Raw genomic sequence first — 46115 nt, forward strand, 5'->3', positions numbered from 1 at the left:
CTCGCGACTGCCTGGAAGTGCGCTTATGGGCGAGATCCGGACCCGACCAAGGCGTACAGCGAAGCGATCAAGGCGGTGGAGTCGGCCTCTCAGGCCGTCATCGAACCGAACAACGCCAAGGCGACGCTCGGATCGATGCTGGGAGTGATCAGGAATTCGCCCCATCGGTTCTCCACGGCGATTCCCGCACCCGGTCAGGAAAACGACATCGAGCTGGTGTCCGCCATGATGCAGCGGTTGTGGAAAGGCCAGACCGCCCGGCACGGCTCGCAGAACCCGACCCGGTTCGAGACCCAGCGCGAGGCCGAGATGGCCGTGCACCTGGCTGCCACCCTCGTGCAGTGGTTCGCCGCCGGTCTGGCCCAGCGAACGCCTTAAGCCAGGACTCGGCAGCGGCGCCGGGCCGGCGCCACTGCCGTCGTCTTGCCCACGCCAACGGGCCCTGCCCTGACCGCACACCCGATGGAAGACAGGTGTCATGCTCGATCTAACGGCCGCCCTCTCTCAAGAGCAGACCCTGCTCCTGACGACGATGGCCCAGCAGTACCTCATGGAGGGCCAGTGGCCCGTCTGGCAGTTCACCGTCGACACCCTGGATCGGCATGACCTCGATGCCGAGGAAATCATCCGCTCCCTGCCCCGCGTCGGTTCCTCCGGGCATGTGGGCCCCTCTTACGGCCTCACGACGCACATCAGCTTCCACATCTCCGACGACCACCGCCCCGCCCTCACGATCGCTGCCGCTCTCCACGTGACCGAGCTCCAGTCGTACGTGGCCACCCCTTTCCTCCGCGTCCTCCACGCGCTGATCGCGATCCAGCGCAGCGCACCGCTGTCGACGCAGAAGGCAGCCAGGCCGCGATTCACCCGCGAGGACATCGAGCGGGAGCTGCCCGGACTGTCCCGGGGCTTCCTGGACCGGCTACCCGACGTCCTGACACATGAGCCGGCCACCTGGGGCGGCTCCAGCGGAACGGAAGACGGCGCATGGTGGCGCGAGCTGCGCCGGGAGATCCGCCAGTACCGGGACGCCACCACCCTGCACGAGTACGTGCACACCACCGCCGGCCTCATCACGGCCCAGGCAGAAGCTTTTCCAGCTCCTCACCCCCTGGTGCCAGCCCCCGCGCCCGCTCCAGCCGTCGGCCCGTACGTTGCTGAAGAGCTCATTGCCGATTTGGAGGCCAAGGACACCACCTTCCGGACGGACAAGCTGCTCGCCCTGGTCCGCGAGCTCAACGCCAACTACGCCGACCAGCACCCATACGCGTGCCAGATGCTGCTCCGAGCGATCCTGGACCACATCCCGCCGGTCTTCGGTCAGAAGAGCTTCCAGCACGTCGTCGCGCACGGGCCGTGGGGCAGGACCGAGAAGGTGTACATGAAGCAGCTCACGGAGTTCCGCGCCTCCGCTGACGACGCACTGCACCGGCAGATCGGTACCCGGACCAGCCGCTTCAGCACCGATGACCTTCCGACCCGCGCCAGCGTCAATGTCTTGCTGGAAGGCGTGCTGGACCGCCTTCCCGTCACCCAGCAGCAGGAGGCATAAGGGGTGTCGGGATGCGTGTCAGCCATCGAAGCCCTGATCGAACCCGCGAAGCACGGGATCGAGCTTGGTGATGGCGCCGCACAGCAAGCACAGCCGTACACCCGGCTGCTCGGCTGCGTCCAGCGCCCGGTCCAGCGGCAGCACCGGCGCTCCGGCCGGTGCCTCTTCGCAGTCGACACAGCGAGGCGGAGGTCCACGCTCTGGACCGCGCCTGGTCGTCATCTCCGTCGACCCCGAGGCCGGCAAACTGCTCCCTGGCGACAGCAGCGGCCAGAGGTTGCGCCAGTACGTCGACGACGTCGAACGCGTCCGGCTCGTGTACTGGGTGACGGCGTTGAAGACCGTGGTCGTCGTCGCCTTCATCGAGGTGTAGCAGCCGCCCGCTGCCCTCGTGCTGCACGGCTGCTGCATGGAGGTACTGGGTGCAGCGCAGCATTCGCACGGTTCAGCCAGTAAACGGGTGCTGCTCGTGCAGCAAGGCCAGCCTGCTGCGCTGCAAGCCTGCACATCCTTCACCACCGCCAACTCGTGGTCCTCTCTTGGAGGGGAACGGTGTGCTGCGCCGGGGCAGCGCCGGCGACTCGAGGTCTCTGCCCCGGCGGTTCTACCGGCGGTAGAATCGGTGGTATGAGCAAGCCGACGAGCATCAAGACCAGCGAGGAAGTGCGCGATCGTCTGCGTGTCCTCGCCGAGGAGCGCGGCACCACCATCACGGAGCTGCTGGAAGAGCTCGCCACGCGCGAGCTCACGGAGGCCGAGCGGGAGCAGCGTGCTGTCGAGGCGGCCCGTGAGCTCGGCGTTGAGTACACCGAGCAAGTTCAGCAGGTCGGCCAGGATGCCTGGGCGAGGATTCGCGCCCATCAGGGCGGCGCCGCCGCATGAGCAGCCTGACGGCCGTCCTGGACCACACGGCTCTGGCCGCCCTGTACCGCGCGGATTCCTTCTTCACGGGCCTCTACATCGAGGCCTCGCGCGGCACCGGTCGTGTCATCATCCCCTCCCTCTCCGTGCTCGCTGCCGAGCGGCAGGTTGCGGGCGCCGGCAAGCACGCGGCAGCTCTGCGGTTCGCGGAGAACGTTCCGTTCACCGCGGCGCACGCAGTGGACGCGATGGACTGGACAAACGTGGACTGGCCGGTGGCCCACGCCGCTGCGATCGCCTGGCAAGCGGTAAAGGCGGGGGAGCCGCTGACGGTCCTGTCGCTGGAACCTGAACTGTACGCGGGTACCGGCATCACCCCGCTGAACCCCACCTGACCCGCGCCGTCTCGGGCGAGGGGCTGTTTCCCGCGAGAAACAGCCTCTTCTGTGGTCAGCGCCCGGCGTGCAGATGCGTCCGACGGGCGGAGGCCGTGGTGGGAACCGCGGGTCTGCGCAGACCGCGCGCGTGCGCGAGGACGGCCTGCTGCACGGGGAACAGCCGAAGAAGTCCCCGTCGGTCAACAGCGAAAAGCCCGGCTGCGGGCCGGTGGCCGGCGCCTCGGTGCGGGTCGTGGACGGTGCCGGTCAGGGCAGACAGCAACGGGGAGGGTACCTCCGCCGCCGGAGGACTGCGGGCCGGGCCGTCCTGGCTCCGGTCAACCTGGTCTGGGCGCGCCTGGGTGTGGTCTCCTACGCCGCCCGCCCCGGCGACGGCGTGGGTTTCGTCCTGTGGCTGCGCTGCCTCGAGGACCAGGCGATCGCCCGGGGTGCTGGAGCGGCTCGGGCCGCGCACCGCGCATGCGCTCGGGTTCGCCTTCGCTCTCGCCCTCGGCCTGATGAGGTTGCCGACAGGCCAGCACCACTCCCGGTAAGGAGTATTACCGGGACTGAGGCAGACCTGACCGGCGCCCCGGCGCGGCCCCGGCGCCCGCCGGACCTCCTCCGCCCCGGCCGCCCGCGGAGCGAAATGTCATGCTCATGCCTCGATTCACAGACTGCGAATCACCGCAGATGCGGAGTGCGGAACGCGCCGCACCGGAAAAGCCCCGCGGCCACGCCCACCGGGGCAATAGGCAGCTATGCAGGACATACCAACCATGCTGGGAACGTGACATCCCCATCCCCCGCACCACCGCCCCGCACCCCGCCTGAATGGCCACACTGCGGCCACGGCGCCACCGCCGACGACCCCGTGGGCTGCCGCGGCATCCACGTCCCCCCGTACACCGCGTGCCTGGCCCACCTCTCTCCACGCAAGCGACGGCGGTACCTCGCCAGCCTGGGCCCCGGCGCCGACCTCGACCACCGCGGCACCCCCTTCACCGCAGGGCTGCTGGACGAACTGCGCGCCGCTCTCACGGACCCCGCCACCGACCGCCTCTGCTTCGGCACCGCCGATTTCAGCGGGGCGGCGTTCGGCGGCCCGGCCCGGTTCAGCGGGGCGACGTTCCGCGGCGAGGCCTGGTTCATCGGAGCGGAGTTCGGCGGCCGTGCACTGGGGCCGCTGGTGTGTACCGGAACGCTGAATCTGTCGGAGATGGTGTTCGAGCGCGCGGTGACCATCGAGGCAGCAGCGGCGACCGTGCGCTGTCGGCGGACGCGGTGGGCCTCCACCGCCGCGCTGCGGCTGCGGCATGCCGAGGTGGACCTCAGCGACGCGGTTCTGGAACGCCCGGTGAGCATCTCCGCCTATCCCCGGCCCTTCATCGGGCCCGGTGGAGAGGAGATGGCCGAGCCTGGCCTGGCCAATCTCCGCCTGCGGATCACGTCGCTGCAAGGGGTGGACGCGGCCCACCTGGTCCTGACCGGTGTCGACCTCACCGAGTGCCGGTTCGCCGGCGCGGTCCACCTGGACCAGCTCCGCTTGGAGGGTCGGATCACCTTTGCCCGACCACCCAAAGGCTGGTGGCGGTCGCGGCGGCGGACCCTGGCCGAGGAGCACCACTGGCGCGCCGCCGCGGCAGGCCGCCCAGCCCCCAGCACGCAGCTCTCACCACGCGAGTGGCGGCCCGGGCCGGACCACCCGGATCTGGAATCTGCCCCGGGCCCGGAGACCGTGGCCGCGCTCTACCGCCAGTTGCGCAAGGCGCTGGAGGATACGAGGAACGAGCCGGGGGCGGCGGACTTCTACTACGGCGAGTGCGAGATGCGCCGCCATGACAGAGGCCGCAACGGTCACCCCGGCACTCCCCGGGGCGAGCGCGCCCTGCTCAGGGTGTACTGGGCGGTCTCCGGGTACGGGCTGCGCGTCTCCCGCGCTCTGGCCTGCCTCCTTGTGGTGATGCTCTTCGCCCTGGTGGTCATGGTGTGGTGGGGTCTGCCCGTCGAGGCTACTGAGTTGACGACCACCGGCCGCCAGGTCGCCGCCGGGCAGGAGATCACCCTCACCACCGGCACCCCCGCGCCAGTCAACCCCAGCGGGCCGCTCGCCGAGCGGATGACCACGGACCGGTTCGAGGAGTCTCTGCGGGTGGTGGTCAACTCGGCGGTGTTCCGCTCCTCCGGCCAGGACCTGACCACCACCGGCGCCTACACCCAGATGGCCGTCCGCTTCATCGCGCCGGTGCTGCTGGCGCTGGCGATCCTGGCGGTCCGCGGCCGGGTCAAGCGCTGACCGTCGGCTTCACTCCGGCGGGCGGTCTCCGGCCTGCTGCCGCATGGTGGTCGGCGGTGCGGCTCATGTGCCTGGCATGAGATCTGTGCTCCGTGTCGGCCTGGCCGCCGCCGCCCTCGTCGCGCTCGCCGCTCCGGCGCACGCCGTGCCCGCCGCCGAGGAGTTCACGGTGCCGTTGCGGGAGGTGGTGGCTGCGCTGCCGGTCGCGGCCGAGGACCGCACCGGCTATGACCGGGATGCCTTCCGTCACTGGATCGACGCCGACCGGGACGGCTGCTCCACCCGGGCGGAGGTCCTACGGGACGAGGCCGTTGACCCGCCGGCCGTGACCGGCCGGTGCACCCTGTCCGGCGGCCGCTGGCACTCCTGGTACGACGACACCTACCTCACCGGCCCGCGCGGGCTGGACATCGACCACCTGGTCCCGCTGGCCGAAGCCTGGGACTCGGGCGCCCGCTCCTGGTCCGCCCAGCAGCGCGAGGCCTACGCCAACGACCTCGGCGACCCCCGGGCGCTGGTGGCGGTCACCGCCCGCTCCAACCGTTCCAAGGCCGACCGGGACGTTGCCGAGTGGCTGCCGGATCCGGCGGTGGTCTGCCACTACATCGGCGACTGGGCCGCCATCAAACTCCGCTGGAACCTGTCGGTGGACCCGGCCGAACGGGACCGGCTGACCGGCCTGGCCGCCGACTGCCCCAACGTGCCCGTCCACATCACCAAAGCCGGCTGACCGCCGGCGCAGTTGTGCCGCTCTTCCGCTACCGGCACCGGATGGGCCGAGCCAGCAGCCTCCGCCGGGCGAGTGGCAACCCGAGCCGGGGCGGCCGGGAGGCGGAAACGTACCTGGGACCGGAAACCGGCGCCGAGCTGTTGTTCATGACGGCGCACAGCACCACCCACCTTCAAGAAAGCGTTCCGCCGCCTGCACCGCCGCCAGAGCCTGGAAGGTCGGCCGCCCGGGTCACGCACATCGACGCGCGGATCTGCCGCCCGCCCGCCCGTCGGGCGGCAGCCGGCCATAGGGTCACCATGGCGCGCTACGGCGCAGAACCCCGGGCCTTGGCCGGTGACAGGAGCGCGCCACCGGGCAGGCCCCGCCCCCCACGGGGCCTGCCCGCTCCCGGCCCCGGCCTGGCCGCCACGTCGAAGGATCCCGAGGCCGTCGGCACTCTCGCGTCGGCCAGCAACTCGTCGATACCGGTCATCACCCCCCTCCGTCCTGCGGCGCGGGGTCTGCGCGGGCAGGCCCAGCCGCACCCGCAGATGCTCCTTGGCCCGGCGGACGTGGTAGTCCACCGTCCGCTCGCCCAGCCCCAAGCGCGGTGGCAGCACCACCAGGTAGCGCCTGAAATGTACCTATGAGACTGGAGAAGAGCCGGAAGGCCCTCGCGCTGGCGGAGAAGTACCTGGAGATCCTGGAGGAGCTCGCCGACGACCCAGAGGAGTTCCGGGACTCCTTCGTCGGCGCCATCGCCGTGATCCGCAGAGTCGGTCACGTGGTCCACTCCGAATCGAAGGAGCTGGGGCGGACGGCCGCGTTTGGTCAGTGGTGGCGCAGGGAGAGTGCTGCCGATCGCCGGTTCAAGTGCGTGAAAGACGCGAGAGACCTGGTACTCAAAGAGGCAGAGGAAGCGGCCCGGGTCCAGCACGAGGTCCTCGTCTCCGATGCGGCGATGGGGCGTGCGACCGCCTACAATCCGTCGGTGGCCACGGAGTCCCACATCGACGTCGTCAGAGACGGAACCGAGCAGGAGCGGTACACCTTCAGCGTGCCCTCGGCGTCCGCCGCAGACAACGGTGCGGCTGGTCCGACCTACCGCCGAACATGGGTCTTCGCCAGCGGAGAATGCGTCGGCGAAGAATTGATCCCCGCGCTACGCCAGTTCCTTGACTGGATGCGCGACGACGCCATCCCCAAAGCTGAGGCTGCCTGAGCCCCAAGGTGCCAGCGACCCGCCGGGCTGTCAGCTGATCGGTGGCGCAGTCGGGTGGTCTGAACGAACCGCTGGATCGCGGGAGTATGCGGTTCGTTCAGACCGGCTCCTGGAGGTCACCGTGTCCGAGGCTCCGTACGAGTTCGACTGCTCGCGCCGGCAAGCCGCGCGGAAGGCAGGCGGCCTGTCGGTGGCTGGGATCGCCAGGGCAGCGGGTGCGAGCGACCGGGCGGTGAGCTTCTACCTCAGCGGTCAGCGGCATCCGCGAGCCGAGGTGTTGCCCCGCCTGGCCCGTGCGGTCGGGGTGGCCAATCCGCTCGACATGTGCGCCCTCCGAAGGACGGCGAGCGGATCGTCCGCCTGCGGATGCGGGTCGGGAAGAGCCGCGCGGCGGTGGTTATCTAGGGTCGCCGGAAGGCTTCAGGCAAGTACGGCACCTCGTGCTTGCCTCACAGGTATCTGAGGGCAGTTGAGGCATGTCAGTCATGTGAGTCACGATGTGCCGCACCGGCTACGGTGCTTGATGCCTGCTCCAGCCCGGGCAGCAGTGCTGCCGCGCGGCGGGGGAGCCGTAAGGGAGTCGGCAGCAGGAGCGCGCTGGGTTCCGGCGCGCGAGGCGGGTCGGGTGGCAGGCGGCACGGTTCTTCCAGCGTGCTCATATGGCGTGTCCCCGGGGTGACTAAGCTCCGTGCCGGGGTGTGCCCGGCGGTGGGGCAGGCAGGGAAGGGGTTGGTGGGGTGTCGCGGGGGTGGAAGGCTGTGGTGGTGGCGGCGGCCGCGGTGGGGGTGGTGTCCACGCCGGTGGTGTGGCTGTGGGACGGCCCTGGTGCGGGGCAGATGGTCGGGGCCTGTGTTCAGGCGGCGGTGGGGATCGCCGCGCTGGTCTGGGCGCTGTTCCAGCCCGGCACCGGGCGAGGTGAGGCGGTGGTGACCGGGGCCGGGCGGGCGGAAGCGCGGGGCGGGGGCCGGGCGGTGTCCGGGATCCGCCGGCGTGTCGGCGGGGGCCGGGCGCGGGTGGAGAACAGCGGGAGGGCGAGCGCCGAGGGCGCGGGCAGCAGCGCGGTGAGCGGGATCGAGGAGAGCTGACCGGCCCGGCGCGGGAGCCAGGCCGGGATGAGGACGGGCAGGGGGACGGGCATGGTGTGGCGGGGGCGCAGGGGCGAGCGGTCTGGGAAGGGCCGGGCGGCGGGTTCGGCGGAGGTTTCCGGGACCGGTGACGCCGCCGCCAGCTGGGGCGGGGTGGCCAACACCGGCTACCTGAGCGTGGGCACCCTCAGCGTGGGGCAGCGCGGTGTCCAGGAACCCGCTGCCTGGCCGCACCAGGTGGGAGTCGTCCCGCCTGCGGCCCGCTCCTTCCAGCACCGGGCGGAGGCGGACCGGCTGCGCACGGCGGTGGCGGGCGGGGGCACCGCGGTGCTCAGCCAGGTGCTGACCGGGATGGGCGGAGTGGGCAAGACCCAGCTCGCCGCCGCCTACGCCCGCGCCGCTTGGGAAGACAGCAGCCAGGCCGGCGGGCTGGACGTGCTGGTGTGGGTCACCGCCGGCAGCCGGCAAGCGGTCGTGGAGCGGTATGCGCAGGCCGGTGTGGAGCTGTGCCGGGCCGACCCGGGTGATCCGCAGACGGCGGCGCGCACGTTCCTGGCCTGGCTGGCCCCCAAAGCCAGGACCAGACGGTGCCGGTGGCTGGTCGTGCTGGACGACGTGGCCGACCCCGACGACCTGCGCGAGCTGTGGCCTCCGGCCAGCCCGCACGGGCGGGTGCTGGTGACCACCCGCCGCTGGGACGCCGCACTGGCCGACGGCCGCCGCCTGGTGGAGGTCGGCCTGTTCACCCAGCAGGAGGCACAGGCCTACCTCACCGACTGCCTTGCCGCCCACGGCCGCACCGAACCGGCCGAGCAGATCGCCGCGCTCGCCACCGAGCTGGGACGCCTGCCACTGGCGCTCTCCCAAGCCGCGGCCTACCTCGCCGACACCGGCGAGACCGTAGCCGCCTACCGGGACTTGCTGGCCGACCGCACCACCACCCTCGCCGACACCGCCCCCGATCGGCTGCCCGACGACCAGGCCCTGCCGCTGGCCGCCGCCTGGTCCCTGTCCATCGAACACGCCGACACCCTGCGCCCGGCCGGCCTGGCCCGCCCCATGCTCCACCTGGCATCCCTGCTGGACGCCAACGGCATCCCCCAGCCGGTACTGACCAGCGCCCCCGCCCGCACCTACCTGGCCGCCCAACGCACCACCGCCAGCCAGGGCCCCGCCGCAGAGGAAGAGGCACCGGAGCCGGTCCCGGACCGGGACGCGGTGCTCGCCCTGCGGGCCCTGCACCGCCTGCACCTGATCGAGCACACCCCCGGCACCCCGCACCAAGCGGTACGGACCCACCAACTCGTCCAGCGCGCCACCCGCGACACCCTCACCCCCCACCAGCACCAGCAGACCGCCCACGCCGCCGCCGACGCGCTGCTGGCCGCCTGGCCCGACATCGAACGCGACACCGACCTGGCCACCGCCCTGCGCGCCAACACCACCGCCCTGATCGCCTGCGCCGAAGACGCCCTGCACACCCCCAAGGCGCATGGGGCACTGTTCCGCATCGGACGAAGCCTGAGGAGCGCCGGGCAGGTCGCCGCCGTACGGGACCACTTCCAGCGCCTGACCAGCACCACCACCCGCCACCTCGGCCCCGACCACCTTGACGCCCTGATCGCCCGACAGAATTTCGCCCACTGCCGGGCTCAGGCGGGGGATGTGGCCGGGGCCACCGCCGCGTTCGCCGAGCTGCTGCCCACCGCAGTGCGGGTATTGGGCGAGGACCACCCCGGGACCTTGAGCATCCGCTATAACCTCGCCCACTGGCGGGGGGAGGCGGGGGATGTGGCCGGGGCCGCCGCCGCACTGGCCGAGCTGCTGCCCGACATGGTCCGGGTACTGGGCGAGGACCACCCCGACACCTTGAGCATCCGCTATAACCTCGCCCACTGGCGGGGGGAGGCGGGGGATGTGGCCGGGGCCGCCGCCGCGTTCGCCGAGCTGCTGCCCACCACAGTGCGGGTGCTGGGTGAGGACCACCCCGACACCTTGAGCGCCCTTCATAATCTCGCCTGTTGGCGGGGGGAGGCGGGGGACGCGGCCGGGGCCGCCGCCGCACTGGCCGAGCTGCTGGACGACCGGCTGCGGGTGCTGGGCAAGGACCACCCCGACACCCTGCTGACCCACAACAATCTCGCCTTCTGGCGGGGGGAGGCGGGGGACGCGGCCGGGGCCGCCGCCGCATTCGCCGAGCTGCTGGACGACCGGCTGCGGGTGCTGGGCAAGGACCACCCCGACACCCTGACCACCCGCCATAACCTCGCCCGATGGCGGGGGGAGGCGGGGGACGCGGGCGCCGCCGCCGCCGCATTCGCCGAGCTGCTGCCCGACATGGCCCGGGTACTGGGCAAGGATCACCCCACCACTCTGGCCACCCGCAGCCGCCTCGCCCACTGGCGGGGGGAGGCGGGGGACGCGGGCGCCGCCGCCGCCGCATTCGCCGAGCTGCTGCCCGACATGGCCCGGGTACTGGGCGAGGACCACCCTTGGAGCCTGATCGTCCGCCACGGCCTCACCCGGTGGCGGGGGCGAGTGGAACGGACGGACGATGAGTGAGGCCGTTGACTCTGCCGGCATCGGTCACCGTGATACCGGCAAAGCTGAACGGCTGGCCTGCCCACCAGCTGCCGAAGGTGGGCACAGGGCCACGAGTCAGGACCGGTGAGCTGACGACTCCTCGGGTGCGGGCCAGTACGGGCCTGCCGCGGGATCCTGGCACCATACGGTCTGCCCGTGCGGACCGGTAATGACGGTCATGCCGAAGTCGTAGAGGCTCGGCTCCCCGTGCCTGGTCCACCAATCCCAGGCGTGCTCGAGGTCGGCCCCGCACCCGCGGGGATGGTCCGGCGGTGCGCTGCTTCCACGCCTCCGGGACATCGTCGGCCCCGCACCCGCGGGGATGGTCCCTCCTGTCCCAGTTCGGCACCTTGCTGGGGAACGTCGGCCCCGCACCCGCGGGGATGGTCCGACGGCTCACCGCTGCGCGCGGCCTCTGCTGCGGTCGGCCCCGCACCCGCGGGGATGGTCCCCCCGGCGGCATGGAAGGCGTCACGACGCTCAAGTCGGCCCCGCACCCGCGGGGATGGTCCTCTCATGCCGTCTCCGCGGATCGCCGGGCTGATGTCGGCCCCACACCCGCAGGGATGGCCCGCAGCATGACGTGATCGTGCTGCGCTACTACGAGGGCTGCAGCAACCGCGAGATCGCCGGGTACCCGGGCATCACCGAAGCCGGCGTGCACTCGACCGACCGCTACGCCAGGTGCCGTCTGCGCGACGCACTCACCGAAGGAAGGCGTGAGCAGCCGTGACCGAGTATCACGTTGGTGGGCGTCGACACTCGCGGCGGTGATGGCACGTGGGCGTCGGCGGGGGCAGGCTGGGCGGGGACACCCGGTGGCGAAGGCGGAGGCAGGCTGTGGCGATCACGACATCCGGTTCGGTGACGCAGGTGTCGGTGCGGCCCTTCGCGGCCGGTGACGAGGCCGCGGTGCTCGGTCTGGTGAACGCCGACCGGCTGCCCGGCCAGCCCGAGACGTCCGCGGCGATGCTCGCCGAGGCGCTGGCCGGGCGCTCGCCGGTGGACACCGGCTGGTGGGCGGAGCTGGCCGAACCGGTCACTGAGGTGGCCTGTGACCGGAAGGGCGCGGTGCTGGGCGTGGTCTCCTACGCCACCCGCCCCGGCGACGGTGCGGGTTTCGTCCTGTGGCTGCACTGCCGCGAGGACCAGGCGGTCGCCCAGATCCTGGTCGCCCGTGCGCTGGAACGGCTCGGGCCGCGCACCGTGCACGCCTTCGAGTTCGCCTCCGCCCTCACCCTCGGGCTGGAGGGGCTGCCGGCCCGGCACCGTCCCGTCACCCGTCGGGCGCTGGAGGCAGCCGACTTCGCCGGCCGGGACCTGTGGCGCTATATGTGTGCTCCGCTGCCGCTGTCCGGGCTGCCGAGCGCCGCCCACACCACGGTGACCGACTCCGAGGACCCGCCGGGCCGGCGCCTGGAGGTCCGCGACGAGGGTGGGGAGGTGGTCGCGGAGGCCACCATCGGCCTGCCGGTGGCCGGGATCGGGGTGCTGTGGTGGATCAGTGTCGCCCCCGCCGCCCGCGGCCGCGGGCTGGGCCTGGCGCTGCTCGGCTCGTCCCTGGACGTGCTTGCCGGGCTCGGCGCCGACCAGGTGATCCTCTACGTCGACGACGACGCCCCGCCCGGTGATGCGGAGCGCGACCGGCGCGCCGCCAACCGGCTGTACGACCGGGCCGGCTTCACCGAGGTCGACCGACTGCACTCCTTCACCCGCCACCCCTGAGAACACCTACCCGGGGGCGCGGCCGCACCGCCCCCAGGCATGGTGCGGGTTCAGCCGAGGGGGCGGTCTTCTCGGCGCCGGCCAGCCACCGCTCCAGCGCGGCGACGACCAGCAGCACCGCCGGATCGTCCTCGACCGCGAGTGCGGCCGCGTCCAGCAGCCCCGCCTCGACGCACCGCGGTGCCACGGCCGTGGCACCGGCCTGGCGGGCGAGCGCGCGGGTGAAGTACTGCTTGCGCCGAGGCAGCACCGGCAGTGCTTCCCGGGGCAGCAGCCGCACCACCTGGGCCTTGCACCGCAGGTAGGCAGAGGGCAGGCCAGGGTGGTAGCGATCCCCCAGCGGCAGGGCGAGCGCCGCGGCGAGGAAGGCCTCGTGCAGGAACGGGGACGCCTCGCGGACATCCCCGGCGGGCGGGATGACCTCGCGGGGGAAGACGGCGTCGTGCGCATCGGCCTGGGCCCACGACCGCCTAGCGGCGGTGTGCGCGGCGACCTGGTCATCGACCCACCGTCTCGCCCAGGTGGTGGCCGCCTCCCGGTAGGGGCCGGTGAGTACGGCCGGAGCCTGAGGTGTGCACCAGGCGGGCCAGTTCGCCGCCCAGTACGCCCGCGCCCGCAGCGAGGCGGGCAGCAGCCGGGCCATCGCGGCGGCCGCCTCACCGGGCAGGCCGGGCCCGGAGCCGGCGACATCGGCCGCGTACCGGGCGGCAGCCCGCACCCCCCGCCGGGCGGCCACCGCCGCGGTGGCGAACCGGGGCACCCCCAGCAGTTCGTCCGCGCCGTCCCCGGACAGCAGCACCGAGCAGCCGCGCTCGGCCGCCCGCAGCGCGGCGGCGGCGTTCACCTCGGGCAGCGCGTCCAGCCGCGGTCCCGCCGCCGACCACACCGGCTCGGCCCGGTCCCGGTCCGGATCCAACACCACCAGCTCCGCGGGCAGTTCCAGGTCGGCCAGCAGCCGCCGCACCACCGCCGCGGCGCTTCCCCCGGCGTCGTCGGTCAGGTCGGTGGTGAAGGCCACCACCGTCCGCCCCCGAGCGGCCCGCAGCGCGTGCATCAGCACCGCCAGGGAGTCCAGTCCGCCGGAGGCCAGCACACCGACCGTCTCGGCATCGGCGGTCAGCGCCGCGACCGCCCGGGCGAATGCCTGCGGCAGCGGGCCGGGCACCGGTTGCGGGACCTCGGCCGGAACACGTTCGACACCTTTCCACGGCGCGCGGGGGACGAATTCGCCCAGCAGGGCAGGCGGTGCGAGCAGCAGCGCCAGCGCCTCCAGATCCACTACGGGAGTGGGGCCGGCCAGCGCCAGCGGATCCGCTGACTTCAGGCCGGCCCCGTCCTGGAACAGCGGCAGCAGGCTCACCGGCGCCGCAGCGCCCGCACGCCCCGGGCCAGGTCCTTGATGAAGGCGGCAGCCCCGCGGTGCGGCTCGCCCACCGGCAGGCCCTTGCTGCCCTTGCCGTGCTGCCCGTCACCGGGCACAGACTTCGTCGACATGAACACCCTCCCCCATCCTCAAAGTGACCGAACGGTTCCTCAGCGTCGCTCTACGGGGGAGTGCTGTCCAGGGGATTTCCGGCGAAGTCCTCTCGGCGAGAGCGGAGGTGAACCGTCCAGGAGGTCATCGAGGGTGATCTCGGTGGTGTCCTCCCCGCGCGAGCGGAGGTGTTCCGACCATGCATTCCCATAGGACGGGCACGCGGCGGTCCGCTTCGCGAGCGGAGGCGAGCCGCCAGCCGTCATCTGTGTTGCCCACCCACGGTTGCCGATCGTCTCGGGGGTCTGCGGGCGGGCGCGACGGCCAGGTATGGCTGACCGGGGAAGGTGGGTGTTCTGCGGTGTGGTTACAGGGAGGCGAGGGTGTGCAGGTCCTGGGAGAGCCTGAGGTGGGGTTGTGGGATATGGGCGTAGTCCTCGTCGTCGGCGGTGGGCAGGTGGTCGATGAGGGTCCTCAGATGGGTGGGGAGGGTCGGAGGCACGGCTTGGTGGCACTGGGCGAGCAGAGTGTGCCGGACGTTTTCGGCCAGTAGGGGTGGCAGAGCAGTGGTCGCCGGGATGGTGGAGGGCGGGGCGATTCGGCGGGCTTGGCGGCGCCAGTGGTCGGCGTCCGCGTGTTCGGCGCGGATCTTGTGGGCCAGGTAGAGGCAGAAGGCGGCGGTGCGGTTGTCACCTCCGGCGGCGTACTGCCACCAGTACTCGGCTGCGTCCGGGTTCTCGGCGAGGTGGAGGAGGGCGCCGAGGACGGTGGCGCCGTCGGGGTCGGGCAGGGTGGTGTCGCACAGCCGGGCGAGGCTGGCGGCTGCCTGTGGGGTGTTCAGGATCAGGGCGACGGCCAGGTCCAGGTCGTGGACGGCCTGGTCGTGGGGCGGCAGGGGCTCGGGGTGGGGCCGGGTGAAGCTCTCGCAGTGCTCGCGGGCTTCTTCCAGCAAGGCCAGGACGGCCACGCGGCGTTCGGCGGCTTCGATGTCGTAGGTGTCGTAGGTGCTGGTGTCCACGGCGGCGTCCTGCAGCCGGGTTTCCACCGTCGAGGGGGTGTTCGTCGCTGGCTGGCGCACTCAGTCCTCCTTCTGGGGGTTCTCCACGTTGAGGAGCTTCGCGAGTTTGATCTTGGCGAGGTCGAGGTGGGAGCGGATGGTGGCCGGTTTCAGGCCGAGGTGGTCGGCGATCTCGTCCTCGGTGAGGTCGAGGGCGTAGCGGAGGACGATCGCCTCAAACTGCCGGCTGGGCAGGGCGGATATGTGCTGGTAGAGGCTGAGGGTGTCTTCCAGGGCGGCGAAGGCGTCGCGGGCCCCCTGGAGGGCGATCTTGCGGACGGCGGCGTCGAAGGCGGCGTTGCGTACCATCTGCACGTCGCCGTGGCTGGCCCGCCGGGCGGCGATTTCCCCCCGGAGGATCTGCCAGGCGTATGCGCGCAGGTTGTGCTGGCCCAGGGCATGGCCCCACTGCCGGCGCAGCGTGGCGAAGGCGGCGTCGACTACCTGTTCGGAGGCGGTGGAGCTGCCGAGTGTGAGATGCGCGAACAGCATCCACAGCTTCCGGTGGCTCGCGTGGAAGGCCGTGAAGGACATGGCCTGCTGCCGGAGCTTGGCAGCAGACCGGTAGGTGCGGGGCCCGGAGGTGCTGCTGGCGACCGCGGGGAGTGCCGGAGGCCTGCGGCGGAATCGGGGAGTCTTGTCTGGCGTCGGCGTGCGGCGGTCGTCTGCCGCCGCGGCCGGCTGGGAGGAGGTGACAGGCCGTTGCGCAGCGGGCGGGAAAGATCTCGGGGTGGCGCGGTTGGCCTGGAGGCGCTGTCGGTGGTTCTCCACGCGCTCGCGGAGCCGGGAGGGGCTGTCCGGCCAGTTGCGGGTCACGGTGGAGGCGCTGACGTGACCGGCCTTGGCCAGGTCGGAGGACTTCGCGCCGCGGTCACGGCACTGCTGGGCCAGGGCAGCGGTGAGGTCCTGCAGATCGCTGGTCATGCGCTGTGACTCCTGGAAAGCCCGCAGGGACTGCTCCAGGTCCTGGGCCCCGTGGTGTGTGGTGCTCTCCAGCAGCCGGTTGGCCTGCTGGGTGAGGTCATAGGCGAGTTCCTGCACATACTTGGCGTTCTGGACGGCTTCGGGGCGGACGGGCCGGTAGGTACTCGCAGCGTTGGACGCACGGCGCGCCGCGCGGTGGGCCGCGTTGGCGCAGCGGTCGTCGCAGTACTTGCGGGGCCGTCCCGAGCCGGGCTTTTGATGAACCGGACGCGCGCAGTTCGGGTTGCCGCACAGCACTTCGTCGTGCCCTTTCGGCGACATGGTTTCGGTCCTTTCGGACAGGCCGCTGCCGCGGCCGTGGTTCTGGGGGTGCGGGGAGGCGCTCGAGGGGCGCCTCCCCCGCACCGGGAGCACAGTGGCGGTGAACTGGGTGAGACCCGCAGCGGGTGGTCAGAGGACGCGTACGGTTCGCCACCGCGCGCGGCACCGGGCCGCGGCCGCGACGAGCACGGCCGCGGCGGCCAGGGACGACGGTGTGCCCGACAGCCAGACGAAGGGAACGAGGATCCCGGCCGTCACCGCGCTGAGGTTGACGGCGATGTCGGTCTCCCGGACAACAAGCGGCTGCCTGAGCAGAATGATGGTTTCAGGCGGCGGCAATGGAGGGATGCTACTGTCGAACAGTCGGGTTATTGGACTCGGCAACGAGTTGGGGGACACGTGTTCTCCTCTCAGCTCATAGGGACTGAACGCATACCGGTTCCACAGAAGGGGTCCTGGCGGGCCGTCACACCTGTAGCCAGGGCCCCTTCCGCGTGCTCGGACGTTACACGGTCACTCGTGCGATATGCCAATATCACGACCTGTAATTGCCGCAGGTGACCGCCCGGTGCCCAGAAAATAACGCACCGATCAGAAAGCGAAACCGAATAGTCTCAACCAATCATCCGCCGTCATATGCCCGGCCGATATTCATCGCTTTGGCACCCGAAATGCCACCCTCCCGGCACCGGCGACACCCCCTCGACCGCGCCGTTCCGCGCCCACCCCCAGCCCTCTGCCCCGCACCGCCGGCCTCGAGCAACCGCACACCCACCCACGCCGGATGGCCGAGCCCTGCCCTGGGCCCCGCCCCTCCTTCCCCGTACGCTGGCCCAAGCATCCGGGAGGCACGGGGCGGCGTCGCACCGGAAACCCCGGCAGGCATGCCATCGGCTACTGGGGGCGTCGCATGGACCACGAGAACACCACCGGCGAGATACCCGCCGCGGTCGACCTGGAACTGGACCGGGCCCACTCCGCCCGCATGTACGACTACTACCTCGGCGGCGTCACCAACTTCCCCGCCGACCGCGAAGCCGCCGCCCGCGCCCTGTCCGTCTTCCCCCACCTACTGGCCACCGCACGGATCAACCGCCGGTTCATGCACCGCTCCACCCGCTTCCTCACCCAGCAGGGCCTGCGCCAGTTCCTCGACATCGGAACCGGCATCCCCACCTCCCCCAACCTCCACGAAGTCGCCCAGCAGGTGGCACCCGAAGCCCGAGTCGTCTACACCGACAACGACGCCATCGTCCTCACCCACGCCCGCGCACTGCTGCACAGCCACCCCGCCGGCCGCACCGCCTACGCCCAGGCCGACGTGACCGACCCTGACCGCCTCCTGAGCAGTGTCCGGGCCCGTGGCGTCCTCGACTTCGACCAACCCATCGCACTCAGCCTCAACGCACTGCTCCACTTCGTCCCCGACGACCGCGGTGCCCACGCCATCGTCGAACACCTCAAGACCCAACTGCCCTCCGGCAGCGCCTTGGTCATCAGCCACGTCACCCCCGACTTCGACCCTGAGGGCATCGCCCGCCTCACCGAGGCCTACCGGGCCGTCGGCACCGCTGGCCAAGCCCGCCCCCGCGACGAGGTCCTCCGGTTCTTCACCGGCTGGGACCTCCTCGACCCCGGTCTGGTCCCCACCCACCGCTGGCGCCCCGACCCCGACGACCACGCCGACACCATCACCGACGCCGAATCCTCCTGCTACGCCGCCGTCGCCCGCAAACCCTGACCCCTGCAACGGCCCACCCGGCAAGCCAACCCTGCTTCCGGACGGCATGAAGTACAGCCTCGGCAGTGCCGGCCAGATGAAGCGCTCAGAAGCCGTTGCTGTATCGATCTTGGTGAGTGTGAGTTCGAGGTTGTCGACTCGGTCGGGTGATCTTCCGGCTGGCTGAGCATGGAAGCGGGGCCTCCCGCACAGCTCGTGGGTGTCGAATCCAATCGAGCAACAGGAGGCCCCTGGTGCTGTAGTCTTCCGTGCCGACGCCGATGTCGTCCAACTCGGCGTCTTTGGAGTGTGATTGCCTCGCTCACCGGTTCGGTAACGCCGGAGACCGGCCGTACAGGCGCCCGATCTATCCGTCCGACATGAGCGACGCGGAGTGGGCGGTCGTGCGGGACGCGATGCCGGTACCCGGCTGGCTGGAGGGCCGCGGCGGCCAGCCGGAGAGCTATTGCCACCGGCAGATGGTCGACGCGGTGCGCTACCTGGTCGCGGGCGGTATCACCTGGCGGGCGATGCCCGCCGACTTCCCCGCCTGGGACCGCGTCTACGCCTTCTTCCGGCGCTGGCGCGACAAGGGCCTGACCGCCGAGTTCCACGACCGGCTGCGCGAGAGGGTCCGCGAGGCCGCGGGCCGGGATCCGGAGCCGACGGCCGGCGTCATCGACGCGCAGTCGGTGAAGGCAGCCGCTTCGGTGCCTGCCGCAACCAGGGGCTTCGACGGCGGGAAGAAGGTCAACGGCCGCAAGCGGCACATCGTGGTGGACACCCTCGGACTGCTGCTGGCCGTGGCGGTGACCGCGGCGTCGGTCACCGACCGGGACGCGGGGCGGACACTGCTGGTCCGTCTGCACAAGCGGCACTGGCGCGTCACGCGGGTGTGGGCCGACGGCGGCTACACCGGGCGCCTGGTCGGCTTCGCCCGCGGTGTCCTGCGCATCGCGCTGACCGTCGTCAGACGCAGCGACGACACCAGCGGCTTCACCGTGCTGCCGAAGAGATGGTTGGTGGAGCGCACGCTCGCGTGGCTGATGCACTCACGCCGACTGGCCCGCGACTACGAGACGCGCACCGACACCTCGGAAGCGGTGATCCGGTGGTCGATGAGCATGGTCATGAGCCGTCGGCTCGCCCGGCGGACAGGCTGAACAGCCCTGGACGTTCCTCCGCCAGCCAGCCCCGCGCGGCCAGGCGCTTCGCCTTGGAACGCACCCCTTCGACCTTCGCCGGGACCGGCTCCAGCCCGAGGATCGCCGCGAGCTGACGGCAGTCCATCGCCTCTTCATGCGTCCCGCTCCCACCGGCCAGGGCGTTCATGATCCGCTGGTAATCCGGTGCAAGAACCGAAGAGGCGAGCCCTTCCTTCCAGTGCGGCACCACCGAACCAGGCACCGCCGCCGTGACCCGCATCGACTCTTCGCCGGCCACCGCAATCGGCTGCACGTCATCGCCACAGCGAGGCTCCGCCAGAACCTCACTCACCGTCTCGCGGGCGATCACGAACCGCTCCCACAGGGCCTCGGCCTCCCGCAGCTCGGCCTGGAGAGCCTCCACCCGCTGCCGAGCAGCGCGTTCACGCTTCTCCAGCAACCCCATCACCGACGGCATCCCGGCACCTCCACCAAAGAGGACGACACGACACCTCGTCCCTGCCGCCGAAACACCCCATCTACACCTGACCAGCGGAAATGCACCCGTCACTCTCGGAAAGACAACGGCTTCTCAGTCACGGGATCCTGTGAGCCCGGGCACAGGGTTGGCGCCTGGGTGGCTTGCTGCCATGCCGGGCAAGCATCCTGCCTTTTGCGGGAGGTCTGCCTGGCATGGGCTGGTCAGCTGTTCTCTCGTGGGGCCACGCCGGTGCAGGCCACCACTGTGGTGGCCGCGGCATCGAGGAAGAGTAGGAACGTCCACGGGGTGTCCGGCGCGTCGATGCGGCCGATGCGCAGGAGTTCTTCCCCGGCCTGTTCGAGGAGGTCGACGGTGGCGGCGAGGGCCAGCGTCGGCTGGCCGCGCTTGCGGGTGCGACGGAGCCGGGACCGGTAGATGTGGGCGAGCCGGTGGGCGGGGACCGGGCCGTCCCAGACGGTGAAGGCACCGCCGGCGTGCAGGGCGTCGCGGGCCGGTCCGCATGCTGTCGTCTGCTCGCCGAGCAGCGCGGCGAGGCCGTCGCGGGTCATGCGCCGGCCGGGCCGGTGTCGGGGGCCGGGCGGGTCCAGAGCGTCAGGTCGCTGCTGGTGGCGACGGCCAGGGTGCGTCCGGACGGCGAGAATCCGGCGGCCCGCAGCTCGGAGTAGTGGGAGTCGAAGATGTGCCACCAGCGTTCGCCGTGCGGCCCGTCGTGAGGCATCCCTCCGCCTGTGGAGAGCAGCACGCGGTGGTGGGGCCAGGCGGGGCTGACAACTTCCAGGCTCCAGCCGTCGAGGGTGGTGGTGTGCAGGCCGCCGCCGAAGAGCCCGGCGATACGCACCCGGGTCCCGGCGATCGGGCCGAGGCCGGGGCAGGACAGATCCGGCACCGCGTCGGGGGTACTGCCGTCGGGGTCGGGGTCGCGGTCCCGGGCGATCTTCTCCCCGGTAGCGGCGTCGAAGAGCCCGTGCCCGTCGATGGAGACCACCATGACCAGATCGCCCCCGGTACCAGGAGCGGTAGCGAAGCCGATGCCGAGCAGGCCACCGATCGGATTCCGCCGGTCCAGGACCGGGCGCCAGGGGAGGGGCGGGGGGATCTCGGGGACGGACAGGAAGCGTTCACGCAACCGCTGCTGGTAGTCCGAGATCACGATGCTCCCCCTTGTTCCGGCGGGCCGTCGGCCGGTTCATGGAAACCGCGGAACGCCCGCGGGCGGTAACCGCAATGCCTCGAGCGATTTCCACACCCGCGCGCACCCGGCCCTGAAGCCGAACGGCCACCCATGCTGCGATCGGTCGGCTTGCAGGCTCTTGGCCCAGGGGCACTTCGCCCATGCCACACGACTGCCCGTGGACAGCTTGTCTTGCCGCGTCCTCTGGGTCAGGCGACGCGGAGCTTCTTGCGGCGTTCGCGGGCGAGTTGGTCGCGGTAGTCGGCTACGGCCTGGTGGTAGCGGTCAACGAAGGCGGGATCGTCGAGCCGGTCGGCCGGGTCCATAGTCTCGATGGCGGCCCGGGCATCGGCGGGCGTTTCATATCCGGCGAGCATGGCGTTGATCCGGTAGACGCCGTTGCGCTGCTTGGTGACCAGGCGAGCCAGTATCAGCTCCCGCAGACCGGAGGTAACACTGGGCCGACTGAGGCCGAGGAGAGCGGCGATCTGGTTCTGCCCCATCTCCACGCGGCCCCCCGGCTCGCTGCGAGAGCGCAGCGCCAGCAGCACACGGTAGGCGGGGCCGGGCAGGTCCAGGGCCGCCACAACGCCTTCGGCGTTGACCGGCGTGAACAGCAACCCCACACTCACCGATCCTGCTCCTTCGTCTCGTCAGCCCGTCTGCGGGCCCGCGCCGCGGGCCGGGGGGCTGTGCCCTTGGCCGTCTGGGCGGTGCGTTCTTCGAACTGCTGCCGGCGCTGCCGGCGCTTGGCCGCACGTTCCGCGCGGAGCTCGTCGATGGCCTCACGCATGTGCTGCAGCGAGGGGTAACGCACCAACTCCGGCAGTGTTCCGGCCCGCAGCTCCGCCAGGGCGTCCTGCTGGTCTACCTGAACATACTCGGTGTGGCCCTCGGCATCCCGGATCAGCTCGGCGGCGACGTAGGAGTAGGGCGGGTTGAACTGGTACAGCCCGCGGCGCACCTTCAGCACGATGCCGTGGCCCATCACGTCGCGCAGCGCCTCGTTGACCCTCTGGCGGGGGACATCCAAGATCGCGGCCATGTCGTCCTGGGTCAGGGGGATCTTCCCGCCGGCCCGCTGTCCGGCGATCAGCAGCAGGATCAGCCGCAGAGGCAGCGCCTCGCGGTAGTACTGGGCGATGACCAGGAAGAACTCCAGCGACGCCATCGCGAAGGCGTTCGGCCGCTCGGGACTGGAGTAGAACTCCAGCGCCTGCCGTTCACGACCGACGGTGATATCCCGCCCGGGGTACTTGCGGGCCAGATCGTCCAGGCCGGGCAGGCTGCGCAGACGCTGGCCGAACGCCTGCAGCGGGTCGTCCGGCGGCAGCTCAGGCCGCGGCGCGGAGGTGGCACGGCGGCGGCGCTGGGACTCAGACACAAGCGGCGTTTCCCTTCAAGATCCGGCATGCGGCAACGTAGCAGAAGGTCAGCCCTGCTGACCTGCAGGTCGGTATTTCTGACATCCGGCGCGTCGTGCGTCATCCCGGGAGGGACACATCTCCCCCCTGTCGAAGAACCCGCCCTGCGGGCATGGCGAGCCGGGGCCTTCCCCGTCACCCAGGCCATGAAAGGTCAGCAATACTGACCTTTCATGCGGCCGCAGGTCAGCTCTACTGACTTTTCGTGGCCGCTGTGACTCCTCAGCCGGGACATCCACAGGCCGCTATGTCACCCCAACCAGGACACAACACACCTCAACATAGGGCTCTGACCAGCAAAAACGCTGCCTCTTCCCTATCTAGAGAAACGGCCGTCTCCACAGCACTCACCAGACACCACCGTGGCTGGGCTCGCTTCGCGTGCGGCGCCGTGTGCGGGTGGCGGGCCGGTGGTCGGCACCAGCGGTGCTGAGTCTCGGGTGGTACCGGCCGTGACGAACAAGCAAGCAAGGCGTGGCCGGGCACAGTGGCCGGTTCCGCTGCGCGGCCCTGGCGGCCGCGCAGCTTCGGTAGCCTCCGCACGCCGTCGTACTCCTGCTGCTCAGTGGGGGTTCCGTTCGTCGGCTGAGGCCACCTGGTGGTGACTTGCTCTCCTTCTCTGCTCGAGTGAAGCGGGTCCGGCTGTGGGGCCACCAAGGTCGCGGTCAGCTGTCCGCGGAGCTGGTTGGCCCACGGGAGGAAGTTCTCACTCGGCCATGAAGATATCCTTGGGATCTTTGACCAGGGTCCGGCCGAACTCCTGCATGAGTGTGGCCAAACGGTCGGATGTGGAGACGGCCGTCTCCCGCGCCGGTGGGGACGGTGCCGGAAGGGGGCTCGAGGGCAGGTCCTCAAGACGTGCGGTGGCGCGGTGGGCGGCTTCCCAGAGAGGCTGGAAGAACGCCGGTTCGGCGCCCAAGACATGGACGAACCGCCACACCGAGGGCCAGTCCGGCACGCAGGTGCCCTCCAGCAACTCGGTGATCTGCTCCGGAGTGAGACCGTCGCCGGCCACACTGGCGATCGCGCGGGCACTCGGGCTGCCGGCCAACCGATGGAGACTGCGCAGCGCCGAGTGCAACGGCTCGATCAGCGCTCAGCGGCCCGCACAGACGATCACGGAAGGAGTTGCGAGAGTGGGCATCATCGGGGACGGCCTGGACCGGGCAGCCGAGGAGGCGTTCACCCGCCCGGTGCCGAAGACAGCTGGCGCGCAGATGCGGTTCCTGGTCAAGACCGAGAAGAGCACCCGCGCCGTCGCCCGGCTGCTGGAGGTCTCCCAGCGCACCGTGGAGCGGTACGTCAGGGGCCAGATCAAGCGGCCCCGCCCGGAGCTTGCCGACCGCCTGGCGGGTGAGGTGCGCGCCCGGTGGCAGCCGCGGGTGCGGGCCCGTCGCCGGGCCGCGACCACCGGCGGGATCGTGGTGGAGTCCCGTGCCCGGTTCGGGTTCACCGCCCCGCCCGGCACCAGTGACGACGGCCGGATGCGGCGCATCACCCAGCACCTGCCGCCCGTCTACGCCGCTCGCCTGTTCGACGCCCAGGCCGCCGGTGCCACCGACACCCAGCTCCAGGCCGTGGTCGCCGAAGGCCTCCAGGAGGTCTACTTCAAGGCCGACGGCCACCGCGCGCCGGGCCTGATGGTGGAGTTCACCGACATCGACTACGTCGACTTCGACATCTGACCCGCCGCGACGGGACAGCGCGCGGCAGGGGTGTGACTGAGCGCTTCGGTTGGCGAGTGAGCGTGCGAGTTGGCGATTTGCGCGGGCGATGTCGACGGTTCGGGTGAGTCGGGTGGCGTAAGCGTCGAGAAGCGGCTTCGTCTGCTGGTAGAAGGGCACCTTGTCCTGCCGGATCCAGTGACCGATGGTGAACTGGTCCTGGCTCCATGCCGCGTCGAGCGCGGGGTTGTTTCGGGCTGCGGCTGTTCGCCCTGGTCCGTCACGCGAACCGGGCGTTCGGATCCGCCGGAACCGGTCGGCCTCGGTCCGGCGCAGTAGCCATGATCGTCTGTAGATATCCGGGCAGGGCCGGCGCGGAACTGATGTCGTGCGCGTCCGCGATGCCGTCCATGAGTACAACCGCGGGCCCCACCTCATTCAGGCTTGGACGCGGGTACCGCGTGATCACGCTCCACCAGCCGCCGTGGATGCGAACCACACGTTTCGGCTGCTGCGGCGCCCAGGAGTCGTACACCGCTACCGCGTTCACGCCAGCAGGACCTCCTGCGGCGTACTCGGCGGCGTACTCCCCCACTTCCTGCAGCAGCGCGGCCACGGAGGGGTCCTGCAAGGGAGCGGGCACCACGAGGTCGACCAGACGTAGCTCGCACGGGTCAGGATCGGTGATGCCGTCGTTGTACTCACTCCGGAGATATCGCTCGCGGTACGCCTCCCAGGTGCACCAATCCGCGAGTTCCCGGATGATCCGATTAGCCAGCTCATCGCGGGTGGCAACGGCCTTGTCCCGTGCCGACGCTCTACCAGCGGGTGACGGCGTTCCCGATCCAGTCCGCACTGGACGGTGCTTACGGCGTTTGCCCATGCCGTCCACTCTGACACCGTCGCAGCTTCAGCGGGAAGGAGCACGGGTGTACGAACCCAGCCGTCCGCGCCGATGCTCAACTCGCCAAATCAAATGCTCAGTCACAGCGGCGGGGGACTCGGACCGCGTGGGGCTCGGGTCCCCCGCCCAGGGCGACTGGGCAGCGCCTCGGGCGTGGTCGGATCCATGAAACCGGCCGCCGGTCCCTGTCCCGGCCGGTGTTGGTGGTCACGTTCGGCTATCTCCCAGGCTCCCGGGTCGCCTGGGAGGTGGGTGGGAGGCTGGGGACCGTGATGCCCGGCTTTGTCTGGGTTGTCTGGGAGGTTGGGGGCGTGAACCCCCAGATGGGCGCGTTGTTGCTGAGAGGCGACCTGGGAGCCTGGGAGGCAGACGCGTGCCGGGCCACGCTCCGTGCTCGTCATCACCGCCCGGCGGGGGAACTGCGGGCGGTGGCCGTTCATCCGTTCGTTCACCCGGCCGGGGTGAACGGCTGCTGCCGCTACACGCGTACGTACGCGCACGGACCCTTGGGCTCTCCCGGCCGGGGCGGCTGCGGGGCCGGCCACCGCGTGCCGCGCGTGTTGCGTGCTGCGCGTGCCGCCTGCGCGCGATGACGCGCACGTACGCGTGAGGGCACGGGGCGGTCCAGGCGGCGGCTGCCACAGCCCGGTGTCACCGCCTGGCGCGGCTTCGGCTCGGCGGCCGGGAGGGCGGGGAGGCGTTCGGCGGCGAGCTGCGCGCGGCGCTGGCACCGGATCGGTGTCTCGCGGGCGGGACGCATCGGCGCGGTCGGTTCCGGTGCCCAGCGGGCGGCGGTCGGTCATCGACCGATCATCGCGGCGGGGCGGGAGTTCTTCTTCACCGCTCCGGCCCGGCCTGAGGCGCGCTCGTGTCGCGCGCGTGCGAGCGCGGTGAACTTCCCCCCCCCCCCCGGCCGCGTCGGGCAGCAGCTCGTGCTCCTGGCCGTCGTCGGCGGATCCGGCACCACGGCCGGTGCGGCTCCTGGGACCCGGCGGGACCGGGCCGGTGCTTCGCGCGGAGGGCTCCCCAGGGAAGTAGTCGGTGTGCCGGGGTGTCTGGAATTACGGCGCTGAGCTGGGGTTTCGTGGGACCCCGGGAGGACGCGCGACGCGACCCAGGATGCGACCTAGGACGAGACCTGGGGCGCGACTCAGGAGACGACCCAGGGCAGGACTCAGGGTGCGACCTGCGGCCCGGGCCCTCCGGCAGGGGTGTCACAGGGAAGTAGTCGGCGGCCGCCGGACCCCTTGGCCGGGCTCGTGGCCTGCGCGGATACCGGCCCGGTGCGCCCGGGTGAGAAGACCGGGAGGAAGACCGGAGAGAGGACCGGGAGGAAGACTCCCCAGAAGACCGGGGAGAAGACCTCTCCCACGGCGTTCGCCCGCGCGGCCGGCCGTGGCTCCGGGCAGCCATGGACCTCTTCCAGGCTGGGCTGGTCGGCGTGGAAGGCGCTCACCGGCTGCTGATCCACGCCGCCAGGATCGAAGACGGCCTGGGCACCGACAGCATCCCGCTGCACCGGTGGGTCCTCAGCCCGCTGGCCACGCCGAAGTTCTACCGGCAGATGCGGCTGGCGAACGTGCGCTCCTACGACGAGATGGTGGCCCGGCAGCAGGAGCTGGAGGGCTACCGGATCTGGCTCAAGCAGAGCCTCGGCGGCTCCCTGGACCAGGCCGCCGACGAGCAGCTACTCCCGATCACCATGGCCCCCCGCGGCTACACCGTCCAGGAGGCCCTGGAGCTGCCGGCGAAGTGGAAGGTCGAGGCGGCGGAGCGCCAGGAAAGGGAGGCGGAGCGCAAGCGGAACGAGGAGGAGCGCCGCCGGAAGGAGGAGCGCCGCCGGAAGGAGCAGGAGAAGCAGGACCGGATCCAGGCCTTGCTGGACGAGAGCGAGGTCGAGGAGACGCGGCACCAGATCACGGCCAAGACCGGAACGGCGGCGGCGCAGGCGGCTGCGGCCACGGCACAGGCCGAGGCGGAGGCGGAGGCCGCCCGCATCCAGGCGGAGCACACCCGCCGGGAGGCGGAGGTGGAGCGGATCCGCAACGAACGGATCGCCAAGAGGGACCAGGCCGCGCGGCAGGAGCGGGACGCCATCGAGATCGAGCGGCAGAACCAGGCCGCGCGTCTGGAGGTGGCGGAGCTGGAGGCCCGTGCGCAGAGGGCGGAGGACTACGCCCGTCTCTCGCCCCGGGAGCGCAACGAGCGCTGCGTCGCCCGGATGCTCCAGCTCGCCGGTGGTGACGTGGAGGCGGTGCCGCTGAAGGACATCCAGGAGGCGCTGTCGATTGGCCGGACCGCCGCCAGCGAGCTGCGCACGGCCGCGGTGGAGCTGCTGAGGGCCGGCCACCAGCCCGACGCGATCCTGGACGACCCAGGGCCTGTGACCCCAGTCCCGAACGCGCGGCGGCGGGCGGCACCCACCACGGGTGCCGCCCGCCGCCCGTTTCGTCGCCGTGCGCGGTACAGCGGACTGTTCCTGACCCTCGTCGAGGTTGGCAGGATGCAGCCGGTGCCCGGTGGGCGGCGGGGTGGGCACGGCCGTGGTCCGGCACGGAGCACTGTGCTGGGCAACCCCTCGTTCGTCTCGGGACGGTCGAGTACACCGCTGTGACGCCCAAGCGCGCAGTACCCACCTCCTGCGCACAGGTCGACGAACCGGTGAACTGCGGCGCCGAGTTCGAGCGCGAGCAGGCAGGAAAAAGGGCACGTACTTCAGGCCACGAAGGGGAAGATCGTGTGGCGTTCGTCACAGAAATGGCAGGCTCCGCCGACTTCCGCGGAAGTGCACAGAAGTCCATTGGCGAGGCTCTGACCTGCGCTTTCGGTTGATCAGGGCGAAGGGCGCAGCACTCTAACAAAACGCTTCTGGCGGAGGGGGTTTTCTCAGCGCACGCGGGCGGGGGGGACGGGTCCGGTGCGCAGGCGCCGGGCCTGCGGGTCGTAGGCTCATAGAGCGATCCCACGGCCGGACGTGCCGAAGGGAGACCCCGTGGCCTGCCGTCCAAAGCTTCGGCCCCGGGATCTCCCTCTCGTCTGTCGTGGGGAGCAGTTTCCGCATCCGCGAAGAGTGAGGAGAACTGACCCCGTGACGTTTATCGACCGTACCTCAGAGAGCACGCTGATCCGCACCCGGCTTCTGGGCTGGACCACGGCGATCACCGCCCTGGTCTCCGTGAGCGCGGTGACGGTGCTCACCTTGGCCGGGCACACCGAGGCGGCCGAGGTCGTCGGCACCATCGGTGTCACGGCCTGTCTCGGCGCCGGCATCACCCAGATCACCGTCAACGTCATCCGCCGCTGAACCGAGCGGATGCCGGGCATCTCCTCGGCGTCCGCCCTGGCCTTCCGGCTGACAGACGTGGGAAGGGCCCCGGAACCGTCAGAGCGGCTCTGGGGCCCTTCCCGGTGCGGTCGGCGGCTTCTCTGGAACCGTCGATTCAGCGCTGCCCCCACCTCCTTCGACCGTGATCCGTCTCACCCGACTCCGGTGAGCTGCGGGACCGGCCGTCCGAAGCAGGGGCCGGCGGCTGTACAAGAGCTGACCGCTCCGGGGCGGGCATGAGTGCGGCCAGGGCTCGCTGAGGGTCGGCGATGTGCTCGCCCTTGGTGTCGAGCTGAGCGCGCAGCTCGGCCGCCTCCCGGCCGTGCCTGTCGGCCTTCCCGGCCGGGAACGTAAGCGGCGCCGCGGGGCCGTCTGGTGGGGCGGGGGCGTTCAGCCGGAACCCGGCGGCCAGCAGGTCGTTGACGGGTATCAGCCAGCCGCGGTGCGGGCCCTGGACCGCGCAGGAGAGGTCGCCGGCCTTGCGGCAGCGGTCTCCCGCTGGGTCGGCATCGGGCGCGCCGCCGTGCCCCGCATCCTTCCTGCCCGCTTCCGTTGCGCCGGTCCGACTTACTCTCCTGCCCTCAGCGCGAGGGGACGAGCGAGTTCCGGTTCTGCCGGTGTGTGCGTACATGCAAGGCGGACGCCCACTAGAACCTTGGATTCTAAGGTGCTCTGACCCGCAGAAATGCACCTAACGTGCCGTCGGTGTATTAGTTGTGCACCACTTCCAAGGTTAGATCTGGTTAATACATTCGAATCGATGGTAGGGTGAGGGTGCATCGTGCGACGGGCGTGCCCGTCGGGTGGCACCAGCCGGGGGCCACATCCTGGCGCGCCGCCAGCCCCGTTGCGGCAGGGCGCAAAGATCCGTTAGGTCTCCGACGAGTTCGTCTTCGCCTTGGAGGCGGGCATGGAGGTCATGGTCGTCGGAGGAGGCATCGAGGCGGGTGAGGGCGTCTTCCGCACGCCGGCAAAGGCGTTCGGACCCAGGGGTGTTGGCCGGGAAAGCAGTGAGGCCTCGCCGGGTCCGGCGAGGCCTGCCCCCGCTGCGTTCCACCAGCTGGCGCAGCGACGGAGACCCCGCCCACACCCGGACGGCCTGCAGGGCCTGGGCGAGGTCCTGTGGAGTCGAGACCAGCAACGGATCGGGCTGACCGAACTTGGGTACCGGAGCCCTCCTCCGTTCCACGACCTGACTGCGCTGAGGTTGTGAAGGTTGGAAGACCCTCTCTTGCTCGATACGTGCGGTTCGACGGAGCTGCCGGGCCCGGATGAGCTCGCCCTGCAGCTGCTCCAGTTGGCCTGTGGAAAGGCCTACCGCTTTATCGATTTTTTCCAGAAATTCCGGAGGCGGCAGAATGGTGCCGGCAAGAATGCGGCTCAGCGTAGAAACCGAAACATCAATCTTCCGCGCCATCGTACGGATAGAAGCGCCTTCCGTCGCCTCAAGGAGAGCGTTCCGGAGTAGTCCGCTGAAATCCGCAGACGTTGGCTCGTCCGAAGGCATCAGACGGGTCCTCCTGGCGTGCTCCGTCGGTGGCGCAGACGGTGACCCCAGGCTTGCCGTTCTTGCTGAGCAGGCCCAGGGCACCGGCGACGGTGGCCACCAGCACCTCGGTGGCCACCTCGGCCCAGAACCCTCTGACCGTCAGCCACACCAGGCCGAGCAGGGCGAGCAGACCGGCGGCCACCTGCAGACCCCGGAAGCCAAAAAGCTGCCGCGGGGCGCTCGACGGGATGACACAGCCGGAAGCTGCCGGGAAGAAGGGCTGCAGTTTCCAGCCGCTTCCCGGCACGTAAAGCCAGATCACGAACCACTCCCTCGTGGATCTTCCATCCATATAGCCCGGACGGATGGTGAAACAGGGGTTTCGCAGACCCCTGGCGAGGCGCAACACCACGCACTTCTGATTCTGGACTGACCACACGGCGCGGAACAACTCCGGTTTTTCGCGGAATGCTAGCTTCCGTTAAGCGTCAGCATCGTTTACCCATGACGATGCTGACGCCGCGAAAGGCATGAGCACCCCAAGAGTTGCGTGCTTGCTGTCCGAAGGCCTCCGGAACCTTCCGCTACCGTCCATTGACTGTCCGAAAGCGTCCGAAGAGCCGAGCTGCAGAAACTCAGCGTGGCTTACGAAATACCTGGTCAGAAGGCAGTGCGACTCATCCTGTATTCGCGGCCGTCCAACCATGTCCGGGAGCGTCCGGAAGCGTCCGGAAGAAGAGACCTAACAGATATCAAGGGCTCATAGTGGAGGGCAACGAGCCGCTCCTCATAGCCCGGACGGACTCGGGGGGACCGTGTTCGCAGCACACCCCCACTCTGTGGTGCAGATCACAGAGCAGCGTCGCCCGTGTCCGTCATGGACACGGGCTTGATGCCGTTCAACACGACCTTGTCGTCGGCCAAGAAGAGCGTGGTGATCCCGGCCATGACGGCCGGGCAGTTCTCGGTGTGGCGGTCCGGTCTCGCGGAGCCATCCAGATCGCACAGGCAGGCGGCAGCGCCTCGCAGGGCTCGGTGGTGATGGAGCGCGGGAGCAGGCGGGGGCCGGGACCGGTATGGCGGACGGTGTGGTCATGGGGGTGTCGCCTTCCCAGTGCCACACCGGGGCGAGCGGCTCGTGCTCGGGCGGGTCCGTACAGAGACCGGCCGCCGGGCCCATGGGCGACGCCGGTGGCCGTCCGGTGGGCCGCCGGACAGCTCCACGATGTCGGGCGGCAGCTCCGGCCTCGGTACTGGTGGGCTCTCGTATTCAACTGTCGCGAGTTCGCCGGGGACTCCAGCCGGCTCGTGACGATGCGTGATCGCGAACAGCGTCCGGTTTCAGGGCCGGTTGGTCTCCTTCACCGACCACTGCCAGGACCGTCGAGCAGCGGTCAGGGTGCCCGCAGCGCCTCACCCTACGGCCGCACCATCGGCGGCGGCGGCTCCCGCACCCGGTGACGTACGTCCGTGAACGCCCCACCCACGACGTGTCGCCCTGCGATCATCGATCCATCTCTGAGTGAGCGACACGAATTGAGGAGCACCATGGCGTGGGCCTACGCGGAACTGGCCAAGGAAGCAGCCAAGCGCGGCGGTCCCACCGCGCTGCGCGCCTTCTACACCGGGCGGGGCATCATCATCGGCGGCGCCATCACCAGCGCCTCCATCGCGGGGACCGTCGCCTACGACAAGTGGAGCAAACGCCGCACCGCTGTCGCTGCCGAAACGGCGTCCGACGCTGCAACGGAGACTCTGGCCGCTGGCGACACCCAGAGCGGGCAACCTGCCGATAGCTCCCGTACGGACCGACTCCTGCAGTGAGCGAGCAGCTACCCAGCGGCGGCATCGGAACGGAAACCGGCGCTAACGCCGAATTCGCCGCCCGCGCGGTCGTCGCGTGCTGGGACCTGATCACCCAGGAGCGGGTGGGCAAGGCGGTGGTCGACGTCGCCGAGGAGAAGCGACAAGCCGGTCAAGGTCCGTGCCGACCGGCGGCGTGGCATCACCGACGACGGCACGGTGCAGTTGGTGACCATCCGCGACCGGCAGGCGTCCGTGTCGCGTTCCCGCGACCTAACCGCGAGGGACCTGGTCCGGCCACGGGTCTACGGCCCGTGGCCGGCAGGACTGCCGTCGGCCACGGGCCCCTGCACGAGCGCCGCCGAACGGCTGTCACGGGACACCGGACGGGCGTCTGTCTCCGGGTATCCGAATCCCCTGAACCCGCCGCCGAGGTAGCCGCCGATCACGATGACCGACGCCGCAGCGCCGATGGCGTACGCGAGCCGTTCGCCCTTGGACGCCTGGACGGGGGACCCCGGAGCCGGGGCCGTCCACCGGTAGACGAGCCAGGCGAGCACCAACGCGACGGCGACGATGAAGGCGGTGAACACGTCGAACGTCACAGCGGGCATAGGCGCTGTGTCCTGGGCGGCGGCCGCCGAGGTGACGCCGTCGATGCTGAACATGAGGGACCTCCGGTGAGTTGGGATCGCCACGATGGAGGGCGCGGGGGTTAGCCCCGCAAGTCCTCGTCCTCGTGGAGAGCCCATCGGACCGCAAGCGCCGGATGGCGAGTAGGCAGAAAAGTGGACCCCCACCCGGCGAGGACGCCTAGCCTCGGGGCGTGAGCCGTAACAACAAGCCACCCCTCGCGTTCCGGCCCGTACGGCAAGCCCTGGACGCTGCTGGCTACGGTCCGGACATCTACAAGGACAAGACGTTTCTTCGGGACTACGACGTCGGCTTCATCCCGAAGCTGACCGCGGACGCCACGGCTGAAGAGATCGATAACGCAGTGCTGGCCGCCGAACTCTGCGCCAGGGCCCGCACTGCCGGCCAGCTGTGCCCGGGGGTGAAAGGGAGGCTGTTGGCGATGAACCCGGATCCCGGCGCCACTCGCAATCTCCGCACCGCACTCCGGAAGGGAGTCGAGAACCTCCTGAAGCGACCTGAGATCGGACCGCCGCCTCCTAGAATCAACGTCTACTCCCAGAAGGCCATCGAGGCGCTGCTTCCGCTTTCACCCAAGCCGGTGCTGGGGATGATCGTCCACCTCGCCCAGGTTCGCGGGATCAGCCAGGATCAGATCAACGCCTTCCTGGAGGACGTGCAGAAAGCCACCGGGGGGAAGCGCGCCTGGAGAACCGGTCTGCGCGAGGCGTTCGGGGTCATGTGCGCCGAGATGGGACAGCCCCTCAGCACGCTGAGTCAGAAGGCCCTGGAAGAGGCATTCCTCTCCGCCGACCCTCGGGCGAGACGCCTGCGCGAGCTGATGGAGGAGCAGGGCTACAAGCCGGGATCTACGCGCGGCGACGGCATGGTCAGCCTGATCGACATGGTCAGCACGGCCCACCTCACCGACACCGACCGCGCGTTGCGTCTGCTCGATGAAAGCAGCGACGTTGTCCTACGACGCAGCGTGTTGCGGGTGGGGCAGGCACGACGCACGGGGCACTTCCCGCACGAGGACCATCACATGCAACGGTGTCGGGTGGCGGCCGACTGGGACGCGCTCATCACGTGCCAGATCCTCGACCCGCGCACCTCGGCGTGGTGGAAAGCCGCCTACGGGGACTTCCGCCCCCTCCTCGGCATCGCTACGGAGGTCATGGCCGAAGTGGCCCGTGGCGCACGGGAGGAGTGAGAGGCGGGCGGTCAGTCCGGCCCGCGGTCCGACGAGGCGGCCTTGGTGCATGACGCGGTGCGCGATCCGCTTGGCGAGGTGTCCACCCCCTCCGTCCCGGGCGGCCACTACGCCCACAACGCGGTCGCCGCGCTCGCCGCCGGGGTCGCCCTCGTCCCCAGGGCCGGCGGTTCCGAGCTCGGGGGCGGTGACGCTCGCCGGTGTGGTGCTGCTGGCGGTGGTGTTCGTCTCCGGCTACCTCGTCGCCCGGCACCCCTCGCTGAACGCGCCGATGGTGGCCGCGGCCACCGTGGGGACGATGTTGGTAGCCGCTCTCGCGCTGGTGCTGCGCCGCTGACAGGCGTGACGGGCCGGCCGGGGAAGGAAGTCCGTCACGCCGGTCGCCTCATCCCGCCTCCGCGGGATCGGAGCCGCTCTGATCTGCCAGAGAGGCGGATCGGAGCGGCTCCGGGAAGGAGTCGGCGGTGACAGCCCGTTGACCGGCCCGTGCGCCGACGTCGGCTCGGCTCGTCCGGGTGATATGAGCTCGCAGGATACCCGGGGGAAGACCCGGTCCGTCGCCGAGCCGGCCCGCGCGATCGATCCGTGGGCTTCAGGCCTCTTCCAGTCCAGGCTGGCGGCTTGAAGAGGTGCTGGCGCTGCCGGCCGCCTTCCCGCCGGATCCCCCGGTACCGGCCCGGTGGGGTCTGCAGCGTGTTCGGGCACGGAACATCTGTCGGTGATGTCCAGCCTCTTCCGCTATCGGGTTGTCAGTCCCGTGCGGGACGCTTGCTCCACTCTTCGGCACCGTCAGGTTCTGCCGTGTGGAGGGAGACCGTCTTGGCGAATCCTGTGTGGCATGTCGGGCTCGGCATCCGACTCGACCTCGAGCGCGAAGATCTCGGACACCCTGGGCTGCCCGGCCTGTGGGAGACGCTCTACCAGCACGACCGGTTCTACTCGGCCCGCCGCGTCCCGGTCGAGGAACGCGGCCTGCAGTGCGCCGGGGTCTGCCGCGACCAAGGTGTGATCGCCTGGATGCACCTGCGCAAAGGATCCCAAGGGCAGCGCATCGCCGTCCACCAGCGCGCCGAGGACGAGGCCCGCCACCAGGCCGCGGAGACCGACGAGCACAAGGCCTACAAGGAACGCATCGTCCGCGTCGCCCTCGAGGCCGGCTTCACCGCCGACACCGAGGTAGTCGCCCGCGGGATCCGCACCGACGCCCTGGTGGAAGCCGACGGCCACCGGATCGGCTGGGAGGTGCAGCTGTCCACCGCCGGCCACGACGGCCCCCGCAGCGTGCGGGCCCGCGCCCAACGCGCCGCCAACAACGGCATCACCCCGGCCTGGCACACCGACCGCCGCGACTACGCCGGACGCAACGACACCCAGTGGACCCGCTCCGACCGCCTGCCAGCTTCCGTCATCGCCAAGAACCGCGGCCTGCGCGTGGTGTCCGGCTACCGGGTACTGGAGTTCTTCCGCTGCGACACCGCCGCCGACCTGCCCTGCCCGACCGGCGGCGTCCACCGGCGCTGCGGCAGGATCCACGCCACCCCGAAGGTGCGGGACATCATGTTCGACGACATGGTCCGCGCCACCGCCGCCGGAGTGGTGGTCCCGCTGGAGTACCCCGTCGGGGCACGCAAGCAGCGCTTCTGGGTGCCGGCCGAGGACCGGGACCGCTACCTCGACCTCCACGCCGGACGACGGGACGACGCCCTGGTCGGCAGAGTGGGCCAGGAGCCGTCCCAGCCTGGCGGGGCCAGTCCCAGCGTGCCGACCTGCCGCCCCTGGCAGCACCAGGACACCACCCCGACCCCAGCGCCCGCTCCGGCTCCGGCCCCGGTCCCGGCTCCTGCTCTGGTCGCTCGGCCCCTCCCCGCACCGGTCCCCGACGGGCTCCCGCCCGGGGGAGACACCGGCGGGATTCCTCGCGCGGTCCCCGCCGTCACCGACGCCGAGGCACGGCTCCATCCCAGGGACCGGCTGCGGCGCTCCCTGGTGCCCGCCCAGCGCCCGGCACCCCTTGTGGAGCGCCCGGCGCCGGTCGTCGACTGGCGTGACAACCGCCACTGGTCCCCTCTGTCGGCGCCGTGCGGGCACTGCGGCCGGAGCACGAACCTGCGAGATGACAGCGGCCGCCCGGCCCACAAGGTCTGCCACGAGAAGGCGGTCGCGCCGGGCACCGTCTGACCGCCACCCCGCCGCGCCGTGCTGGCGTGGACAGGCGGGAGTTGTACGGGTGGTCTACGGGTGAAAACACCACACGGCTGGTGCGCGGTGGGCCATGATCCCTCTCCATGGGAGCCGGGGGCAGCGGCCCCGCGGTGTCGGTGAGGAAGGGGCGGGGATGACCGACAAGATCACGAGTGGGCAATGGACGGTGCTGGAGCATCTCGCTGCGGCGGAGCGGGCCGGGGAGACGGTGCGGCAGACCTGGTTACCGGTGGGCGGCCCCCTCGACGAGCGGGCGGTGCGGGCGCTGGAGTGGGTAGGGCTGTGCCGCACCGCCCCCGCCTCCGAGGTGCTACGCGCCCAGGCCGCCCGCCCGCCCGAGGCCCGGGCCGCCCGCATCACCCCCAAAGGCCTGGACGCGCTGGCCTGGCACCACCACCGCACCGAAGCAGACCGGCCATGCACCGCCTGGGCGACGAAGGCAGCCGACCCCGCCTGGCAGGAGATCGCCCTCCAGCCGCACGAAATGCTCCTGCTGCGCCGCTACACCCACCTCCTCCCCAAACTGACCACCGCACCCGCGGCAGCCGGGACGCTGTGGGAGGCCCTGATCGAGGCCCACTACGACACCGCCACCAACCGCTGGCGCCTCCAACTCGACGCCACCGGCCTCGCCGGCCTGGCCCACGCCGCCCACCTGGAGGCACTGGCCGGACAGGTGACCGCCCGCAACCGCCTGCACCGCGCCTACGGCCTCACCCACCCCCACCCCATCCCCACCACCCCGGCCACCGTTCCGTCCGTTGAGACTCCGGCCGACGCGGTGGCCCTGGAGTGAGCGGCGGCCAGCGCCCCCGAGCGCGCCATCACTCAAGACCGGCACACCCGGCCCGGGCCAGCTCGACTTGGCCGGGTGCGCACAGCCCCCGCTGCAGGCCGACCACCGCGGGATGGATAACCGCCAGGGTGCTCTCTGGGACGATGAGGCGCTCAACGTCTGTCTGGGAGGTTGAGGATGCGGATCCCCAGGTGGTCGCGTTCCTCGGAGGCGGTCTGGGAGCCTGGGAGGCAGACGCACCCCTGATCACGTTCCGTGCTCGCCATCGCCGCCCGGCCGGGAGCCGTGGACGGTGGCCGTTCACCGCTCGTTCGCTCCGGCCGGTCCGGGGTGAACGTCTGCCGCCGCTACGCGCGTACGTACGCGCACGGGCTCTGGTGGGTCCTTCCAGCCGAGGCGGCTCCGGGCCGGCCATCGCGTGTCGTGCGTGGTGCGCACGCGCGAGGCGGCGCGGCCGGGGCCTTACCAGTCTGTTGCGGGCGGGGTGCGGCCACGGCAAGAAGTCGGCGTTCGCGCGGTGTGCTGCGGCGCCCCTTGTCCACCAGGTCAGGGCCGCATCCGCGCGTCGAGGCGGCGGGCACACCGATGTGACCCAGGGCGCGACTTGGGCTGCGACTCAGGACGGGACCCAGGGTGCGACCTGTGGGCCCGCTCCGGCCTGAAGGGGTGTTCCAGGGAAGTAGTCGGCGGCCGTCGGCCCCCTTGGCCAGGCCCGCAGTCTGCGCGGATACCGGCTCGGCGCGTCCAGGTGAGAAGACCGGGAAGAAGACCTGGAGGAAGACCGGGGAGAAGACCTCGCCCACGGCGTCCGCCCGCGCGGCCGGCCGTGGCTCCGGGCAGCCATGGACCTCTTCCAGGCTGGCTGCTGGAAGAGGTGTCAGCGCCGCTGGTCGGTTTGCCCGTGCGGGCCCGCTTGTGGAAACGCGCGCGTGACGAGGAAGGCCGAGGCGCCTCTCGGTGCACCGCTTGGCGCAACCGGCCAACCTACGGTGGAGCCAACAGTCCAGCCCGCCAGGGAAGCAACTCCGCAGGCGAGCCGGTCGGCGTCTCGGCCCGCCCGCGGGCGCGGGTTGCCGTGGACTCGCTGCCGCCCGGCGGCAGCCGGGCGGGGGATCCGGCCTGCGTTTCGAAGCCGGACACCCCCCTTGCCCATCATTGAAAGGCAGCCGGACAAGGGGCTGTCCGACCGTGATCCGAAAGGCTTAGCCGACCGCGGCGCAGGGCTTACCCAGGGGTGCCCGGGCTTGCCCACCCAAGCGGTCCCGCCACCACCCTTCTCGCCCGCCTGCCCCGCTCAGCATGGGGGTGCGGTTTGTCGGATTCGTGGCGGTGATTTTGTGGCCGTGAGGGTCGATTCGGAGATCGCGGTCCCGCTGGTGGTCGGCTGCTGACCGCGCGGCGGTGCTGCGCAGCCATGTGGTCGGCATGGTGAGGGGGAGGGCTGGTAGCGGCACTGTGATAGATCGCAGCCACCACCGGCCAAGGCTTCGGTGAGGCCTACTTCCGCGACGACGGCCGCTGTGGCTGACTTGCCGATTCCTGCGGCTTGCTTGCTTCGGGCAAGCTACGTAAGTAGAGAAACTTGCCAATCTTCGTGACTTGCTTGAACTAGGCAAGTCGCAAGGATCGACAAGTTTTGTTTACTGTCTGGCCTTGCCGTGAGACCCTGAACGATATGGAGTACCTTGCCCGCACCGACGCTGACCTGCTCCTTCGTGGGCAGCAGGCTCTTCAGCACCTCCTTGGGCCGGAGTGGGAGGTGACAGCAGAGACCGAGTCGCATGCGGCCGACGCCTCGGGCATTGACGCCACGTTCCGCATCAAGTCCAGCGACGGCGTCTTCGTACCGATGCTCGTCACGGTCAAAGAGCGGCTCACCCCGAAGGACGTTGCTGTGGTCCTGGGGCCTCGGGCTGACCTCGTGCGCAACGTCAATCAGTTTGCGCGCTTGATGGTGCTTGCACCCTGGATCAGCCCCATGAGTCAGCGGGCCCTGCGGGACCGTCGCATCGCCTACATGGATCTCACCGGCAACGTCTCTCTGCGAGTTAGTCGGCCCGCGATTGTCATCGAGATGCAGGGTGAGCAGCGAGCCCCTGCCGGGTACCGGCAGCCGGCAGGGAAGCCTCTTCTGACCGGGGTGAAAGCAGCACGGCTAGTCCGCTTGCTCGCCGACGTTCGCCCTCCCTACCGGGCCACCGAGCTCGCCCATCACGCCGGTCTCAGCCTTGCCTACGTCTCCCGGCTCTTGGACTCGCTCGAAGACCAGCTCCTCATCACCCGCACGGGCAAGATTGTCAGCGACGTGGCTTGGCAGGCACTGATCAGAGCACGTGCGAGGCAGACTGACCTGCTGCGCTCGACTGAGCACGCGGGCATGCTCGCCCCAAATGGGGTATCGGCTGTCCTGGACCGCCTGCGCGCGTTCCACGAGAACGGGCCGGACTACCGGCGTGAGGTCCTCGTGACCGGTTCCTACGCGGCGCGTTCCTTCGGCCCGGTCTCTGTTGGTGGGCAGCTCATGCTCTACGTCCAAGAGCACCCCCTGAACGCAGACCGAGTGGCAGATGAGCTGGACCTTCTGCCCGTGGCTGAGGGCGCCGATGTTCTGCTGCTACGTGCCAAGGATCGAAGCGTCTGGGAACGGCCCGTAGAGATCTCTGGCATTTGGCAGGTGGGACCCAGCCAGCTGGCCATGGACTGCCTGTCTGGGTCTGGCCGGATGCCTGCCGAGGGCGAGGCGGTACTGGAGTTCATGGCCAAGCACGAAGCTTCTTGGCGCAAGACCGATCTTTCCCAGGCGCGGCAGGCGACCCTGTTCTAGGATCGCGCCATACCTGAGGGGAGCCCATGTCACAAAGGCCGGTCGGAGTGGGCGATGAGGAGCTGACCCAAGCGGCACGTAAAGTGCTCCTAGACGCCCTTATCGCTCTGCAAGACCACCGGGACGCCCTCACAGTGGTAGGTGCGCAGGCGGTCTACCTGCGTACCAGCAACGCCACCATCCGTAGTGCCGCCTACACCTCTGATGGCGACATCAGCATCGACCCCAACACCCTAGGCGGCCAGCCACTCCTGGAAGAAGCGATGAAATCAGCTGGTTTCACCCTTCGTCTGGACAAGAACGGAAAGAGGATGGTGGGCCTCTGGCAGCGCAGGGACCGGATCGGGGCCACGGAGATTGAGGCGCAAGTAGACCTTCTCGTTCCTCAGGCCCTCGCTCCTGGCTCGAAGTCCAGGCGTCGGACAGAACTCCCGCCCCACGATGAGTGGGCAGCCAAGAAGGTTCCCGGCCTAGAAGCCGCAGCCGTAGACCGCTCTCTGATGACCATCACCAGTCTTACGGCCGGAGACACCCGCAGGGTTGATGCCTACGTTGCCGGCCCGGCCGCACTACTCATTGCTAAGGCGCACAAGCTGCACGAACGCATCGAGGAAGCGAACCGCGGCAAAACAGAGCGGCTGACTGCCAAAGACGCTGGTGATGTCTACCGCATCATGAGCACCATCCGTCCTGCCGAAGTCGCCGCAGCATTCGCCATCCTGCGCAGCGACCCTCGCGTCAGCACCATCGCCGAGCACGGTCTCGAACTCTTGCACACTCTCTTCGGGGCTCCCGCCACACCAGGGACAGAACTCGCGGTCCAGTCCCTTGCCGGTGACGTCCCTGAGACCCGTATCCGGGCTCTAGTTCCTTCCTACGTAGCGAGCCTCAACCGTTAGTGCCAGCGACCCCAATCGCCCTGGTTACACCTTTTGTTTGGCAGACCCCCGCTACACGTGTCCGTACGCGCACGGGGCCCGTGCGCGCCAGGGGACGGACCCAGAATCCCAGAGCACGATGCCATCTGAACCTGATGATCAGGGTTGTCAGCTGGCCCAAGGACTGCTCTGGGTTCGTCATCCTGCCCCACCGCGTTGGCGCTGACCGATGCGGTGGGGAGCACCGGGGAGCCGTGGTGGGAGATGGTGGCGAATCTGTCCGGGGTGCCGTTTGTGGACTCCGTCGGCTTGCACGCCCTCAAGACCATGGTCGTCACTGACGCCGGCGGCCGCGTGATCACACCGCCACACCGGAAGTTCACAAAGAACGCCCCGGACTGGTACGAGGAGATGTACCGGCGGCAGCGCACGGCGCACTTCTCGCGGCGCATCCGCGTCGAGCATGGGGCATCGCCTACCTGAAGAACTGGCAAGCGCTGGCCCGCCACCTCGGCCGCCGCGAACACATCAGCTACACCGTCCAAGCTGTCGCCTGACTCCTCTCCCACCAGCAGACCGCGGACCTGACGCCAGCACGGCAGAAGTGAACACCGAGCCCGCCGATGTTCCTCGACGCCGCACCACCAACCGTGCACGAGCTCGTTAGGGCTGGAGTGCCGCAATCTTCTCGCCGGCTTCTGCTAGCTGCTCGGTGAGACCGAGTTCTTCAAACAGGCTCTGAGCGCGCCTGAGGTAAACGACTGCCTGATCCCTTTCGCCTGCCGTGGTGAGTGCCGCGCCAATACCGGACAGCGCCGCGGCCTGGAGTTCAACGGCGTTGGCTTGTTCGCATGCCACCTCTGCCTGCAGCAGATATTCGATCTGCTGTTGGGGGGTGAGGTCATCCAGTTGGGCGCAGGTCATCAGGGTTACTGCCTCCACGAGGGGCTTCCCTGCGGCGCGGCTGGCCGTGAGGGCACGTTGACAGGCGACGCGTGACTCCTCGACCTTTCCGCATGCTTGCAGGGCAAAGGCCGCCGTGCAGAGGGCGCTTGCTTCGCCGGCGGTATCGCCGAGCCGCTGGAAGAGGGAGGCGGCCTCTTCCGCCGCTGCGCACGCTTTGTCGTAGTCCTCGAGATCTTGATGCGTCAGGGAGAGATTGTTCAGCGCAGCGGCCTGTTCGCGCAGGTCACCTGCAGCCCGCTGGATTGCGACGGCTTCCAGGTGGGCCCTCAGGGCCTCGGCAGGCTTCCCGGACTCCCGCAGGGCCGAGCCGAGCCCGTTGAGTACCTTGCCCCGCTCATTGTCGTTGCCCAGGGAAGTGAAGAGGCCGTGCGCCCGATGGTAGGCACGGAAAGCTTCCTCATAGCGTGAGGCTTCGCTCAGCGCGATGCCGAGGTTGTTCCACGCCCCGGCTTCGGCAGCGAGTGCTCCCGACTGATGGGCGATGCGGCACGCGGTCGTCGTGACGGAGATCAGGTCGTCGTAGTACCCGCGCCAGGTGAGGTAGTCGTAGAGGACCACCGGAAGATTGACAGCGATGTCGTGGTGTCCGGCGTCTGCCGCAGCGGCCACAGTCCCCGTCAGGTTGGCCCGCTCGTTGTCCAGCCAGGCAAGCGCATCGTCCTGACTGGCGAACTCGCCTGGAGCAGGCGATGCTGCCTGTACGCCGAGGTGCGCACACGCAGAGGCGGCGGTTGTCGCATAGTGCTCCAGCAGCCGACGGTGCTGGCGGGCTTGTTCTGTCGCAGGATCTTGACCGGCTCCTCCGGCGACGGTGTGCTGCGGGTTCGAGACGCTGTGCGCGAGTTCGGTGGCGTAGTCCCGTACGAGGTCGTGCATCGACCAGCGCTGGTTCACGCAGTCGAGCAGGTGAGCCTGTGTGAGACTCCGCAGCGCGGCGCGTACCGCTGGCAGCGGGCGGTCGGCGAGGACCGCCGCCGCGCCGATCCCGATGTCGGGGCCAGGGTTGAGAGCCAGAAGACGGAAGAGCGCGGCATGGTCCGGGGGCAGTCGGCGGTAGGACAGGTCGAAGGATGCGCGTACAGCACGTTCGCCGTCGTCTAGGAAGCCGAGCCTGGATTGGGCCGTCGCCAGTTCCGCAGTGAGCTGGGCGACGGCCTGGCAGGGCTCCAGGATCAGCAGGGCGGCGCTGATGTGAAGTGCCAGCGGCAGGTACCCGCACAAGCTCGCCAGATCTGCGAGGTCTGTATTGGTATCGGTGACACGCTGGTCGGCAGGGTCAGCCATCAGCAGCGTGTTGCGGAGGAGCGCTACTGCGGCTTGAGGAGCGAGTACACCGAGGTTGAGGAGTCGCGCGTTCAGCGTCGCCAGGGTGTGCCGGGACGTGATCAGGAGCCTGTGCGCGCCGTCGCCGGGGAGCAGGGGGTGCACCTGGTCGGCGCTCGAGGCGTTATCGGCCACGATCAGCAGGCGTCGTCCCTGGCTGGCCAGCGAGGCCAGCTCGGACCGGTACAGCGCCGCACGCTCCTCGACCGCTTCCGGGATGGCGTCATGGGCGACACCGAGGGCGCGGAGGAACGCCTCCAGGGCTTGGCTGCCGTGAACCGGGCTCTCGTCGTACCCGTGCAGGTCGATGAAAAGACTGCCGTTGAAGTAGCCAGCTTCAGTCGCGGCATGTCCGGCTGTGAGGGCAAGTGCCGTCTTGCCCACGCCAGGGAGACCCCCGATCGATGCCACCAGCACGGGGGGAAGGGCATCCTGACTGGCGGCGGCTACAGAGCCTCCAGAGGGGTCTGAATCTTGCTGGCGCGATACGACGGGACGCAAGGCCGACAGGAGGTGTGCGACTTCCGCATCCCGTCCGCTCAGCATCGCGGGCGCAGCGGGAAGGGAAGCAAGCGCGGTGGGCAGCGGGGACGGTACGGACACCATGACTGTCACAGGACTGTGGTCACCTGTGGTAGCTACGCCGATATTCCCTGCGGCCGCGACGGACCGGGTCCCCGAGGCCACCGCCGCACCGTCCGGTGCCCGGGCACCGCGCGAGTCCTGCGGAACCGCTGCTGTCTCGGTTTTCCTTCCCCACCGATTCATGTGCGCGCGTCATCCCCGGTAATAGCTTCGCCGACTTCGCCGACAGCTGCGATGCCGCGGTCACCGCCGGCCTGTGCTGAACCCGAAGTTCCTGCCATCCGTGGCATCACAGGGGCAGCCGTGAGATGGGAACGATCGCCGGTAACGGCACGTCCGATGCTGCCGCCAGCCGCGACCGACCGTGTTCCCGCCGCCGTCGCGGCGTGTGCGACCCGGGGGGTGGCAGGCGGACGCAGGAGAGCGTATGCGCTCACCGCAGCAGCAACCAGGCCACCGACCGATCCTGCCACGGTTGCGATTTGGGCAGATGTATCGAGATCGGAGACCGCCGCGACAATGCCCAGCCCCAACGCTGCCAAGCCCAGCAGCACCACCAACAGCCACACCGCAACCCGCGCTCGTCCTATCACACCCACATCATCGCAAGAATGGCTGACAGTCTGCTCGCCCCAGCGCTGACGCCGGGCAACCCGCGCGGGGCGGCACCCACACTGGTGTCATCCAGCTCTGCCAGCGCGCCGACGCGCCCACCAGGACAGTCGCGGCGCGATGGCCGCGTTGACGGCCCGGCCGAACGACTCCAGGGCGGCCTCCAGGCGGGCAGTGTCCTCCACGTTGGCCAGGGCTCTCATCAGCTGCTCGGTGGCGGTGACGACGGCCGGGTTGGAGCAGCGCATGAGCGGGGCGGCGGCGGTGGCAGCCCGAGTGAGCGGCTCCCGCACGGCGGCCGCGGCCTGCTTGCTGGCCACCCGTTCCCGGCTCAGCAGCTCGGCCGCGCGCCCGAAGCCCACCTGGACGCTCTGCGTGTCCGTGCCGTCGGCGATCCGGGCCCGGACGGCGCCACCAGCGCAGGTCATCATGGCCAGCAGGAACGTCCTTGCACGCTCGGCCGGCCCTTCCCACAGCAGCCGGCTGGCGGCGGCCGCGGTCCGCAGTTCCACCACCGCCACCGTCATCGCATCGGCCTGCACCCGTAGGGCACCGAGCTCGGCCTGCTGCTCCTGGCGGTTACGGGCGCGGCTGGTCAGCCACGACGTCAGGACGGCGACGACCGCCCCGGAGACGAGCGTGCCGATCAGTTCGATCAATTTGTCCATCCCTGCAGCCTGGCCGCTACGTTCGCTCCGCCAGCCGGTTTGTTGCGTACCTGGCATTGAAGCTGTACGCACCTGCTGCTCTGGGTGAGGGCGCAATTGTTCGGAGTGGCCCGGACAGAGCGCGTATCCTTCACAGACCACATTGCGTAACCGAGGGAGGGGGCGTCTGATGGCTCTCTATAACGCCGCAGACGATGGTGAAGGAGACGAGGCACCCGACACCGGCAAGGAGGTTGAGCCAGCGTCGACGAGTTCTGACTCGGCAGCGGATGCCGTCACCGAGATCATCGGTGCCAGCGGGATCTACGACGATTTCCTCCGCTCACTGCAGGAAGGCCCAGTGTTCCAGACTGCGAAATGGATACAAGATCAAGACCTGCTGGGCACCAAGAAACTCATGAGTGAATTCCGGGAGAGTATGTTCCCGAGCTTCCTTACGGAATATGTCGCAGGAATGCGGTCGATGGATCAGCTGATTGGAAGAGAACACTCCAAGTATCTGGAGGTAACGGCAGCGCTCAGCGATTTGGCCGTCGGGCCCGGGACTCTGTCAGCTTGGCGGGCATCTCTCCAGATCGAGAACGTCATAGGCGAACTCATCAAGAGCCCTGTCTTCAAGGTGTCGGTGCCCCCAGTGTGGGCTACAGAGGATTTCCGCAAAAGCCTGGGGCTCACGGTCCACCACCAGGTGTACATGACCGACTGGCTGGCCCAGATCGACGCCGGACGTGGCCTCCTGTCGGAGCTCAGCAGCCTTCCTCTGTCGATGTACCGGGACTACGTGAGCAACCTCGGCGACAGTCCGACACGCTTCGAGTTCGGTTCCTCCCTGCACACTGGGCTGGGTGTGAACGGGCTGTTGGGAGCAGACGCGCTCAGCTCTGAGGCCGTCCTGGACGATGCCGACCTGGAGGTGGAAGTCGCCGATCGCGTCGACGATCTGCTCACCCCCCAGCAAGCCGGACGTCTCGATGCCCTGGAAGATCTCCGCAGGGCACTGGCAACCATCGACGCCAAAGTCGTAGAGATGCTTGAAGGTGGGTGGCATGTCGTCCACCAGGCCCCGCCAGCTGCTGCCGAGATGGCTGCCCAGTGCGCGGTGGAATCCATCGACAGGGCCATCCGTGCGGCTGCCCCGGACAGCGAAGTCGAGAAGTGGCTACCTACGTCAGGGCGCCCTGAGAAGGAATGGCGCTCGCCCAGCGGCCGGCTCACCCGAGCCGTGCGAATCCGCTACATCATGCGTGGGCACAAAGACGAGGCGAAGATGACGTGCACTCTGGCGGATAACCTCATAGCCCTGCAGACACAGGCAACCGCGCGCGCCCAAGCCATCAAACATTCTTCAGCTGGGGACTTGTCCATGGCCCGTTGTCTGCTGGGAACAGCCGAGCACATCCTGACGATGCTATTCGTGATCGCGAGAAGCTAAAGACGGGTTTAATCTGGCTTCTCTCCATCACGTATCCGATGCGGCGCCATTCGGTGTGCTCGGCCACCGCGGTACCGATGGCTCGCACATCGTCCTCGGTCTCGCACAACCGCGAGCGGATCCGCTCGTGCCTATGCGCCTCATCCGTGGCTTTTTCGATCTGCTCCGCCGTCATGCCCGCAGCCCTACGCCGCATCACCGCACGAGCGCGGATCTTCGCATTCTCTATCGCTCCACGCACGGTGCCGGTCCTCGCTCTTCCGGGGGTGGTGTGTTTTCCCAGACTCTACACACTGATGCATCCTCTCGGTACGGGAACCTGTCAACCCGCCCGGTGCTCTCGCCCCATGACCGGCCGTCACCTTGGCCGCCACCCCCCACCCCTACTCACCTGCTGACGGCCATTCACCCAAACCCCGCGGGGTGCGGGTGCCGGGGGTGGAGCGCAGCGGAACCCCCTCGGCCCGCAGCGCGGGCTGCCCTCGGCCGCAGTGAGCGGAGCGAGCTGCGGCCGGCCAGCGCGCGCAGCGCGCCGGGGCCGGCCGCAACGCGGCCCGTTGGCCCGGGGCGGAGCCCCGGGCCGCCCGAGCGGAGCGAGGGCGCCCTCGCTCGGCGCGGAGCGCCGAGCCTTCGGGCCGAGCGGAGCG

The 46115-nt window shown here is 70.0% G+C and carries 44 protein-coding genes, 1 pseudogene and 1 CRISPR repeat array (1 of these 46 only partly in view); of the genes and pseudogenes, 27 read left to right on the forward strand and 18 right to left on the reverse strand.

Annotated features, from left to right (window positions below):
- Positions 1-378: the end of a hypothetical protein gene (locus QPK52_RS27450; RefSeq protein ID WP_410540552.1), read on the forward strand. 534 nt of this gene lie to the left of the window's left edge; 378 of the gene's 912 nt are visible here — the last part of the coding sequence; its start codon lies off the left edge, out of view; the stop codon is at positions 376-378.
- A 100-nt stretch (positions 379-478) separates the two neighbouring features.
- Positions 479-1552, forward strand: coding sequence for a hypothetical protein (locus QPK52_RS27455; protein ID WP_410540553.1), 1074 nt, complete (start codon positions 479-481; stop codon positions 1550-1552).
- A gap of 18 nt (positions 1553-1570) precedes the next feature.
- Here the strand turns inward: QPK52_RS27455 and QPK52_RS27460 are convergent, their stop codons facing one another.
- The gene (locus QPK52_RS27460) at positions 1571-1696 is read right to left on the reverse strand and encodes a hypothetical protein (protein ID WP_410540554.1); all 126 of its coding nucleotides are present in this window, start codon (positions 1694-1696) and stop codon (positions 1571-1573) included.
- A gap of 14 nt (positions 1697-1710) precedes the next feature.
- Between QPK52_RS27460 and QPK52_RS27465 the strand changes: the two are divergent.
- From QPK52_RS27465 to QPK52_RS27515, 11 genes and pseudogenes are all read left to right on the forward strand, one after another.
- Positions 1711-1925: pseudogene (locus QPK52_RS27465) on the forward strand (hypothetical protein).
- A gap of 254 nt (positions 1926-2179) precedes the next feature.
- Positions 2180-2434 carry a hypothetical protein gene (locus QPK52_RS27470; protein ID WP_410540555.1) on the forward strand — a complete coding sequence of 85 codons (255 nt, stop codon included), beginning with the start codon at positions 2180-2182 and terminating at the stop codon, positions 2432-2434.
- Entirely contained in the window at positions 2431-2808 is a 378-nt protein-coding gene (locus tag QPK52_RS27475) for a PIN domain-containing protein (RefSeq protein ID WP_410540556.1), read from the forward strand. The genes QPK52_RS27470 and QPK52_RS27475 overlap by 4 nt, the downstream gene beginning before the upstream one ends.
- Positions 2809-3580: 772 nt before the next feature.
- Entirely contained in the window at positions 3581-5086 is a 1506-nt protein-coding gene (locus QPK52_RS27480; protein ID WP_410540557.1) for a pentapeptide repeat-containing protein, read from the forward strand.
- A gap of 76 nt (positions 5087-5162) precedes the next feature.
- Entirely contained in the window at positions 5163-5816 is a 654-nt protein-coding gene (locus tag QPK52_RS27485; RefSeq protein WP_410540558.1) for an HNH endonuclease family protein, read from the forward strand.
- A gap of 628 nt (positions 5817-6444) precedes the next feature.
- Positions 6445-7020 carry a hypothetical protein gene (locus QPK52_RS27490; RefSeq protein ID WP_410540559.1) on the forward strand — a complete coding sequence of 192 codons (576 nt, stop codon included), beginning with the start codon at positions 6445-6447 and terminating at the stop codon, positions 7018-7020.
- Between the two features lie 121 nt (positions 7021-7141).
- Entirely contained in the window at positions 7142-7483 is a 342-nt protein-coding gene (locus QPK52_RS27495) for a helix-turn-helix domain-containing protein (protein ID WP_410540560.1), read from the forward strand.
- A gap of 274 nt (positions 7484-7757) precedes the next feature.
- Complete coding sequence (locus tag QPK52_RS27500) at positions 7758-8105, forward strand: hypothetical protein (protein ID WP_410540561.1); 348 nt, start codon at positions 7758-7760, stop codon at positions 8103-8105.
- A gap of 27 nt (positions 8106-8132) precedes the next feature.
- Positions 8133-10667, forward strand: coding sequence for an FxSxx-COOH system tetratricopeptide repeat protein (gene fxsT / locus QPK52_RS27505; RefSeq protein ID WP_410540562.1), 2535 nt, complete (start codon positions 8133-8135; stop codon positions 10665-10667).
- 261 nt (positions 10668-10928) lie between these two features.
- A CRISPR array of direct repeats spans positions 10929-11261; the repeat unit is 28 nt; unit sequence GTCGGCCCCGCACCCGCGGGGATGGTCC.
- Positions 11262-11271: 10 nt separating this feature from the next.
- The gene (locus tag QPK52_RS27510; protein WP_410540563.1) at positions 11272-11421 is read left to right on the forward strand and encodes a hypothetical protein; all 150 of its coding nucleotides are present in this window, start codon (positions 11272-11274) and stop codon (positions 11419-11421) included.
- Positions 11422-11528: 107 nt separating this feature from the next.
- On the forward strand, positions 11529-12413 hold the full coding sequence (locus QPK52_RS27515) for a GNAT family N-acetyltransferase (RefSeq protein WP_410540564.1): 885 nt from the start codon (positions 11529-11531) through the stop codon (positions 12411-12413).
- On the opposite strand, the gene QPK52_RS27520 is transcribed toward QPK52_RS27515, so the two are convergent.
- The 5 genes from QPK52_RS27520 to QPK52_RS27540 form a co-directional block, all read right to left on the reverse strand.
- Entirely contained in the window at positions 12397-13773 is a 1377-nt protein-coding gene (locus QPK52_RS27520; RefSeq protein ID WP_410540565.1) for an asparagine synthase-related protein, read from the reverse strand. The two genes, QPK52_RS27515 and QPK52_RS27520, sit on opposite strands and share 17 nt — an antisense overlap.
- Entirely contained in the window at positions 13770-13907 is a 138-nt protein-coding gene (locus tag QPK52_RS27525) for a hypothetical protein (protein ID WP_410540566.1), read from the reverse strand. Before QPK52_RS27525 ends, QPK52_RS27520 begins: the two co-directional genes overlap by 4 nt.
- A gap of 347 nt (positions 13908-14254) precedes the next feature.
- Positions 14255-14965 carry a hypothetical protein gene (locus QPK52_RS27530; protein ID WP_410540567.1) on the reverse strand — a complete coding sequence of 237 codons (711 nt, stop codon included), beginning with the start codon at positions 14963-14965 and terminating at the stop codon, positions 14255-14257.
- Complete coding sequence (locus tag QPK52_RS27535) at positions 14966-16189, reverse strand: sigma-70 family RNA polymerase sigma factor (protein WP_410540568.1); 1224 nt, start codon at positions 16187-16189, stop codon at positions 14966-14968.
- Positions 16190-16318: 129 nt separating this feature from the next.
- Complete coding sequence (locus tag QPK52_RS27540; RefSeq protein ID WP_410540569.1) at positions 16319-16528, reverse strand: hypothetical protein; 210 nt, start codon at positions 16526-16528, stop codon at positions 16319-16321.
- Between the two features lie 571 nt (positions 16529-17099).
- Between QPK52_RS27540 and QPK52_RS27545 the strand changes: the two genes are divergently transcribed.
- Together QPK52_RS27545 and QPK52_RS27550 are read left to right on the forward strand one after the other, a co-directional pair.
- Positions 17100-17930: an SAM-dependent methyltransferase gene (locus QPK52_RS27545; RefSeq protein ID WP_410540570.1), complete on the forward strand. Its 831-nt coding sequence runs from the start codon at positions 17100-17102 to the stop codon at positions 17928-17930.
- Between the two features lie 359 nt (positions 17931-18289).
- Positions 18290-19072: an IS5 family transposase gene (locus tag QPK52_RS27550; RefSeq protein WP_410540571.1), complete on the forward strand. Its 783-nt coding sequence runs from the start codon at positions 18290-18292 to the stop codon at positions 19070-19072.
- On the opposite strand, the gene QPK52_RS27555 is transcribed toward QPK52_RS27550, so the two are convergent.
- The 6 genes from QPK52_RS27555 to QPK52_RS27580 form a co-directional block, all read right to left on the reverse strand.
- Positions 19038-19532, reverse strand: a complete 495-nt coding sequence (locus tag QPK52_RS27555; protein WP_410540572.1) for a hypothetical protein — start codon at positions 19530-19532, stop codon at positions 19038-19040. The genes QPK52_RS27550 and QPK52_RS27555 overlap by 35 nt on opposite strands.
- 224 nt (positions 19533-19756) lie before the next feature.
- The gene (locus QPK52_RS27560; protein ID WP_410540573.1) at positions 19757-20104 is read right to left on the reverse strand and encodes a hypothetical protein; all 348 of its coding nucleotides are present in this window, start codon (positions 20102-20104) and stop codon (positions 19757-19759) included.
- The gene (locus QPK52_RS27565; protein ID WP_410540574.1) at positions 20101-20706 is read right to left on the reverse strand and encodes a hypothetical protein; all 606 of its coding nucleotides are present in this window, start codon (positions 20704-20706) and stop codon (positions 20101-20103) included. Before QPK52_RS27565 ends, QPK52_RS27560 begins: the two co-directional genes overlap by 4 nt.
- 230 nt (positions 20707-20936) lie before the next feature.
- Complete coding sequence (locus QPK52_RS27570) at positions 20937-21359, reverse strand: helix-turn-helix domain-containing protein (protein ID WP_410540575.1); 423 nt, start codon at positions 21357-21359, stop codon at positions 20937-20939.
- A complete protein-coding gene (locus QPK52_RS27575; protein ID WP_410540576.1) occupies positions 21356-22111 on the reverse strand; it encodes a hypothetical protein in 756 nt (251 codons plus the stop codon). The genes QPK52_RS27570 and QPK52_RS27575 overlap by 4 nt, the downstream gene beginning before the upstream one ends.
- A gap of 746 nt (positions 22112-22857) precedes the next feature.
- Positions 22858-23202, reverse strand: coding sequence for a hypothetical protein (locus QPK52_RS27580; protein WP_410540577.1), 345 nt, complete (start codon positions 23200-23202; stop codon positions 22858-22860).
- An 85-nt stretch (positions 23203-23287) separates the two neighbouring features.
- Here QPK52_RS27580 and tpg point away from each other — a divergent pair, with 85 nt between their 5' ends.
- Entirely contained in the window at positions 23288-23836 is a 549-nt protein-coding gene (gene tpg, locus QPK52_RS27585; protein WP_410540578.1) for a telomere-protecting terminal protein Tpg, read from the forward strand.
- 259 nt (positions 23837-24095) lie between these two features.
- Here the strand turns inward: tpg and QPK52_RS27590 are convergent, their stop codons facing one another.
- Positions 24096-24698: a hypothetical protein gene (locus QPK52_RS27590; RefSeq protein ID WP_410540579.1), complete on the reverse strand. Its 603-nt coding sequence runs from the start codon at positions 24696-24698 to the stop codon at positions 24096-24098.
- Between the two features lie 1462 nt (positions 24699-26160).
- On the opposite strand from QPK52_RS27590, the gene QPK52_RS27595 reads away from it, so the two are divergent.
- A complete protein-coding gene (locus tag QPK52_RS27595) occupies positions 26161-27333 on the forward strand; it encodes a hypothetical protein (protein ID WP_410540580.1) in 1173 nt (390 codons plus the stop codon).
- A gap of 474 nt (positions 27334-27807) precedes the next feature.
- The gene (locus tag QPK52_RS27600) at positions 27808-28023 is read left to right on the forward strand and encodes a hypothetical protein (RefSeq protein ID WP_410540581.1); all 216 of its coding nucleotides are present in this window, start codon (positions 27808-27810) and stop codon (positions 28021-28023) included.
- Between the two features lie 754 nt (positions 28024-28777).
- Here QPK52_RS27600 and QPK52_RS27605 read toward each other — a convergent pair.
- Both QPK52_RS27605 and QPK52_RS27610 read right to left on the reverse strand, forming a co-directional pair.
- Positions 28778-29551, reverse strand: coding sequence for a helix-turn-helix domain-containing protein (locus tag QPK52_RS27605; protein ID WP_410540582.1), 774 nt, complete (start codon positions 29549-29551; stop codon positions 28778-28780).
- Positions 29490-29855, reverse strand: a complete 366-nt coding sequence (locus QPK52_RS27610; RefSeq protein ID WP_410540583.1) for a hypothetical protein — start codon at positions 29853-29855, stop codon at positions 29490-29492. Before QPK52_RS27610 ends, QPK52_RS27605 begins: the two co-directional genes overlap by 62 nt.
- Positions 29856-31081: 1226 nt before the next feature.
- On the opposite strand from QPK52_RS27610, the gene QPK52_RS27615 reads away from it, so the two are divergent.
- Positions 31082-31357, forward strand: coding sequence for a hypothetical protein (locus QPK52_RS27615; protein ID WP_410540584.1), 276 nt, complete (start codon positions 31082-31084; stop codon positions 31355-31357).
- 284 nt (positions 31358-31641) lie between these two features.
- On the opposite strand, the gene QPK52_RS27620 is transcribed toward QPK52_RS27615, so the two are convergent.
- Entirely contained in the window at positions 31642-32004 is a 363-nt protein-coding gene (locus tag QPK52_RS27620) for a hypothetical protein (protein WP_410540585.1), read from the reverse strand.
- A 158-nt stretch (positions 32005-32162) separates the two neighbouring features.
- Here QPK52_RS27620 and QPK52_RS27625 point away from each other — a divergent pair, with 158 nt between their 5' ends.
- The 7 genes from QPK52_RS27625 (at position 32163) to QPK52_RS27655 (ending at position 40365) form a co-directional block, all read left to right on the forward strand.
- Entirely contained in the window at positions 32163-33182 is a 1020-nt protein-coding gene (locus QPK52_RS27625) for a hypothetical protein (RefSeq protein ID WP_410540586.1), read from the forward strand.
- Positions 33183-33369: 187 nt separating this feature from the next.
- The gene (locus QPK52_RS27630; protein WP_410540598.1) at positions 33370-33519 is read left to right on the forward strand and encodes a hypothetical protein; all 150 of its coding nucleotides are present in this window, start codon (positions 33370-33372) and stop codon (positions 33517-33519) included.
- A 482-nt stretch (positions 33520-34001) separates the two neighbouring features.
- Positions 34002-35360: a hypothetical protein gene (locus tag QPK52_RS27635; RefSeq protein WP_410540587.1), complete on the forward strand. Its 1359-nt coding sequence runs from the start codon at positions 34002-34004 to the stop codon at positions 35358-35360.
- Between the two features lie 157 nt (positions 35361-35517).
- On the forward strand, positions 35518-36180 hold the full coding sequence (locus QPK52_RS27640; protein WP_410540588.1) for a DUF6417 family protein: 663 nt from the start codon (positions 35518-35520) through the stop codon (positions 36178-36180).
- Positions 36181-37855: 1675 nt separating this feature from the next.
- A complete protein-coding gene (locus QPK52_RS27645; protein WP_410540589.1) occupies positions 37856-39004 on the forward strand; it encodes a helix-turn-helix domain-containing protein in 1149 nt (382 codons plus the stop codon).
- A 47-nt stretch (positions 39005-39051) separates the two neighbouring features.
- Positions 39052-39903 (forward strand): hypothetical protein, encoded by an 852-nt coding sequence (locus tag QPK52_RS27650; protein WP_410540590.1) that lies wholly within the window; start codon positions 39052-39054, stop codon positions 39901-39903.
- A gap of 195 nt (positions 39904-40098) precedes the next feature.
- The gene (locus QPK52_RS27655) at positions 40099-40365 is read left to right on the forward strand and encodes a hypothetical protein (RefSeq protein ID WP_410540591.1); all 267 of its coding nucleotides are present in this window, start codon (positions 40099-40101) and stop codon (positions 40363-40365) included.
- A 180-nt stretch (positions 40366-40545) separates the two neighbouring features.
- Here QPK52_RS27655 and QPK52_RS27660 read toward each other — a convergent pair whose 3' ends face one another.
- Together QPK52_RS27660 and QPK52_RS27665 are read right to left on the reverse strand one after the other, a co-directional pair.
- Entirely contained in the window at positions 40546-42555 is a 2010-nt protein-coding gene (locus tag QPK52_RS27660) for a tetratricopeptide repeat protein (protein ID WP_410540592.1), read from the reverse strand.
- Positions 42556-43436: 881 nt separating this feature from the next.
- A complete protein-coding gene (locus QPK52_RS27665; protein WP_410540593.1) occupies positions 43437-44036 on the reverse strand; it encodes a hypothetical protein in 600 nt (199 codons plus the stop codon).
- Positions 44037-44205: 169 nt separating this feature from the next.
- On the opposite strand from QPK52_RS27665, the gene QPK52_RS27670 reads away from it, so the two are divergent.
- Positions 44206-45468: a hypothetical protein gene (locus QPK52_RS27670; protein ID WP_410540594.1), complete on the forward strand. Its 1263-nt coding sequence runs from the start codon at positions 44206-44208 to the stop codon at positions 45466-45468.
- The last annotated feature ends 647 nt before the right edge of the window (positions 45469-46115 follow it).

Origin of the sequence: Streptomyces sp. KL2, assembly GCF_046529545.1 — a bacterium.
Taxonomy (GTDB): domain Bacteria; phylum Actinomycetota; class Actinomycetes; order Streptomycetales; family Streptomycetaceae; genus Streptomyces; species Streptomyces radiopugnans.

Bases quoted from the DNA above. Each gene is read 5' to 3' on its own strand.
- QPK52_RS27455 (WP_410540553.1), top strand. From the start codon at position 479: ATGCTCGATCTAACGGCCGCCCTCTCTCAAGAGCAGACCCTGCTCCTG.
- QPK52_RS27470 (WP_410540555.1), top strand. From the start codon at position 2,180: ATGAGCAAGCCGACGAGCATCAAGACCAGCGAGGAAGTGCGCGATCGT.
- QPK52_RS27475 (WP_410540556.1), top strand. From the start codon at position 2,431: ATGAGCAGCCTGACGGCCGTCCTGGACCACACGGCTCTGGCCGCCCTG.
- QPK52_RS27485 (WP_410540558.1), top strand. From the start codon at position 5,163: ATGAGATCTGTGCTCCGTGTCGGCCTGGCCGCCGCCGCCCTCGTCGCG.
- QPK52_RS27490 (WP_410540559.1), top strand. From the start codon at position 6,445: ATGAGACTGGAGAAGAGCCGGAAGGCCCTCGCGCTGGCGGAGAAGTAC.
- fxsT (WP_410540562.1), top strand. From the start codon at position 8,133: ATGAGGACGGGCAGGGGGACGGGCATGGTGTGGCGGGGGCGCAGGGGC.
- QPK52_RS27525 (WP_410540566.1), bottom strand. From the start codon at position 13,907: ATGTCGACGAAGTCTGTGCCCGGTGACGGGCAGCACGGCAAGGGCAGC.
- QPK52_RS27535 (WP_410540568.1), bottom strand. From the start codon at position 16,189: ATGTCGCCGAAAGGGCACGACGAAGTGCTGTGCGGCAACCCGAACTGC.
- QPK52_RS27545 (WP_410540570.1), top strand. From the start codon at position 17,100: ATGGACCACGAGAACACCACCGGCGAGATACCCGCCGCGGTCGACCTG.
- QPK52_RS27550 (WP_410540571.1), top strand. From the start codon at position 18,290: ATGAGCGACGCGGAGTGGGCGGTCGTGCGGGACGCGATGCCGGTACCC.
- QPK52_RS27555 (WP_410540572.1), bottom strand. From the start codon at position 19,532: ATGCCGTCGGTGATGGGGTTGCTGGAGAAGCGTGAACGCGCTGCTCGG.
- QPK52_RS27560 (WP_410540573.1), bottom strand. From the start codon at position 20,104: ATGACCCGCGACGGCCTCGCCGCGCTGCTCGGCGAGCAGACGACAGCA.
- QPK52_RS27590 (WP_410540579.1), bottom strand. From the start codon at position 24,698: ATGGGCAAACGCCGTAAGCACCGTCCAGTGCGGACTGGATCGGGAACG.
- QPK52_RS27605 (WP_410540582.1), bottom strand. From the start codon at position 29,551: ATGCCTTCGGACGAGCCAACGTCTGCGGATTTCAGCGGACTACTCCGG.
- QPK52_RS27615 (WP_410540584.1), top strand. From the start codon at position 31,082: ATGGCGTGGGCCTACGCGGAACTGGCCAAGGAAGCAGCCAAGCGCGGC.
- QPK52_RS27620 (WP_410540585.1), bottom strand. From the start codon at position 32,004: ATGTTCAGCATCGACGGCGTCACCTCGGCGGCCGCCGCCCAGGACACA.
- QPK52_RS27640 (WP_410540588.1), top strand. From the start codon at position 35,518: ATGACCGACAAGATCACGAGTGGGCAATGGACGGTGCTGGAGCATCTC.
- QPK52_RS27645 (WP_410540589.1), top strand. From the start codon at position 37,856: ATGGAGTACCTTGCCCGCACCGACGCTGACCTGCTCCTTCGTGGGCAG.
- QPK52_RS27665 (WP_410540593.1), bottom strand. From the start codon at position 44,036: ATGGACAAATTGATCGAACTGATCGGCACGCTCGTCTCCGGGGCGGTC.
- QPK52_RS27670 (WP_410540594.1), top strand. From the start codon at position 44,206: ATGGCTCTCTATAACGCCGCAGACGATGGTGAAGGAGACGAGGCACCC.